The following is a 55,998-nucleotide window of genomic DNA, read 5'->3' on the forward strand; positions in this document are numbered from 1 at the left end:
TACTACGCCAACGCCAAGCACCCCTGCGCGTTCGATTTCACCTGCACCGTGACCCGTGAGGGCCAGGACGTGCTGGACGGCAGCAGTTCCGGCAGCGGCGGTCCGGGCGGAGTGGTCGAAGGAAACCCCACCGAGTGCGCGGGCTCCGGCTACCGCACGTACAACCTCGAGCTGCCCTGCGGCTGACAAGGGGTGCTACCCGACGGGGAGCCCTCCCGACGCCGAGACGCCGGGAGGGCTCCCCGCTGCCGCGAACACAGGAACTCCGACTTCGTGAAGCCGCAGGCTTCGGCTGCGTGGGGCCTACATCCAGCCCGCGTCGTGCGACCGCGCCGCGGCGAGCTGCTCCTCGGTGAGGGTCGACCGGTCGGGCCTGCTTACCACCGCCCAGTGCTTGCCCACCGGGCAGCGGGCGTAGCGCGTGGACGGGGTGAGGCGCAGGGACTTGAAGCCGACGAACGGTATCCACGTGGCCGTATAGAGGTGTCCCGCCGCGCACTGCACGATCGACTTACGGGGCATGTGCACCTCCTTGGCTCCTCAGGCGGACCTGACCTTGAAGCCGCTGCCGTTGCGTGCGCCGAGGCGGGCCGTCACCCGCGGCTGTGTGCCTGGGGCGTCGTGCACGGTCAACTCGTCGGCGCCCACGCCGAGTCGGGCCGCGCGCTGGCCCTTGTAGCGGAAGAACACGGCTATCTCGTGAGCTCCCGCATCGACCGGGATCTCCGTCGTGCCCCATCTCGCGGGCCACTCGACGCCGTCGATCTCCACGACTGGTCGTGTGAAGGCGCGGTGGAAGGGGAGCGCCACCGGGGAGGGACGGATGTCGACCAGGACCTTCACCATCGCCATGAACATCACCGAATTTCTTGCCTAGTTGACTGGTTGGTGACTGGTTGCGTCCAGCGGGTGCCTTGCGTCGGCCTTCTCTCACGCCGACGACGACAGCACCGACTCCGGGCGGAAGCCCCTCGCGATGCCGATCAGGCTGCCCGCCGTGATCAGTACGGTCACCCCGCCCGCGTACAACAGCAGCCTTGTCGGGCCCAGCGGGTCCAGGGCGATGGACATCGCCAGGAGGGCACCGAAGCCGGGCAGCATCGCGGCCAGGCTGACCAGGCCGCCGCCGTTGCCCGCCAGGGCGCCGGCGCCGGGCTGGGAAAGGCGTGGGAAGAGGAGGTTGAGCAGCAGGGCGAGGGCCGCGCCCGCCCAGGTGGCCAGGAGCGGGAGCAGGAGGGCGAGTGTCAGATAGCCGGCGTCCGGTGTGAGGCTGTCGTGGTGCAGGGCACCGGACAGGGCGAGAGCGAGGGCGCCGAGTGCGCTCATCACCGCCCACTGGGCCGTCGTGACGACGAGTACGTAGCCGAGCAGTCCACCCGCGATGCTCGCCGGGTTGTACGGGGCACCGAGCATCGCCTCAAGGGCGCCGACCCCGGCCTCCGCACCGACCACGTTGCGCACCGCGAGACCCGCGCCGACCGTTCCGTGCAGGGCGATGACGCCAGGCATCAGGATGAGCAGCAACCCGGCCGCGACGGTGTCCCCGTGCGCCCCGTACTGCGCGCCGAGCCGGGCGCTGCTGGCCGCGCCGTTCATGTCCGCGTCGTCGGACAGGAGAGGCAGGACGATCACGGAGGCGACCGTCAGCACGAACGGCAGGAACACCGTGGCGAAGTTCCGCAGCCGTTCCCGTCTCATCCGCCACAACAGCGCGGACGCCAGGATCCTGGCCCGGGTCACGTCGAAGGGAACGCCTCGTCGCGTCACGGGATGCGCCTTCCGTCCGCGGGTGCCGGCACTTCCGTCTGCAGCTGCTGGTAGACGTCCTCCAGCGGGTTGCGGGCGGGTACTACCTCTCGTACGCCGATGCCTTCCCTCACCAGGTCGGCGACCAGCACCTCCGCCGCCCGCTCGTCGGGCACCTCCACGACCACGGCACCCTGCTGCTCCTCGTACCGCAGGCCCAGCCGGTCGAGGACCGTCGGCACGTCGCCGGAGCCTCGGACGCGCAGCCGGTAGGCGCTGCCCAGCAGGGCGGTGCGCAGGGCGGCCGGCTCGCCTCGGCCCACGATGCGTCCCTTCTGCAGCACTGTCACGTCGTCGGCGAAGCGGTTGGCGTCGGCCAGGGCGTGTGTGGAGACGACGACCGTATGCCCCTGGTTCGCCAACCCTCGTAGGTACTCGGTGAGTTGAGCGGTCGTCGTCGGGTCCAGTCCCGACATCGGCTCGTCCAGGAGAAGGATCGGCGGGCGTCCCAGGAACGCTTTCGCCAGGCCCGCTCGCTGGTTCTGGCCGCGGCTGAGGCTGCCGATCCGGCGGTCAGCAAGGTCGGTGAGACCGAGCAGGTCCAGGACCTCCGCGATCCGCTCCTCCGACGGCCTGGGCGGCAGACCCAGGACGCGTGCCCAGTACCGCAGGTTGTCCACGACGCTCAGGCGTGGTGCGAGCGCCGAGCGGTGAGTGGCGAGGGCGATCAGGGACTTGGTCTCCGTGTGTGTGTGCGGGTCGGCGCCGTCCACCAGGACGGTGCCCTCGAAGGGCGCGAGAATCCCGGCGAGCACACGGAACGCCGTTGTCTTCCCGGCGCCGTTCGGGCCGAGCAGTACGTGAATTCCCGCGCCGTATTCGAGATTGACATCCCGGAGCACCGGCCGTCCCCGGTAACCCGCGGACACATTCAGCACTTCCAGCTTGGCCACCGATTCAACGTAGCACTGCCGATGAGTGGCCAACTGAGTGGTCATCCGAGTCGTCAACGGGGCTGTCATTGGTGCCTTTTTCAACTGGAGGTTGCGCGGTGGGGAGTTGTCCGCCGGGCGTCTCGGCCGGCGGCGTACGCAGCAGCGGCATGGATGCGACGACCGAGCAGCCGATCATGACGAGAGCGAAGCTCCACAGGCCCATCAGCAGGATGATCGAGCCGTGCAGCAGGATGTCGAGCACCAGGCCCACCTTGCGCCAGCGGTCGGAGCCCAGGATGCAGACGGCGATGAGGAGTTCGACGACGAGCGCGCCCCAGGTCATGCCGACGACGATCAGGGGGTACTTGGACAGCGCGAGCAGCGGCCCGTCCCAGGGCGCCGCGACGCCGAACATGTTGTCGCGCAGGAAGTAGTACTCCGCCGTCCCGTTGGCCCAGTCGGCGACTCCGAACTTGCTGATGGCGGTGTCGAGATAGATGTATGCCAGCTGCAGTCTGACCGCCCAGAAGGCGGCGTAGGCGATCGCGTGCGCGGACGGTCGCAGCGGCTTCGCCGGCGGTCTCCACTGCCAAGTCCGGTCGTCCGTCAGGAGAATCGGCAGCATGAGGAGAGACATGATCATGCCCACGGATTCGCCGCCGTCGGGCACGGTGATACTCACCGCGATCGAGTAGATGGCCCACAGCTGCGGGATCGCCGTCCAGCGCGGCCGGTATCCGACGGCGGCCACGAGAAGCGCGGCGACCAGGATCCAACGGGCGTACTCCGCATGGGAGGTACCGCCCACCAGGCAGTACGCGGACGCGGCGCGCACTCCCCCGCAGCGGGCGCCGTCGCTGACGGTCAGAACCGGGGTGAGCAGCGCCTTCGACGGGGTGATGAGGACCACCGTCAGCTCGGCGAAGCAGATCAGTGAGCGTCCCACCCCGAACCAGCGCGAGCGGAAGTCGAAGGTGGAGAGCCGGAGTTGAAGCCGAGCGGACTGCTCTTCGACAAGTCCGGACAGGGATGCACGGGCGGCTATGAGCATGAGACGTCCAGGTGGGCGATTCTGGTGACGCGCCGGTCGTACGGCACCAGGTTCCGGTACGACCAGGGCACGACGCGTTCCTGAGTGATGAAGGAGTCCCCGCACACGGTCCGCACGGGGTTGCGGTTCTTGACCTTCTCGGCGGGGCGCGCGGCCGCTTCGTGCAGGCAGATCTCCAGATTGCCCGCGCACGGCTGCCATTGGGTCACCGAGGTATTGATGTAGGCGATCTCGGGACCCTGGGCGCGCTGGGTACGGTCAAGTCCGAAAAGATTCGAAGGGCTGCCCTGCGGGGTCTTCAGAAGATTCTTGGAGTGCTTTCCGTCGAAGGCGTACGTGCCGATCTGGACGCCCTCGGGATCCTTGGTGAAGAAGGCCCAGACCTGCGGGGTGACCTCATTGAAGTACTGGCGTGCGCCTTTTGAATGGCGGCTGCTGAGCGCGTTGCTCGGCAGCGTGTAGAAGAGCGCGACGAGAAGATAGGCGACCATGACCGCCAGCGTGGTCGCGAAGATGTACAGCTGCCGCCTTGCGACAGGCGTCGACATGCGCGGTTTTCCTTTCCCCCTGTAACGGACGGAACGCTCCGGCCGTGCTGATGCGCCTGTGCGGGGGTGGCCTGCCGCGCCGCGGTCGCGGCAGGCCACCCCCTCAGAGAAATCAGAGTGCGGAAGCGACCGCCGCGACGAAGTCGTTCTCGTCGAGCTGGTCCGACTGCTTCAGGTCGAAGCCGTAGCTGGCCGCAGCCGGGGCTATCACGACCACCACGACGACCTCCGCGCCCGCAGCGACGTTGGTGCCCGCGGCGACGTTGATGCCGGCCGCGACATTCGCCACGGTCACGATGTTGGACTTGGTCCACACCCAGCCGTTGGGGCGCGCGATGACGGAGCTGTTGAGGGTCTTGGCCTTGCTGTCCGAGGCGATGGCCGCCTTGAGGTCGTCGTTCAGCGCCACCATGCCCTGCTGCACCACGAACGGGTCCTTGGCCTGGACGGCCTCCGTCACCCTGGTGTGGAACTCCGGGTCGGCCTGGTGCAGCTTGGCCATCAGGTACGACAGCTGCTTGGGCGTCACCGAGGCGTCGGAGCGACGGCTGCGAATCTGCTGGGCCAGCTCCGGGTGGTCCTTGGCAGCCTTGCCCTGGCCGAAGACCAGGAAGGCGACCACGTCGTTGTCCGAGTAGCCCTGCTCCGCCTTGGCCGCGGCGACCGGGGCGGTGTGCGGCGCCTGGGTGTGCGCCGACGCGGTGCCTGCGACGCCGGCCACCATGGTGGCAGCGAGCACGGCACCGATCAGCGGCTTCTTGAATCTCATGATGGAGCTTCCCCTGTTCGTTGAAGGGATTTCCCAGAATTCCCGTGGCCTTACGGGAGCTGAGGAATCCTCAAGCGATTCAGAAGGCTATTCGGGCAGCTTTTCGACGGCAAGGAACGCTCAACCAGAGCTGGGGACACGGGGGTTATTGCAGATGCCGTCAGGAATTGCTTTCCAATGCGCGCGCAACATGGAGCCAGGCCTCCGCGTAATCCCGTGCGATACGCGCGACGACATCGGCGCGGTGTGCCGGTACGTCACGCACGAGCTTCTGCCATCCAGAGGGGCCCGTCGGGTGAATGCTGAGCAGCTGAAGGAACCTGCGCCCCGATTCGGAGTTCCGTACGGAGGGATCGCGCCGCAGGCTTTCGAGCAGGGCGGGGCTTTGAGGGCGGCCCGCGCCGCCAAAGCCGCCGGTGCCGCTCAGACCGCCGGGAGCGCCCGCGCCCCTCGAACCGTCGCCGCCATCGTGACCGCGAGGCTTGGTCGTTCCGCTCTCCGCCGGTCCACCGCCCCGCAGCCTGGGCGGCAACAACTCCCGGCCCTGCAAGAAGCGTTGACGTACGTCGCTCGCCGTCGCCACGGACATCCCCGCACGCCGGGCGAGCTCGCGCAGGGAAAGGTTTGGGTCCTGCGCCAGTAACTCGCCTGCGAGCAGGCGCCCTTCGGCCGGATGCAGCGGTCGTGCACGGCCGTCGAGACCCACCCGCTTGTTCGACTGCGGCCCGTCTTCGGTCGAACACCCCCGGAGGGCCCCAACAGTCTTGGCCGACAGGCAGGTCACCGAGGCGATGCGCCGGTCCGACCAGTGCGGGTGCGAGGCGATGATACGCCGCGCGGCAGCGGTCCTGTCGTCGAACGACAGCGGTTTGCCGTGCGCCGAGTTGAGCTGGACAGCGAGCAGGAAGGCTTCCTCCTCGCCGCCGTCGAAGTAGCGGACCTCGACGTCACTCTCCCCCCGCAGTTCCGCCGCCCTGATCCGGTGCACCCCGTCGAGCACCCGCTTCGTCGGGCGGTGCACGACGACGGGCGGCAGGGGTACGTCCAGTTCGGCGAGCGCCCGTGCGTGCCGGTCGTCCGCGCCCGTTGTGCGAGGCGAACTCGCACCTGCCAGCAGACGGATGGGCACCCGCTCCACTGTCCGGTCGAGAACTCCCCCGATTTCTTTCGGTATTGCCGGATCGACCGCTCCCTCAGCGATCTCCCCCGTCACCGACATCACAGCATCCTCTCCCCCGTGAGTGGAGCCAACTGATGGCTCCGGCCCGGTGGTCGTCCGTCGACTCAGGTACAAAGTTCAACGGTCCGGGCTTTCACCACAGTTGAGATCGTCGTGCGTCAAGACCCTAGACCACAGGTTGGCCTGGTTCAACTGGTATGTCATCGCTACACTCTGTCCCCATTCACCACAGTGGAAGAGCGCGGGGAGGCGCCGTGGCCGACGGGGCGGACCGCAGTCTTGCGGACAAACTCAACGAGCTCTTTGCGAACGTACGGCCCGACGTGGGCCACGAGTACAGCAACGAGCAGGTCGCGGCCGCCATCCGGGGCACCGGCGTCACCATCTCCCAGAGCTACATCTGGCAGCTGCGTAAAGGCATCAAGACCAACCCGACGCTCAAGCACCTGGAAGCACTGGCCGGTTTTTTCGGCGTGCCCACCGCCTACTTCCTCGACACGGAAACGGGCAACCGTGTCGCCGAACAACTGAATGTGCTGGCCGAGGCCCAGGCGCGCCTGGCCGATTCCTCGCCGGAGGGCGACGTCAGGCTGATGGCGATGCGGGCGGGCCAGCTCTCCGCCGAGCGCCGCAAACAGGTCATGGACCTCCTCGATGTCGTCTACCGCCTTGAACAGGCGGAGGCGGAGCAGCAGGACACGCCATGACCCGAGCGAAGCCGGTCGCGTACGTGAGGTAGACGACACACACGTAAAAACGCGCACAGAAGCAGCCGCTGACACGGATGCTGATCACGGGCACCACGGGACGGCCGTGAACCACGCGGAGCCGTGAACTGCCCGGAGATTCCCTCTGGTTACCCCCACCTGACCTCGTGCTGCCCGATCGGCGGCGCGGAGGTCGGACATACGAGAGGACGGTTTTGAACGAGCGCAAGCTGCGTCGGCGCTGCAGACTGGAGCTTCAATCCCTCGGCATCGAGACGCCGTTGCGGGTGGACGTACTGTGCCGGCGCCTGGGAGAGCGCCGCGGACGGCCCATTCGTCTCGTGCCTCATCCGCTGCCCGTCCCCGGCCCGTTCGGCGTCTGGATCGCGACGGGCTCGGCGGACTACATCCTCTATCAGCGCGAGACGAGCAAGGTCCACCAGGACCACATCATCCTGCACGAGGTCGGGCACATCATGGCGGACCACCGGAGCACGGTCTCCGGCAACGAAATCTGGCAGCAGCTGCTGCCCGACATCTCCGCCGAGGTCACCAAGAAGACTCTCTGGCGCACCTCGTACGACGAGGAGCACGAACGCGAGGCCGAGTTGGTCGCCACCATCATCCTCGAATGGGCCTCCGTACTGGACCATGTCGGCTCGTCCTCGTCCGTGGACCCGTCGGTCGATCGCGTCCAGTCCGCACTCGGCGATCGGCAGGGCTGGCAGTGATCGTGCTGGCAGTCGTCGTCGGTACGGTGTTCGTCCTGATCCTGGGCTGGAAGATCCGCCAGATCGTGGCGTCCCCGCAGGACGCTTCGTTGCGTGCCGTGACCCTGTGTCTGGCGAGCGCAGCCGCTTCCTTCGGACTCGCGCTGCCGCCCGCCGCGAAGGTGATCCGCTCCGTCGGCGGGCCCGGAGCGCCGCGGCTGGTGCAGAACGCCTTCGCGTTCGCGATGGTCTTCTGGCTGATGTGCTTCTACCTGTACTCCGCGACGGATCCGCGGAGAGGGCGCATACGCGCCCGTTGGGAAACGCTCCCCCTGGGACTCACTCTTCTGGGGACCTCGCTGGCCACGATCTTCGCCGCCGGACACGACACGGGCGGCAGCTATGACAACGTCGATATGCGCGTCTCCGCCTTGGCGGCCTTCTACCTCCTGGCCGATCTGTATCTGGTCTACGCCCTGACCACGGCCCTGCGCTGGACCTGTCGTTATGCGCGAGCGTCACAGCGCCCCCTGTCCGTCGGCCTGTGGCTGATGGCCTCCGCCCTCTCGGGCATAGCCGCGGCGAGCGCGATCCGAGCGGCACTGACCGTGATCCGCTGGCACGGAGGCGCGGTCGCCCCGGCGGTCACCGAGATCTCCGGCCACATCATCGCCGTGGCGATCCCGCTGTTCCTCATCGGAGCCGGCTACCCGGCGGCCCGCGCCCGTCTCTCGGTCATGCGCCTGCGCCGACAACGACGCCGCATGTACCACCGCCTGCATCCGCTGTGGAGCCTGCTGCACGAGGCATACCCGCAGGACGCTCTCCACCAGAACCGCGCCAGACCATGGGACCTTCTGCGCCGGCCGAGCGCGGTCGACCGCCACTACTATCGCCGCGCCATCGAGTGCCGCGACGGGCTGGTACGCATCAGCCCCTATCTCGGGCCGGCCGAGGCGACGGTCACGGACCTCTCCGAGTCCTCTGCCGACCTCCTTGCAGACCGGTTGTGTGCCGCGCTCAAAACCCAGGCGGAAGGCGGGGAACCGCCGTACAACGCAGTCGCCGTGGCGGTACCACAGGCACAGGGCCTGGACGCGGACGTACGGCAGCTCGCCAAGCTGTCGGACGCACTGCGCCGTCGCACCGAAGGGCCGCCGGGTCGGGCGGCCCGGCGTCAATGACGATGGTGGGACCCGTAGGCTGCCCCGCATGGTGGCTGCGACCGTCCGTGAGTGGCGCGACGAGGAAGGGTGGGGTGTACTCGACTGCCCTGAGACGCCCGGTGGGTGTTTTGGTCACTTCTCCGACATCCGGATGGCCGGCTTCCGAAGCCTGTCGCCCGGACAGCAAGTAGAGCTCGAATGGGAAGCCCCCGGCTTCGAGCAGGACGGGTACGAATACCGCGCGGTGAGCATCGTGCCTCGGCCCGCCTGACATCCACACCTGACATCAACGACGGCGCACAGCAGCAGCCCCGGTCGGTTCACCGCGGCCTCGGACCGGCATCGCCAACAGCAGGAGCACCATGGCGGCGGCGAAAGCGGTGCCCGCGACATACGTGTACCGGAGGCCCGCGGTGACGTGTTCCTCGCAGGTGGTCGTGCAGTGCGTGGCCACCGCGATGCCCTGGTTGCCGGCGGCGTTGAAAAGGGCCCCGAACAGAGCCGCGCCCAGGCTCTGGCCCGTCTCGCGGCAGAACATGAGGTTCGCCGTCGCGGCGCCCCGGCCGTCCCAGCCCACGGTCGCCTGGACACCCACGAGCAGGGCCGGCTGGAGCAGGCCGAAGCCGATGCCGAGCAGGGTCGAAGCCGCGGCGTACGGCAGGGCGGGCGCGTGCGTGGCGGTGAGGGACACCGTGGCCAGCAGGGCGGCGGTCACCACGGTCGCGCCGGTCAGTGCGGCCTCGCGGAAACCGACGCGCAGGTACAGGCGGCTGCTGAAGACCGCCGCCGTCGGCCAGCCGAAGGTCATTCCGGCCAGTACCGCCGCGGCGGCCGCCGGGCCGAGTCCCAGCACCGCTTGGGCGTAGACGGGCAGCAGAAGCAGCGGCGCCGTCATGATCGCGCCGAGCAGGCCCAGGACGAGACTCGGGACGGCCAGTTCGCGTCGCTGCCACACCCAGCCGGGCATGACCGGCTGGGCAGCGCGCCGTTCGATCCGTGCGGTGGTCAGGGCCAAGGACAGGAAGAGGGCCAGCAGTGCCGCGCTTCGGGCGGAGATCCAGGGCCACGCGGTACCGCCCTGGACCAACAGCGTCATGAGCGTGGCGCAGGTCAGCAGGAGGCTGAGGGCGCCGCGCCAGTCCACCGGGCCGCTCGTGCCGCCCCGGACGTCCTCCGCGGGGAAGTTGCGGGACAGCAGCCACACCGCGACCAGGCCGAGGGGGATGTTGAGCAGGAAGATCCCCCGCCAGTGGCCGTACTGGGCCATCGCACCGCCCAGGGCGGGACCCGCCAGGGCGGCGACGCTCCAGACCGAGGCGAGCGCTGCCTGGATGCGGCCGCGCTCGTGCGGCTGGTACAGATCGCCCGCGACCGTCTGCACGGTCCCCTGGATCGCGCCGGCTCCCAGCCCCTGGACGAAGCGGAAGGCGACGAGACTCGTCATGCTCCAGCCGGCCGCGCACAGCGCGGAGCCCGCCAGGAACAGGAGGGTCCCGCCGACGAGCACGGGCCGCCGTCCATGGGTGTCGGCCAGCTTGCCGTACAGGGGTACGGAAAAGGTCGCGGCGAGGACGTATCCGGCCAGGAGCCAGCTGAAGGCTGATCCGCCGTTAAGGTCGGCCACGATCTGCGGGGCGGCCGTGGCCGTCACCGCGCTGTCCATGGCGGCGAGGAACATCACCGCCAGCAGCGCCGCGACGAGTCCTCGCCGACCGACAGGAGTGCTGGTCACCCGGCCAACTCGACGACGCGTTCGGTGGCTTTCGCCCCTTCGGCGTCCATGGCGATGAGTTCGTAGAACGTGCCGAACAGGTGGTGGCTGAGCCGCTGGTCCTCGAAGAAGGAGATCCGGTCGGCGACCTGTGTGGGGGCGGCTTCACCGCTGGCCAGGCGCACCATCGCGCGCAGGACGTCCTGCGGGGTCACAGAGCTTCCCGCGTGGGCGTTGTGGAACACGTCCTCGGCGTAGGGTTCGCCGGTCACGACCGGGTTCCGGCGCCGTTGCACCCGGATCCGGTAGTCCTCGCCGACGACGTCGTTCTTGAAGACGCCTATGTGCTGGATGCTGCCCTGATTGATGTCCAGGGTGAACTGGGACATCCTTCCCTTTTCCCGGAACGGCTGCCGGTTGGTGCGGTCGAACTCCTGGAGGCCCACGGTGCGGTGGGAATAGGTGTTGGAGTGGCAGGCGTAGGTCACGAGTCCGGCCTTGTGGCCGTCCTCCGCCCGGAGTTCGAGATGGAAGACGAAGTCGGCCTCGGCAGCCAGCACCTGCGGCGGCAGCTCGGGGATCCGGGTGGCTCCGGGGCCGTCGATCAGGTCGGCGAGCGCGGTTGCCTGACGGGTCCGCAGAAAGTCTCCGACCCTGCGCACGTACGGGTTGGTCACGCGTACGGCGGTCGCCTCTCCGGGCGCCAACTCCAGGTACCAAGCGAGCAGATCGATGTAGTGGTAGCTGGAGAAGGAGAGCGCTCCGACGCCGCTGCGGTATCCGTGCGCATCGCCGAGCAGGTACTCCTCCGGGTGCCGGAAGAGACCTCCGTTCTTGATGAGCTGCATCGAGGTGATGCCCTGCCCGTGCGTCTGCTGGATCTCGGTGATGTCGGAGGCGATCGACCGGTAGACGTCGTTGGCCCGTCTGCGCAGCGGCATGGCCAGATGGCACGGCGCCGTGGCACGGGCCCGGGTGAGCGCGCGGTCGAGTTCCTCGTAGCCGCCGATGATGCGCCGGGCGGCCTCCGGGTCGTACGCGGCGCCCTCCTCGACCAGCAGGGGCTTGTCGCACAGCACGCTGATGCCCCGGGAGACCGCCCAGAGGATGTAGTCGCGGTGGTGTACGGGGTTGCAGGCGATGATCACCAAGGAGAACCGGTGAGTGGCGTGCGCATGGTCCAGCACGGTTTCCAGTTCTGTACGACTGAGTCCGTCGGGGTTGATCCACTCCGGTGAGTCCTTCTGCAGCAATTCGCGCAGCGGTGCCATGTCCTCGTCCTGGGCGCGTTTCTCCGGGTTGCGCGGGTCGCAGATGGCAGCGGTGCGAACCGGCCATCCGGACTGCTGCATTTCGAGCAGCGCCGGTGCATGGTTCTCCCGGCCGGCCCAGTGCCCCGAGCCTCCGACCAGCAAAATCGTGATGGCGCGAGCCATTTTGTCAATTCACCTCAGAATTCATCGTGCAACGTTTCAAACGCTGGCAAATCCAACTGGTGTTACTCGCCTGCGTTGTCGAGCGAGGGGCTGCTGTCGTGCAGCTGTCACAGCGAGTCGGTATCGTTGTGTCTTCTGTCGGGGGCAAGGAAGTGTGCAATGACGCAATCTCTGGGGCTTGACGTGCCCGAACGGGCCTCGCTCGCCGGACTGGGACTGGGCAGGCGAACCGAAGCGGTGTATCGGGCGATGGTCAGGGGCACCCTGTGGGGCGTCGACGAACTGGTCGAGGAGACCGGCCTGAGCGAGCCGGACGTCCGGGCCGGACTCGATGAGCTGGCCGCCTTCTCGCTGATCAGGCCCTCCGGGGAGGAGCCGGGTGCCGTCGTCGTGGTGAAGCCGAGCGTGGCGCTCGGAGAGCTGATAGCCACACGGCAGAGAGACATATTCGAGCATCAGAAGAAACTGGCCGAATGCCGCGTGGCGATGTCCGACATCGTGGCGGAGTTCGAAAGGGAACGCGGCAGCTCCGACGGCAGCAGGATCGAATATCTGCGGGGTGTCGATTCCGTACGCGTGTATCTGGAAGAGATGTCGAATCAGATCGAGACCGAAGTGCTCGCGGTCATTCCGAAAGCCTCCCTCACCCCGGAGAGCATGGCGGCCAGCCAGGCCCTCGACGCGAGGATGGTCGAGCGCGGGGTGACCATTCGCACCATCTATCTGGACAGCGTCCGCAACCACACCGCCACCCGGCGGTATGCGGCCTGGCTGAACGAGTGCGGCGGCGAGGTGCGCACGCATCCCGTGCTGCCGATGCGCATCATCCTCGTGGACCGCAAGATCGCCGTTCTCCCCATCGATCCGGCGAACTCGGCCAAGGGCGCACTGGTCCTGCGCGAACAGAGCCTCGTGGCCGCCCTTCTGGCGCTTTTCACGCACATCTGGGAGGCCGCCCGTCCGCTCGGCACCGCGGAGCTTCCGGACGATCAGGGGCTCAATCCGCAGGAGCGTGAGCTGCTGCGCCTGCTCGCTCAGGGCATGACAGACGAGGCCGCCAGCAAGCAGCTGGCCATTTCCGTCCGCAGTGTCCGCCGGCTGATGTCGGACATCATGGACCGACTCGACGCGCGTAGCAGGTTCGAAGCGGGCCTGCGGGCCGCCCAGCGCGGCTGGCTCTGAGGACGTCGCCCTCCTTCCCGCCCTCACCCCACGCTCCGCCGCAACAGGGTCACAGCCTCCGCACGGGCCAGCGACAACGCCCTGCCCAGCTCGTCCGTCCGCGGTCCGGCAGCGCTCGACCGGGCTCCCCGGCCCGCGGGACTGCCGCCGACCGCGGCCGCGGCCTCGCGGAGCACGTCGCGGGCGTCCACACCCTGTGCGCGCAGCCGGTGGCCCATCGCACAGACCAGCAGTGCCCGGCCCTTGTAGAGAGTGCACAGGACGACGAGGCCCATGCCGGAGGAGAGCCGGCCGGCCACGGCAGAGGCCAGTTGCCGCAGCTTGCGTCCGGTCGTGTTGTCGACGCGGGCCGCGACCAGCAGACCACCCGGGACGGTGTGGGCCCTCTCGACCAGGGCGTGGGCGGCCGAGGCCAGCTCGGCCCGGTGCAGTCGCTCCACCTCGGCCTGGGCGTCGGCCAGCAGCGCGAGCCGGGTGCGCAACACGGCCGGCGCGTCCTCGGGCTCCGTCCCCAGCAGGTCCGACAGTTCCCACAGCAGGCGGCGTTCATGGCGCGTATGACAGGACCCGCGGTCGGTGCGGGTGGCCGTGCGGGCCTTCTCCGGGAATGTGCCGGCCTTCTCCGGGAACGTGCGGGCCTTGTCCGGGAGAGGGAGCTGTGTCGACGGCGGGAGGCGGCGGTCAGCCACGGACGGCCTCCTGGGGCCCGTCCGCCGGGGCCGGGACTGCTTCCTTCTCGGTGACGTCGGCGGAGGCCGCCGAGGCCGCGCGGATCAGGAGGCCCGTCGTGGCCAGGAGTACCAGCGCCGCCAGCACGCACAGCACGGCCAGACCGGTGACGAGGGCGCTTCCCGCGCCGCCGGACAGCAGGGCGCCCGCGGCCAGCGGCCCGGTCACGAAGCCCGCCGAGGTTGCGGTGCCGTACGCGGCGTTGTAGCGCCCGCGCAGTGCCGGTGTGGCCAGGGAGTTCACCAGGGAGGGCATGCCGGCGGCGTACAGCGTCTCGGCGCAGGCGAAGAGCGCCATGCCGCCGATGAGTACGGCCAGTTGGAATTCCGCGGCCGTGGCCGTCGCGGCGAGCACGAGGAGCCAGCTCGCCGACCAGGCCGTGGCGGACAGGGCGACGGTGTGGGTGTGCTTCCACCGCTTGATCAGGTCGTGCAGGACCAGTTGGGAGCAGATGACCGCCCCGGTGTTCACGGCGAACAGCACGGCGATCCCGGACGGCCCCACGTGGGTGCTCGTCAGCAGGAAGGCGGGGAAGCTCGCCTCGAGCTGCCCGTACGAGGAGAAGTACAACGCCAGCCCGAGAACGAGGACCAGCAGGAAGGGACCGCTGGTGAAGACCTGCCGGTAGTCGTTCGACCCCGCGGAATCCCGTCGCGCGCCCGCCTCGGCCGGCGTTTCGGTGCCGAGGCCGCGCAGGGCGAACATGGCCAGGGCGATCCCGAGGTAGCTGAGGGCGTTGGCGCCGTAGAGCAGCCGGAACGACAGCGGGTGCGCGGCGCTCGCGACCGCACCGCCGACGAGACCGCCGATCCCCAGCGCAGCGTTGGTCAGGGTGAAGTTGGAGCCGAAGACCACCGGGTGGGACTCGGCGGGCACCGAGGCGGCGAGCAGGGTGTTCCAGGCCGAGGAACCGCCCAGGCCAAGGCCCCAGATCGCGGCGGACAGCAGGAAGTGCCAGGTCTCGCCGGCCAGTGCGTATCCGGTCACGCCCACCGCGCTGAGCAGCATGTGCGCCGCCGCTGTACGGCGGGCGCCGATGCGGTCGGCGAGGCGTCCGGCGTTGAGACCACCGATGATGACGGCGGTCGCCGTCACCGACACGGCGTGCATGGCGGTGTCGACGCCGAGGCCGTTGACCTGGTGGACGTAGACGGCGAGGAACGGCATGACCAGGCCCGAGCCGATGTTGTTGAGGGCTCCGAGCAGCAGCAGGGTCCGGGCGGTGCGGGGCAGTGCGCGCAGGTCCTTCAGCAGGGACATGGCTGTTCCGTCTCCGTGGGGTCGGCACTCGAGGGCGTGCGGCCGGTCATGACGTCCCGAACAGGTAGGGCAGGGCGTTGCCGGCGAGCAGGGCGTGCGGATCGGTGCCGCTGAGGTCGAGTGAGCCGAGGATCCGGCGCATGGCCGGCACGGTGTCGGCGCCGAAGACGCGCCCGTCGTCCGTGTGCTGGAGGTGCAACGGCGTGTCGAAGGAGACCATCAGCCGCGGTCCGCATTCGGCGATGAGCCGGGCGAGCCGGGCGTCGGAGCCGAGGGGACCGGGGTCTCCGACGGTCTGCTCGCACACCGCCTCCCACGGCCCGAGGTCGGCGTACACCCCGGGCGTGTTCAGGACGAGGGGCAGCGCGGGGCTGTCGAAGGCGAGGTGGGCCAGGCTGATCCGGGCACCTTCCGCGACCGCGGCGGGGACGGCGGCCTCGGCGATCTCGGCGAGGCCGCCGAGCCGGCCCTCGGGGGCGCAGTGCATGACGGTCGGCACGTCGAGATCCGCGGCGAGGGCGAGATAGCCGCGCTCCACATAGGCGGACACGGGGCTTTCGGCCGCCGACGGGTGCCACTTGAGAGCGAACACCTCCCCGAGGCGATCGGCATAGTCGGATGCGAAGTCCGCTGCGTCACGGAACGGATCGGCCATCAGGGCGGGCATGGGAAGTCCGGCCGAGGGGGGATTGTCGGCACGGAACCGTGCGCAGGCGTCGAGCAGTTCCCGATTGCGGGCACGGATGATCCGGCCGCAGTTCGCCGGGTCGACCGGGGCGCCCGCAGGCTTGAACCTGCGGTAGTAGGGCATCGGCAGGATCAACGCGCCCACGGCGCCGGGCGGTTCGGGAAGGAGTCCCCTGCCGAGCACACCGAGCAGTGCCATCAGGTCGGGCACGGACTGACGGTAGGTGTGCTGGGCGTCGTTGCGGTGGTAGACGAGTTCGACACCGGCGTGCTCGTGTGCGCTGATCAGCGCGGGACGGACGGCCAGGTACGCGTGGGTCGTCTCGCGCAGCGAGCGGTGTGGTGCGGACGTCCTGGCGACGGTGGTCCCGTCGGTGAACCGGGGCATCTCTCTTCTCCTGCGGGGCTTGCGGGACGACCGTGCGCGAGACGGGCCCGCGGGGCGCTGCTCACCGAAGGGCATGGTTCGGGCCCGGAGGCCGGACCCCGGTCCACGACCGGGGTCCGGGGTCCGCCGAGTGCGACCGGGGGTCCGGTGAGCGGGCCGTGCGGGTTACGGCGTGACGCTGACACCGTTCAGGCGCGGCGCGAGCTGGAGCTCACGGATGTCCTTGTGGTTCAGCACCCACATCAGCCAGCGCTCGATGCCCAGGCCGAAGCCGGAGGTGTGCTGCGGATACTCGTCCTTCATCCGCACGTACCAGGCGTAGGCCTCCTCGGGGACCTCGTGGTGGGCCAGGGCCTTGCGGGCCTGTGCGCCGTCGACGTGGCGCTCGCCGCAGCCGACGGTCTCGCCGATGCCGAAGAGCAGGTCGCCGTTGAGAGCCGTGCGGCCCTCCTCGTCGCCGTACGCCTGGTAGAAGGGCACCGACAGGTGGTCGTAGTGGGTGACCCAGAGGATCGGGCTGATCTCCTCCATGAGCCGGCGCTCGCCGTGCCGGCTGATGGTGCGCCAGCCCTCGTGGTACTCGACCGCGTCCGGGTCGTCGCCGAGGTGGGCGACGGCCTCCTCGAAGGTCATGCGGGGGAAGGACTCCAGCGCGGCCATGCGCTCCAGGTGCTCGGTGGTGCCCGCGATGGCCCGTACGTCGTCGGCGTGGCGGTCCAGGACGGCCTGGGCCAGTCGGCGCATGTACGCGTTGACGGTCTCGATGCACGCGTCGAGGCCGCCCGGAAGCTCGGCCTCGCTGTGGAAGAACTGGTTGAGGTGCGACTCGTCGCAGTCCTCACCGCGGAAGCTCGGCATCAGGTACCAGCTGCCCTGCGGGCTGAGGCGGCAGCCGTACTCCAGCATGAACTGCATCGAGTCGGCGAGGAACGTGCGCTGGCCGAACAGGTCGATCTCGACCGGGAGCGAGTCGCTGCCCAGGCCCATCGGGCTGGAGATGCTGTTCGTGGTGATCGGCAGGTGGACGGACTTGACGCCCCGCTCGCTCCAGAAGAGGGCGGTCTCGAGCGTCACGAGGTCCTGGAGGTCCACCAGTGTGCGGAACAGCGGCTGGTCGATGATCTCGAGGAAGCGGTCCTCGGAAGGACGCCATCCGCCGTGCGTGTACGTGGGCGTGGCCACAGTGATTCCCCCTAGGGATGGTGATGGAAGGTGTGCGATGCAGCACGGACGGCCCTACGGCCGGGGTCAGACGGTGTGGATCCAGTTCCGGGCGTCGGGGCGCTCTCCGTACTGGATGGCGGCCAGCTCCTCGCGGAGCCGGGTGCTGAGCTCTCCCGGACGGCCGTCGCCCAGGACATACCGGCCGTCGGCCGTGGTCACGCTGCCGATGGGCACCACGGAGGCCGCGGTGCCGCAGGCGAAGGCCTCGACGAAACGGACGTCGCCCGTCGTCAACTCGGCGATGTCGACGTGCCGTTGCTCGGTCCGGACGCCCAGGTCGGCGGCGATCTGGATCAGGGTGTTCCTGGTGTTGCCGGCCAGGATCGTTCCCGACAGGGGCGGGGTCACCAGGAGCGGCGCACCCGACGGCTCTCGGGTGACGCCGAAGAAGTTCATGGCGCCGAGTTCCTCCACGAAGCGGTGCTCGCGGGCGTCGAGCCACAGGACCTCATGGCAACCCTGGGCGACGGCGAGGGACTTGGCGGCCAGGCCGCCGGCGTAGTTGCCGGCGCACTTGGCCGCGCCGGTGCCCCCGGGAGCCGCACGGATCTGGTCGGACGGGCACCAGACGTCGATGGCCTCGAAGCCGTCCGCGAAGAAGTGGTCGACCGGTGAGCCGATCACGGCGAACAGGTACTCCTGTGCCGGTCGGACGCCCAGGCTCGGCTCCACCGCGATCATGAAGGGCCTGAGGTAGAGGCTCTGCCCGGGGCCCGTCGGCACTTCGGAGGCGTCGGCGCGCACCAGCCGCGCACACGCGTCGACGAACGTCTCGACGGGCAGGGCGGGCATGGCGAGGCGCTCGGCGCTGTGGTTGAAGCGCTCGGCGTTGGCGTGCGGCCGGAACAGCGCGAGCGAACCGTCTGCGCGAGGGAACGCCTTCAATCCCTCGAAGATGGCCTGTCCGTAATGCAGGGCCATGGCCGCGGGGGACAGCTCCAGCGGCCGGTGCGGGACCACTTCGAGCGCCGACCAGCCGTCGCCGGGGGTCCACCGCGACAGCACCATGCTGGCGGTGAAGCGAGCCCCGAAACCCAGTCCGGTGGGCGCCTCGGAAGTGTTGACGACCGTGCTCACGAAGCCGGGGCCGTCGCGTACGAGGGAAGCAGCGCGGCCTCCAGCTCGGCGGCCCGCTGCCGGAACTGTTCCTCGCTCTCGGCGCTGATGACGAGCATCAGACACCACACCGACGGGTGCAGTTCCTCGATGTCGAAGCCGACCGCGCGGGAGCGGATGATGTCCAGGACGTAGGGGAAGGCCGCGATCTGCTCGTCGGAGGGTTCCTGGGTGATGACACCGGCGGAGGCCGGGGCCAGGTTGATCCAGCCGACGTACGGATACTCGGGAGCCTTCAGCTCCAGCGGCTGCCGGTCCGACTTCACGACGGCGTCGATCCACAGCTCGCGCAGGTCGGCGCCGTAGGGCTTGAAGCTCTCGGGGATGGCGCCGCCGGCGAACCGGGTGGCCATCTCGGAGAACCACAGGCGGCCGTCGGCGCGCCGGAAGATCTCCAGGTGGGTGATGTCGTCCGTGATGTCGAACGCGGCGTTGATGCGGGCGTGCAGTTCCTCGACCTCGGCGTAGAGCTCGCTCTCGCGGTCGCGGGGCAGGAGAATCGAGCCGTTCTCGCGGCCCGGGGTGTCCACCAGCATGCGCGGCTTCAGATAGCGGCTGACGCCCAGGACCTGCGCGATGCCGTTCTCCCAGACGGCGTCGACGTGGTACTCGTCGCCGTCGATCGGCTCCTCGGCGATCAGGAAGTGCGTGACACCGGTGTCCTCGGTGCCGCTCGCAGCGGTGCGCAGGACAGCGGTGAGCTCCTCGGCGCTGTGCACCGCGGAGGTGGCCACCGAGCCCAGGCCGGCGGCGGGCTTGACGACGACGGGGAAGCCGAGCCGCTCTTCGACGCGACGTACGGATCCCTCGATGTCGGTGGTGGCGAGCGACTCGTAGCGGGCGCAGGCGATGCCGGCGCCCGCCGCACGCTCCTTCATGGCCCGCTTGTCGCGCATGAGCACGGACTTCTCGATCGAGGGCTGTCCGAGACCGAGCAGGCCGGCCATGTAGGCGGCGCTGAACTGGCTGAACTCCGACAGGCTGAGGACCCGGTCGATCTTCACGCCGGTGGCGCGGAGTTCGACGGCGAGCTGTGCGACCTCGTTGAGTGCGTCATAGCTGGTGATCACGTAGTGGCGGTCCGCCCGGGCCAGCAGCTCGGGGTCGATCGTCCGGTGGGTCGCTTCCCACGCGTCGAAGACCAGCGTCAGACGGGCACCGCGGTCCAGCAGTGCCTCCAAGGTGAACGCGTTCCACGAGTACACCAAGAGATGTGTTTCGCTCATACCTCGCTGTCCTGTCTTTCCGGCCTCTTTCGGCCCAATGCCTCGAATCGTTGCCCCTCGCGCGGCGAGTACGCGGCGCGGGAAAGAAGTCAGTCCCAGTTGAGGCTCAACGAAGAAATATGGTCCGCAGCCACGCGCGACGCGTCCGCCTCATGAGCGTTCACTGCCGCGGAAGCCAATGCCAGAACTGCCACGATGACCGAAAGGGCAGCGGTGGCGCGCATAAGGAACTTCATTGTGGATCCCCCTGGGTGTTTCTTCATTCGTCACCGAGAGCGGAAACGGCTGGCCGAATCCCCCCTCGCCAGAAAGTTACGTGCAGATTGCCGGGGCACCAAGGGTTCGAGCTGGCAGCTTGCTGTCTGGCATGCTCCGGCCCGACAACGTGGCTGCTAAACACGGGGCATGTGACCTGACTCACCAACATCGGACGTTGCTCGTACGACGTTCGGATATCTAAGGTCGTGGACGATTTCGGCGAAGCACGGCTTCGTCACGAACCCCCTCCGGGACCCGCCGAAATAGGCAATAGACGGTCCCGTGCGAAGAAACGGGGCTTCAGGACACGTAATTTATTTGACTCTTGACGAGGAGCCACACCCGCTCATGACATCTGCCGAATCGCGGCAATCCTCAACAGCCGCTCCGGTATTGCCACCCGCTCTGGCGCCCGGTGATGTGGTCGCCATTGTCGCCCCTGCCTCGGACGCGGCCGGCCGCTACCCCGAGCGTCTGGAGCGCGGGCTTCAGGCGTTGCGGGACGCCGGCCTGCGGCCCCGGCTCGCCACGAACGCCCGCGCGACCGGCCGGTGGACCGCGGGGACGGTCGACGAGCGGGTCGCGGACCTGCACGAGGCGTTCAAGGACGACGAGGTCCGCGCGGTGCTGTGCGCCATCGGCGGCAGCCTCAGCGCGCGACTGCTCCCGGAACTCGACTACGGGCTCATCGCCGCGCACCCCAAGGTCTTCTGCGGCTACTCGGACATCACCACGCTCCACACGGCGATCCGCGCCGAGACCGGTCTGGTCACCTTCTACGGCCCCTCGGTCATGGCGGAATGGGCCGAGTACCCGGCCCCCCTGCGGGAGACGGCGGAGCACTTCCTGAAGGTGACCGGCTCACCGCAGCCCGCCGGACCGGTGCCGAGGCCGGAGCGCATCGTCACGGAGGGCGCGGACTGGGGCGCCCCCGGCCAGGCCCGGCGCGCCGAGCCCGTACCGACGCCCGAGGTCCTGCGCCCCGGACGGGTCGAGGGAACCCTTGCCGGTGGCTGTCTGCCGGTGCTGCGGCGCCTGATCGGCACGCCGTGGCAGCCCGATTTCACCGACTGCGTGGTGCTGTTGGAGACGCCTCAGCTGCCGTACTCCATGGTGAACGCGGCCGAGGACCTCCTGTCGATGAACCTCGCCGGCATGTTCGAGGGGGCGCGTGGGATCGTGTTCGGCTGGCCCTTCCGCGAGGACCAGATCGAGGACCTGGGCCATGCGATCACCGATTCGCTGTACGGGCACGACTTCCCCGTCGTCATCGGCTTCCCGTGCGGACACACCAGCCCCATGACGACCCTGCCCCTGGGCGTGCGGGCCACACTGGACGGCGCGACGCTCTCCCTCGACGGCGCGGCCGTCGCGCCCCGCTCCTCGGACGGTGCCGGATGGTGAGCCGCCCGACCCTGCCGGGGCCGATCGTCCCGCGGGCCGAGGACGACCGCTCGGCCGTCGAGACGGTTTCCGACGCCGCGATCTCCGTACTGGAGGCATTCCGCGGCGCGTGCGTCGCCGCCGGCTACGAGGAACACCGGCGGCGGCCGGTGGTGTCCCGGCACGATCCGTCCGTGCGCTACACCAACTCCACGATCAGCGTGCTGAAGCCGCTGCTCGACGGTGGGGTGCGCGAGCGTGCCTTCCTGGTTCAGCCGGCGCTGCGCCTGCGCAACCTCGAGCACATCAGGCGGACCGGCGAAATGTCCCCCTTCGGCTGCTCCTTCATGTCCTTCGGTGCGCTCGGGCCCGCCGGGGACGCGCCGGGGCTCACCGCGCTCGCCCGGGAACTGCTCGTCGACAGGCTCGGTTTCCCGGCACACGACGTACGGCTCAACGTACTGGCCGACGACCACGACCTGCGGGAGTGCGGCATCGCGGCCGCCCTCGACGTGGCCCCCTCCGACAGCCCCGGAGCGTTCCGGCACGTCTTCGGCATGCCGGGCGTCACCGGACGCAATGCCAATCTGGCCCTGCGGGGCGCCCGCGGGTGGGCCGATGTCGCCAACATCATCGTGATCGAGGAGGCCGGTCGTGCGATCGGCGTGGAACTCGCCTTCGGCGTGAACATGGTCCTGATGCAGGCCAGAGGCATCGCCCACCCCGTGCTGGCCGGCCCGGCCGCGGCCGCCGTGCCGCACGGCGTGACCGATCTGATGGCCCTGGACGCGTTGTCCTCGGCCACGGTTCTCGCCATGGAATCCGTACGCCCCATCGCCCGGGGGCGCGGCCAGAACTACCGGGCCCTGCTGAAACTGCTCGGCGAACGGACCGCCGGCCCCGCCGAGGTGTGGAACCCGGCCGCACTCGCGGTCGCGGCGGCCGAGGAGCGGCTGCGGCGGCATGCCAGTCCGCCGGCCGACGACATCGCTGAGCTGCCCTCGGAGCAGATCGCGCCGAAGCTGCAGGCAGACTGGGAAAGGGTCCGCTGAGGGGCCGGATTCCGGCTGTTCAGGGCGCCGGAGCCGGCCAAAGAACTGCGTCTCGGCGGTATTTGGGCCTGTGACATCATGAGCATCCCTGAGGGCCTTGGTCCAGGCGGCGGCGCCCGGACGGCGCCCACGCACAAACACCTTGCCGAACCAACTCGGGAAACAGGCGATTCGATCACCATGAAGAACGGCCAGACGGCGCTGACCATGCAGGATGCCATCCTCACCCTGCAGAAGTACTGGAGCAGCAACGGGTGCATGATCACGCAGCCGTTGAACACGGAGGTGGGGGCCGGTACGGCCAACCCGTCCACGGCACTGCGGGTGATCGGTCCCGAGCCGTGGAGCGTCGCCTACGTGGAGCCGAGCGTACGGCCGGACGACTCCCGCTACGGCGAGAACCCGAACCGGCTCCAGACCCACACGCAGTTCCAGGTGATCCTCAAGCCCGACCCGGGCAACCCGCAGGAGCTGTACCTGGGCAGCCTGGAGGCCCTCGGCGTCGACCTGGGCGCGCACGACGTGCGGTTCGTGGAGGACAACTGGGCCTCCCCCGCGCTCGGCGCCTGGGGGCTGGGCTGGGAGGTCTGGCTGGACGGCATGGAGATCACCCAGTTCACCTACTTCCAGCAGGTCGGCGGGGTCACGCTGTCTCCCGTGTCGGTCGAGATCACCTACGGCCTCGAGCGCATCCTGATGAACCTCCAGGGCGTGTCCCACTTCAAGGACATCGTCTACGCGCCGGGCATCACCTACGGCGAGGTGTTCGGCCAGAACGAGTACGAGATGAGCCGCTACTACCTCGACGACGCCGACGTCGAGACCAACCAGCGGCTCTTCGAGTCGTACGCGGCCGAGGCGCGCCGCATGCTGGACCTGGAGCTGCCCGTACCGGCGTACCAGTACGTGCTCAAGTGCAGCCACACCTTCAACGTGCTCGACGCGCGGGGCGCGATCAGCACCACGGAGCGCGCCAAGGCGTTCTCCCTGATGCGCGGTCTCACGCACGAGTCGGCCAAGCTGTGGGCGCAGCGCCGCGCCGCCCTGGAGCACCCGCTCGGGGTGACGCCGACGCCGGCCCCGGTCACGCGGAACCCGCTGCCCACGGTGTCCGGCACCGAGACGCTGCTGTTCGAGATCGGCGTGGAGGAACTGCCCTACGCCGACGTTCCCGCCACCACCGAGGCAGTGCGCGAGTCGATCACGGCCAAGCTGGCTGCCTCCCGGCTGGGACACGGCGCGATCACCGTACGGGCCACACCGCGCCGCGTCGTGGTCACGGTCGAGGGCGTGGAGCCGCGGGAGCCGGACACCGCCAAGACCGTGCGCGGCCCCAAGGTCGCCGCCGCCTACCGTGACGGCGAGCCCACCCCCGCCCTGCTGGGCTTCGCCCGCAGCCAGGGCGTCGACCCGGCGGCCCTGCACAGCGTCGAGGTCAACGGGGTCGACTACGTCGCGGTCACCCGCGACGAGCCGGGCCGCGCGGCGGCCGAGGTGCTCAGCGAACTGCTGGCCGAGGTCGTGTCCGGGCTGCGCTCCACCCGCAACATGCGGTGGAACGACCCGACCCTGTCGTTCTCCCGCCCCGTCCGCTGGCTGCTCGCCCTGCTCGGCCGCACCCCTCTGCCCGTCGCCGTCTCCGCGCTCGCCTCCGGCACCACCACACGGGTTCACCGCACCGCCGCCGAGCCGGTCGTCCAGGTGACCACCGCCGACGCCTACGCCAACTTCCTCCAGATGCACGGCATCCTGCTGGACCGGCAGGCCCGGCACGACGCGGTGGTCCGCGGCGCCCTGGATTCCGCGACCGAGGCCGGCGGACGTATCGACGTCGCCGGCGAGGCCGCACTGATCGACGAGATCACCGACATCGTGGAGTACCCGCACCCCGTCCGAGGGTCCTTCGACGAGCGCTACCTCGAGCTGCCCGCGAGTGTCCTGACCACCGTGATGCGCAAGCACCAGCGCTATCTGCCGGTGCTGGACGGCGACGGCCGCCTCATGCCGCACTTCGTCACCTTCGCCAACGGCGCCTGCGACGACGACGTGGTGCGGGCGGGCAACGAGGCGGTGCTGCGGGCCCGTTACGAGGACGCCGCCTTCTTCTGGCGCGCCGATCTGAAGGTGGCCCCCGAGGAGTTCCGCAGCCGACTGGACAAGCTGACCTTCGAGGACCGGCTCGGCACGGTCGCCGACCGCGCCGACCGCATCGCCGCCCTCGCCCTCGGCCTGGCCGAACGCGCCGGGCTCGCGGAGGACGCGGTCGCCACGGTGCGCCGCGCCGGTGAGCTGGCGAAGTTCGACCTGGCATCGCAGATGGTGGTCGAGTTCTCCGGGTTGGCGGGCGTGATGGCGGAGGAGTACGCGCGCCGTGCCGGCGAGTCCGCCGAGGTCGCGCGTGCCCTGGCCGAGATGGAGCTGCCGCGCTCCGCCGGCGGCGCCCTGCCCACCGGCGAAGCGGGCGCCATGCTGTCGCTCGCCGACCGGTTCGACCTGGTGACGGGCATGTTCGTGATCGGCGCCGTGCCGACCGGAAGCTCCGATCCGTACGGTGTGCGCAGGGCCGCCATCGGCCTGCTCAACGTCCTGCGGAGCATGCCCGCGCTGGCCGGCGTCCGGGTGGGCGACGGGCTGCGCGCGGCGGCCGAACGCTATGCCGCCCAGGGCGTCGAGGTGCACGCCGAGCGGCTCGCCGAGGCCGCGGAACTGATCACTCGTCGCTACGAGCAACAGCTCACGGACGCGGGACACGAGCACCGCCTCGTGCAGGCCGTACTGGTGTGGGCGGATCGTCCCGCGCACGGCGACCGCACTCTGGCCACTCTGGAGCGCCACGTCGGGAGCGAGGCGTTCGACGCGCTCGCTGCCGCGTTCCAGCGGGTGGTGCGCATCCTCCCCGGAGACGGCCCGGAAGGCGGCGCCGGCACGGCGGACCGGTCCCTGCTGACCGCGCCCGCCGAGCTGCGCCTCGCCGAGAGCGCCGAGGCCGTCCGCCAGGCCCTGCACGGCCGCGAGGACGATCTCGCCGCGTTGATCGAGGTCTCGGCCCCGCTGGTCGCCGCGATCAACGTCTTCTTCGACGAGGTCCTGGTGATGGACCCGGAGCCCGCGGTCCGCGAGGCCCGTCTGGCCCTGTTGGACGACGTGGCACGACTGGCGCGCACGACGCTGGACTGGCGCGCGCTGTAGTCGGGCCTCGACGGCCTCGACGGCCTTGACCGTCCACCCCGTGCCCCGTCCCGGCTCTGCGCCGGGGCGGGGCACGGCGCTGTCCTCGGGACCCGGTTGACAGAGAAACGGAGCCGGCAGCCTCCCCAGGCGCGGCGGCGCTGATCACCTCCGCGCCCGACCTCCACCATCCGGCCTGGGCGCCTGCGGTTTGCGGTGCTTGCCGGTGCCGGAGCCGAGCGGCTTCGGCACCGGCCCTGAGGGCGAGGGCTCGCCGGCCTCCGGATACAGGACGGCTTTGGCCTCCGCCAGGTTGGCGGCGAATCCGTACGGCTCCCACATGTGCCCGTTCCAGCGCTCGACGGCGCGTGGCGCCTCCGGGTTCAGATGCGCGGCCCTGGGCCCGCCGCCAGACACGACAGGCACGGCGCGAAGTCGCCCGATCTTCGCGTCACGGCGTTCCGCCCAGTCCTTCAGCGGTTCGTCGTCCATCGTGGTGTTCCTCGCACGTTTCCTCTGGTCGCGCATAGACGACGGTAACGGCTTCTTAAGGGACATTTTAGGGCGTGACACCCCGCCCTCGATCAGTTGGTATCTTCTCCCCCCGGCTAATGTGACGCCCTAAACCATGGGTAACATGGTTGATCCGTTTGCGAGTTGTTGGGTTCTGCAGACCACCAGACCCAACGGGACGCATCTAGTCGTGATGTCCGCAGGTAAGAGCTTGCGGCAAAGGGGGAAGGTAATCAGTGATACAACGAGTCCTTGCGGCAGGAGCCGCCGCCGCAGTAGCATCCGTGCTTTTCAGCGCTCCTCCGGCGAGCGCGGCGGATACGGTCTGCGCCTACACGACGGACCCGGCCGTGGGCGGGCGGGCCTGCTGGTACCCCAACGGAGACAAGCTCGAGGGCTGCGACTTTGCAGATGACAGCCTTCGGCCAAGTCTGACATTGACGTACGCAGGCGGCTCCTATTCGTTCGATGTTTACGGGGGAATAGGGAAGTGCAGGGAAGGGGTCGACAACCTCCCTGAAGGAACCAAGGTCACGGTGAAGGTGTGCCTGCAGAAGGGCGATGCCGGCAGAGAGGTGTACTGCAAGTCGAAGAGTGGCGTCGCGTAGGACTTCTCCCGACCAGTAGGTCGAAGCCGACCTGGATTCTAGTTGTCGTATCTCATGACGGTGGTTCCACGGGTCCAATTCCGGCTGATGGGTGGTCCGCCTCCGAGTGCGCAGTGGGGCCGCCGCCCTATTCACCTGGTGGCTCGCGCGCAAGCGGCATTGACCGCTCTGGCAACTAGCTTCGGCATTTCGTGACGGCTCGTCAGTTCAACTGGCGGGCCGTTTCGGCTTGTCGGGCTGGTGATGGACAAGCTGCGGGCCCGGCTGTCGCGTCGGGTGGGCGCCGGGTTCCACGGCTCCGGCGGGCTACGGCCGCAGGCGGAGCCGGCGGGGCTCCCACAGCCGGGGCTTGCCGGTCAGGGCGAGCATCGGCATCCAGGCCGGCAGGTCGAGGGCGATCTGGGCGCGGGCGGCGCGGATGCGGTCCTCGGCGCCGGCGGTGGCGCAGTTCGAGTGCGGCGGTACGCACGTTCTTGGTGTCGGTGGCGAAGCAGGTCAATCACAGCCCGTCGGCATCGGTGAAGCGCAACTGGGCGCCTGGATGCGGGCGTTCCTTGCGCACGATCAGCCGCATCCCCGCCGGCCGACCCATGAGGCAGTCGCCGTCGAGTTCGGCCACCCAGGCTCCGCGCCTTGGGCCCGGAGTTGCTTGCGGCGCCTGACGTCGCCGAGCTACGCCCTCGTGACGCGAACTCACCGACCCCACCCAGGAGTTTCCTCGGCACCCCTGTTTCAGGTCCGAATGGCCCAAGGTGCCTCGCGCTCGCGGCGCGGCCACACGGGTGGTCCTGCGGGGTGCGGTTATGCGCGTGTTCGGGCTCGTGAGGCCTTGGCCGGACAGGGAATTCGAGCCGGCCGCCGAGTCGGCGCCCGGGCTCGTTGATCGGACCATCCGGCGTGCCGACGAGCGGATATGGGGCATTTGCGAATTAACCTCTCGTCACCTTATGACGTGGCGGATCGCCCATGCGTCCGCTTCAACGCTCGGAGAAGACATGCGCAAGACTCGCAAGACGGCAGTCATGGCAGCCGTCCTCCTCGGCACCGTCGGCTTCCTCGGCGCCGGCACCGCCTACGCCCACGACCACGGGCACGGACACGGACACAAGCACCACGGCCGAGAGGTCAAGACGCTCGTCGTCAACCAGAGCACCACATGCAGCACGACCGACGAGAACACCGACGTCCAGGGCCAGACCGCCTCCGTGACCAACTGGCCCCACGGCGAGGTCTCATCCAGCCCGCAGACCACCAACGTCGGCTCACACCTGGGGTGTGACAACACCCTCGTCTTCGGCAAGTAGCTCACGCGGGTCCCGGCGCCGAGCCACACGCCCGGCGCCGGGCCCGGCCAAGCGCGACGGCGCTCTGTTCGGCCTCGGACTCCTCGTCCGGGGCCGTTTGCGTGGGTGGAGGCCGGACGGTTGCGCCCGTCGGCGTGAGCCTGTCCCTTGACCGGCTCAGGCCGACGGGCGTTCGTCGTGGTGGACGACCGTGACGAGACGGTCGGGGCCAGGGGTCTCGAGTTCGTCGAGCACGGCGACGGACAGGTCCTCGGCGCTGATCCAGGATCGGCCGTCGGCGCTGATGAGCAGGGTGTCGGTGCCCCGCCGATAGCGGCCGGTTCGTACGCCGGGTTCGAGCAGGGCCGGCGGGCTCAAGTACACGTAATCGGCATCGGTATGGGACTGGCAGGTTCGGAGTTGGGCGATTCCGGCGGCCGCGACGGCCTTGATGTCGGCGGGCACGTACGTCGGATCGTCGGCCACCAGCAGGCCGCGGTCGCCGGGGCTGCGCAAGGCGCCGGCGCCGCCGACCACCAGGACGCGGATCCCCAGCCGCGCGGCGATGTCCAGCACCGTACGGGTGGTGCCGACCAGGAAGTCCTCGTCGACCGGCGTGGTCCGCACGGTCAGGACGACGGCGTCCGCGGCGCCGTGGGAGGCGGAGCCTGCGAGCGCCTCGCGTACGGCGTGCGGGTCGTTCGCGTCGACCGCGAGCGGCGTCACGTTCGGGTTCCCCGGACTTCGATCCGTGGGTTTCCGAGACAGGGCGGTCACCTGGTGTCCGCGCGCACTGGCCTCGTTGATCACCCGGCTGCCGACCATCCCGGTGGCGCCCAGTACGGCGATCGTCATGCCCGTCTTCATCGGATCCGTCCTTCTCGTACGCAGTGCACGGGGCCGCTGCGCAATTCGGTTTTCTCGGACTGGGCTTCTGCCGACCCACCCCGCCCCACACGGCCCCACACCTTCGGCGCATTGAGCTGCGCCGTGAGCAACGCGGCCAGGGCGAGCGCGAAGCCGAAGGTCTGCGGCAGGCTCAGTGACTCCCCCAGCGCTGCGCCGATCACGGCCGCGACCAGCGGAGACAGCAGCACCAGCGGTGCGGACGCCCCGACCGGCAGCTTTCCGATGCCGCGGAACCACAGCGTGGAAGCCACCAACCCACCCACACTGCCCAGCCACAGGTATCCGCCGACGGCTCCGGCATCGATGTGCGGCGGCGCTCCCTCGATCGCGAGGGTGAGGGGGAGCAACAGCAGGCCGCCCGCGGTCAGTTGCCAACCGGTGAGGGTCAGGGGGCCGACTCCCGTGGGGAGGCCCCAGCGCTTGGTGAGGACGATCCCCGTGGCCATGGTGGCCGTACCGCCGAGGCCGGCGAGGATGCCGACGGTGTCCAGCCGGGCCTGTGGCCCCAGTACGACGAGTCCGACGCCGGCCACGCCGAGCACGCCCCAGGTCAGCCGCCAGGCCGTCGGCCGGACGTGGAGCAGTGCGACGGCCAGTCCGGCGACCATCAGTGGCTGGGTGGCGCCGAGGGTGGCGGCGACACCGCCGGGGAGTCGTTGGGCCGCGACGAACAGGAGGGGGTACAGGGCGCCGATGTTGAGTGCGCCGAGGACGGTGGCCTTCCACCACCAGTCCCCGCGCGGGAGCACCCGGGTGATCGCCAGCGCGAGCAGCCCGCCGGGCAGGGCGCGCAGCATCCCGGCGAACAGCGGATGCCCCGGCGGGAGCAGCTGCGTGGTGACGACGTACGTGGTGCCCCAGGCGGCGGGGGCGAGTGCGGTCAGTGCGGCCGTCGTCAACTGCTGTGTGTACGGGGCGGGTTGGGCGTACGGGATCCGCGGCGGGTCAGGTGCCCGCTCGGTCGAGGGTTGCATGTGATGAAGTCTCAGGACCGACCTCGTCATGAGTCCAACACATGGTTTTCATCGCAGCAATGAACAAGGACGATGGATGCGTGGATCTCCAGCAGATGCGTTACGTCGTCGCCGTCGCCGAAACCCGTAACTTCACCCGCGCCGCGGAGCGTTGCTTCGTGGTGCAGTCGTCGCTGAGTCATCGGATCGCCGGTCTGGAACGGGAGCTCGGGGTCAAGCTGTTCGCCCGGTCCAGCCGCCGCGTCGAACTGACCCCTGCGGGAGCGGCGTTCGTCGCCGGTGCGCGCGAGTGTCTGGCCGCCGCCGACCGTGCGGCTGCCGACGCCGCCGCCGCGACCGGTGTGGTACGCGGCCGGCTCGCCGTCGGCGTGATCGTGACGACGGCTGCCGTCGACGTACCCGAGCTGCTGCAGCGGTACCGCGCCCGGCATCCGGACGTCCGCGTCGCCCTGCGGTCCGGACGCAGTGATGAGCTGGCGGCGGCCGTCCGGGACGGTGAGCTGGACATTGCCTTTCTCGGTGTGCCGGAGGGCGAACCGCCGTCCGGGGTGGAGAGCGTTGTTCTCGATCGCGACGAGCATGTGCTGGTGGTGTCGGCCGGGCACCGGCTGGCGGGTGCTTCCCGGGTCACGCTGCGGGAGATCGCCGAGGAGACGTTCGTGGACTTCGTGAGCGGGACGCCTGCCCGGGCCCAGTCGGATCAGGCGTTCGCCGCCGTGGGGCTGGCCCGCGACGTCGCGTACGAAGCCGGTGTCGTGGAGCTGATCACCCGGCTGATCGCGCGCGGGCTCGGCATCGCGCTGCTGCCGTCGGCGTTCATCCGGCCGCGGGCTGCCGGCGACCCGGAACTGGCGCTGGTCCCGGTGGCCGGCGGACCGCGGCGGATCGAGTATCTGGTGTGGAGCCGCTTCAACCCCAGCCCGGCCACCCGGGCGATGCTCGACGTCCTCGGGGTGACAGCGCCGTCAGCGGTGTCCTGACCGGTAACGGCCTCGCCGACGGGGCCTTCACATGTCGGATGTGTCGCGAGGCGGCTACGGCCGGTTACGTCGTCGATCGGGTGCGAGAACCTCCCCAAGGAAGATGAAATGGCCTAAATTGCTCGGACCGGGATGAATTCGATGGATGCAGACGGATGCAGATCGCTGCGGGTCCCGATCACGTGCGGCCCAGCGGGTAACCGAGCGGTGAGCGGAGGCGACAGTCGGCCGTGGTGAATGCCAGAGGCGGCGATGGGGACAACAACGGTTCGTCCCTGCCCCGCGCCCCCGATCCGCTGCACCAGCCGCAGGGACTGCGGACCATACGGGCCGTGCGGCCCTCGGAGCGGCAGCGCATGCGGATGCGGCTGCTCGGCTCCGTGGACGAGGACCGGCGCGATGTCGAGGTGCTGCTGACCGCACTCCAGCAGGCGGTGGCCGAGGTGCACGGTCTGGGTGGCATGGTGCATCTTCCGGGCGGCGGAATGAGCGGCATCCTCTACCTGGTCGCCGACAGCGGCCTGCCGGAGTCGATGACCCGGCCCTGGCTGATCATCCCGGCCCGGGGCACGGCGCCGCCCAGCAGGGCCGCCCGCAGCGACACCGTCACCTGGCGGCCCGACCTGGCCCCGCCCGACCCGGTGCCCGGCCGGGACCCCGCCGCCCTCTGGCCTTCCCGGCTCCCCGCCGGCATCGGTCACCTGGCCGTTCCCGTTCCCGGCGGTGGCGGGCGACGCGGTGCGCTGTCCGTGCTCTTCGCGCCGGGCGCCGAGCCCGGCGCGGCGGAGCACGCGTTTCTGAACGAGGTGGCGGCCTGGATGTCCGGGAGGCTCAGGTCGTCCGGGATCCTCAATCCGTCCCCCACCCTGCTGCACGCCCTGGCGAGCGGACCAGAACCCCGGGAGGCGCCACCACGGGACGGGGACGGGCTGCCCTCCCGCACGTACACCTGGGACCTGCGCACGGGCGAGCTGACCTCCGACGGGCCCGTCGAGGAGGTGCTGGGCGGGGTCGATCCGGAGGTGATGTACGGCGGCATCGAGGCGTGGGCGGCGCTGATCCACCCGGACGACCTGCCGGCGGTGGTGGCCGGCTTCGACCGGGGCATCCAGCAGCGCGGCGGCTTCCAGAGCGAGTACCGGATCCGGCGCCAGGACGGCACGTACCTCTGGATCGAGGCCTGTGCCCGGACGATCACGGACGAGGACGGGGAGCCGGTGAAGGTGATCGGCACCGTCCGGGACAGCAGCGAAACGCACACGGCCGCCGAGTCGGTGGGGCGGGCGCTGCGGCACATGAGCGACGGCTTCGTCTCCCTGGACACGGACTGGCGCATCGGTTTTCTCAATGAGGCCGCCGAGCGGCTCTTCGGCTCCGCGGGGGATGTGGCCGGGGCCCTGCTCTGGGACGTTCCCGAGGTGCGTGCCGTGCCGGGGCTGGAGCAGCGGTGCCGGGCCACGGCGGCCGAGGGGAGGCCGGCCGGATTCGACGTGCCGTGGCCGGACGGGACGTCCTGGTACCACCTGCGGCTGGTCCCGGTGCCGGAAGGCCTCACGCTCTACATCACCGACACCACCGAGCGGCATCTGCGGGAGGTCGAGCGGGCCGACGCGGAGCGAGCCGCCGCGGAGCGGGCGGCCCTGGTGCAGCGGATCACGCGGGAGCTGGCCGAGGCCGTCACGGCCCAGGATGTGATCGCGGCAGTGGCCGACGGCGTGCTGACTCCCCTCGGCGCCACCGGGCTCGTCATGCTCGGCGTGGTCGGCGACCGGCTGACCGTGGTCGGCTCCCGGGGACATTCGCAGCGCTTCGCCCGGCTGCTGGACGGGCGGTGGACAGTGCGGGACACCACGAACCCGGTGGGGGACGCCCTGCGCACCCGCACCCCCCTTCACATCGCCTCCCCGGAGGAGTTCCTGAGGCGTTATCCGGGGGCCGAGCCCCTGGTCCGGGAAGGCGGCGAGCAGGCGTGGGCCGTTCTGCCGCTGGCGGTGTCGGGGCGCGGGATCGGCGCGGCGGTGATCTGCTTCGGCCGGCCGCGGGTGCTGGACGACGACGAACGCACGCTGCTGACCGCGCTCAGCGGACTGATCGCGCAGGCCCTGGAGCGGGCCGGGCTCTACGACGAGGCGACGACCCGGGCTCGTACCCTCCAGCGCAGCCTGTTGCCGCAGGCACTGCCCGAGCTGCCCGAGGTGACGGTGGCGGCGCGCTACCAGCCGGCCAAACAGGGAGCCGACGTCGGCGGCGACTGGTACGACGTGATCCCGCTCTCCGCGGCCCGGGTGGCGCTCGTGATCGGCGACGTCATGGGTCACGGCATGGCCGAGGCCGCCACCATGGGCGGACTCCGCACGGCCGTCCGCACCCTCTCGGAGCTGGAGCTGCCGCCCGACGAAATCCTCGGCCATCTCAACGACATCGTCGGCGAGTTGGGCACCGACGCGTTCGTCACCTGCCTGTACGGCATCTACGACCCGGTGACCCGGCAGCTGTCGTACGCGAGCGCAGGTCAGCCGCCTCCGGCGGTGGCCCGTCCCGACGGAACCGTCACCTTCCTGCCCATGACCCCGGACCCGCCACTCGGCGCGGCCACTCCGCCCTTCGAAACCCTGGAGACCCTGCTGCCCGCCGACAGCCTGCTCGCCCTGTACAGCGACGGCCTGGTCGAGAGCAAGGACAGGGATGTCACAACCGGCATGAACCGTCTCGCCGAGCTCCTCCTGCAGTCGGTGCACGCCATGCCGGCCGCACCGGCGGACGCGTCCGACCTGGACGCCCTCTGTGCCACCATCACCTCCGCTCTGCTCCCCGCCCACGGCGCGCTGACCGACGACGCCGCCCTGCTGCTGGCCCGCATCCACCCGCTGGCCGCGGAGAACGTCGCGGAGTGGCCGTTGCCGGAGGACCCGGTGGCGGCGGGCAAGGCCCGCGACCTGGTCCGCGCCCAGCTCACCGACTGGGGTCTGGCCGACGAGGACCTGATCATGACGACCGAGCTTCTGGTCAGCGAGCTGGTCGGAAACGTCATCCGGCACGCCTACGGCCCCATCCGGCTGCGCATGCTCCGCAGCCGCGCACTGATCTGCGAGGTCTCCGACGCCAGCCTGACCACGCCGCACATCCGCCACACCTCCGCCACCGACGAGGACGGCCGCGGTCTGCAGCTGATCTCCGCCCTCTGCCGGCGCTGGGGCACCCGGCACACCCGTACCGGCAAGTCCATCTGGACCGAACAGGCCCTCCCCGCGGCCTCGGTCGATTCCTGACCTCGATTCGTGACCTCGCTGCGGCAGGTCAGGTCAGATCAGCGGATCGAGGAAGGTCAGTACGGAGGCGTCCTCTTCGATCAGCGGGGCGAGGGCGGTGTTGAAGGGGCCGCCGTACGGCTGCTTGAGGTGCATCCGGAAGGCGTCCTCGTCCCGGTACACCTCGAAGATCCAGAAGGCGCGCGCGTTCGACGCCTTGGTGTAGACGTCGAAGGCGAGGTTGCCTTCTTCCTCGCGGACCTGGTCGGCGTAGTCCCGCAGCAGGCGGGCGACTTCGTCCTGCGCTCCTTCGCGGGCGGTGAACTCGGCGAACAGGGTCTTGGTCACAGTGATGCCTCCGTGTGTTGTTGTGGGCGTGGCCGGCCGGCGGGCCCGATCGGCGTCAGCTCGTGCTGCCAGGGCGGATTGGGGCCGGCTACCGAGCAGGTCAGGGCCGCGACCCGGGTGGCGAACACGCAGGCCTCGGCGACCGCGGCACAGTCCAGGTCCGTGAGCCTGCCGCCGAGAAGTCCACGCGCACCGAGGTGGTGCAGCAGCCCGGCCGTGAAGGAGTCGCCGGCCCCGACCGTGTCGACCACCCGCGTCGCGACGGCGGGCACCTGGAGCCGTTCGCCGTCGAGGGAGGCCAGGGCCCCGTCGGCGCCGCGCGTGATCACCACGAGCCGCGCGCCGGCGGCGTGCCAGATGTCGCAGGCCTGCTCGGGAGGTGTGTCCGGCAGGAGGAGTTCCAGGTCGTCCTCGCTCAGCCGCAGCACGTCGGCGAGGGCGCACCAGTGCGCCAGCCGGGCACGGTAGACGTCGGGGTGAACCAGCAGCGGCCGGACGTTGGGGTCGATGCTGATGGTCGCGTGCGGGGCGGCCGCCGCCAGGAAGTCCTCCACCACTGCCGCGCCGGGCTGCTGGATCAGGGCCAGGGAGCCGGTGTGCACGCAGGCGGTTTCGGACAGGTCCACCCGCGCCAGCTCCTCGGCCGTCCACTGCCAGTCGGCCGTGTTCTGCGCATGGAAGGAGAACGCGGCCTGCCCCTGGGCGTCCAGTTCCGCCACGGCCAGGGTGCTGGGCTCGGCGGCCGCGACGGCGTACGACAGGTCCACGCCGGACGCCTCGAGACGGGTCCGGAACAGGCGCCCGAACACATCGCCGGACAGGCGGGCCAGGAAGCGGGCCGGGGTGCCAAGCCGGGCCAGGGAGACCGCCGTATTCGCAGGTCCGCCGCCGGGCAGCACGCGCAGGGCGAGTTCGTTCGGGGCGGGTTCCGGTTCGGTGAAGGCGTCCGCGACGCACTCTCCCAGGACGGTGATCCGACGCGGGCTCATGGGCTGCCCTTCTTTCCGAAGGTTTTCCGATGGCTTCCCTAAGGCGGGAGGACGTTGCCGATTTGTGACGAGTACAAGGCATTGACGTTGCCGCGAACGGGAGTCCATCATCCTCGCCAGGCGGTGTCAACGATGACATAAGTCAACGATGACACCGCGGGCAGCACTCTCCGATCCGACCCCGCCGCTCGCCATCCCGCATCCCGCAGGAGTCGTTCATGTCTCGCACCACTCGTCTGTCCCCCTCCCTCCTCAGGGCCGCCGCGGTCACGGGCGTCGCGGCCCTCGCCCTCACGGCCTGCGGATCCGGCTCCGGATCGAGCTCCACCAGCGCCGGCTCGGGCAAGGTCAAGGTCGGTCTGATCACCAAGACCGACACCAACCCGTTCTTCGTGAAGATGAAGGAGGGCGCCGAGAAGGCCGCCAAGGCGGACGGCGCCCAACTGATGACCGCCGCGGGCAAGTTCGACGGGGACAACGCCGGGCAGGTCACCGCCATCGAGAACATGGTCGCCGCCGGGGTGAAGGGCATCCTGATCACCCCGAGCGACTCCAAGGCGATCGTGCCCGCGGTCCAGAAGGCCCGCGCCAAGGGTGTCCTGGTCATCGCCCTGGACACCCCGACCGAGCCGCAGAGCGCCGTCGACGCCCTCTTCGCCACCAACAACTTCAACGCCGGCCAGCTGATCGGCCAGTACGCCAAGGCCGCCATGAAGGGCAAGGCGGCGAAGATAGCCACCCTCGACCTGGCGCCGGGCGTCTCCGTCGGCGTGCTGCGTCACAACGGCTTCCTGAAGGGCTTCGGCGCCACCGACAAGGACGTCGTCTGCGCCCAGGACACCGGCGGCGACCAGGCCAAGGGCCAGACCGCCATGGAGAACTGTCTGCAGAAGTCGCCCGGCATCAACCTCGTCTACACGATCAACGAACCCGCGGCCCTGGGCGCGTACACCGCGCTGAAGGCGAAGGGCCGGGAGAAGGACGTCCTGATCGTCTCCGTCGACGGCGGCTGCACCGGCACCCAGGCGGTCAAGGACGGCAAGATCGCCGCGACCTCGCAGCAGTACCCGCTGAAGATGGCCGCCGAGGGCGTCAAGGCCGTGGTGACGTACGCGAAGAACGGCAAGAAGGCGTCCGGTTACACCGACACCGGCGTCAACCTGATCACCGACAAGGCGCAGACCGGCGTCACGTCCAAGGACACCGGGTTCGGCCTGCAGAACTGCTGGGGCTGAGCCGCCCCGAGGACGACGACCGTACGACACCGTCTCTCCCCCTCAGCGGGGCGGCCGGCCCCCGATCCCTCCCCGACCCGGAGGGCCCGGCCGCCCCCTTGTCTCCCGACAAGGACTTCGCATGACTGCCACGACCACATCGCCGTACGCCGACATCAAGGCGCCGACGACGGCCCGCAGACTGCTCACGGCACCGACCACCGGCCCGCTGGTCGCGCTCCTGCTGGCCTGCGCCTTCTTCTCGATCTCGACCGACCAGTTCCTCACCGGCGGGAACTTCTCGCTGATCGTGCAGCAGGTCATGGTCGTCGGCACCCTCGCCATCGGCCAGACCCTGATCATCCTCACCGCGGGCATCGATCTGTCGTGCGGTGCCGTGATGGCGTTCGGCAGCATCGTGATCGCCAAGATGGCTGCCAACGGCACCCTGCCGCCGCTCGTCGCCATCGCCCTGGGCATCGCCGTATGCGCCGGATTCGGCCTGCTCAACGGGCTGTTGGTGCAGAAGATCCCGCTGCCGCCGTTCATCGTCACGCTCGGCATGCTCAACGTGGCGTTCGCGCTGACCCACATCTACTCGAACGAGCAGACGATCACCAGCCTGCCCGGCCCGCTGACGGCTCTCGGGCAGACCTTCCCGCTCGGCCACACCGACATCACCTACGGCTCGCTGGTCACCATCGCCCTGTTCCTCCTGCTCGCCTACTCGCTGAGCAACACCAGCTGGGGCCGGCACGTCTACGCCCTGGGCAACAGCCAGGAAGCGGCACGTCTGAACGGCATCCGCACCTCCCGACTGACCATCGGCATCTATACGGTTGCGGGTCTGCTCTACGGCATCGCCGCCCTGCTGCTCATCTCGCGCACCGGAGTCGGCGACCCGCAGGCGGGCCAGACCGACAACCTCGACAGCATCACCGCGGTGGTGCTCGGCGGCACCAGCCTCTTCGGCGGACGCGGTTCGGTCCTGGGCACCTTCATCGGCGTCCTCATCGTCGGTGTGTTCCGCAACGGCCTGCAGCTGATGGGCGTCGCCTCCATCTACCAGACCCTGATCACCGGTGTGCTGGTGATCCTTGCGGTGACCGTCGACCAGATCTCCCGGAAGAAGGCCCGATGACCGCCACCTCCTCCCCCACGCCCGTGCTGCAGGCCCGCGGTCTGGTCAAGCGCTACGGTCATGTCACCGCCATCGACGGCGCCGACTTCGACCTGCTGCCCGGCGAGGTGCTCGCCGTCATCGGCGACAACGGCGCCGGCAAGACCAGTCTGATCAAGGCGCTCACCGGCGCGCTGGTCCCCGACGCGGGCGAGATACGCCTGAACGGCGAGCCGATCACCTTCTCCGGTCCGCAGAGCGCACGCGCCCACGGCATCGAGACCGTCTACCAGGACCTCGCCGTGGCCGCCTCCATGGACATCGCCTCCAACGTGTTCCTCGGGCGCGAGCTGCGCCGTCCCGGTGTCCTCGGCAGTGTCTTCCGCATGCTCGACAAGAAGCGCATGCGCGAGGAGGCCTCCGAGCACATGGCCGACCTGAAGATCGGCCTGCGCTCACTCACGCAGTCGGTCGAGACCCTCTCCGGCGGACAGCGGCAGGCCGTCGCGGTCGCCCGTTCCGTCGCCTGGGCAAGCAGCGTCGTCGTCATGGACGAACCGACCGCCGCCCTCGGTGTCAAGGAGTCCGGTCAGGTCCTGGACCTGATCCGGCGCGTCCGGGACAAGGGCATGCCGGTGGTCCTGATCAGCCACAACATGCCGCATGTCTTCGAGATCGCCGACCGGATCCACGTCCACCGGCTGGGCAGGCGTGCTGCTGTGATCAAGCCGTCCGACTACTCCATGGCGGAGGTCGTCGCCATCATGACCGGCGCGCTCACCGTCGATGAGGCCGGAGGTACCGTCGTAGCGGACTCCGAGGCCGCCAAGGCGGCCGGAGTTCAGGCCAACTGACCACACGACCCAGCTCCTGCATGTTCCGGCCGAGGCCGCGGCCGGAACCCGGGAGCCCACAGGAGACGTTTCCTCCATGGCAGCGAGCCGCCGCCCCACCCTGGCCGACGTCGCCCGGGAAGTTGGTGTCAGTGCAAAGACGGTCTCCCGTGTCCTCAACGAGGACGGGCCCGCCTCGGCCCGGACCAGGGAACAGGTCCTCGCCGCCGTCGCCAGACTCGGCTTCCAGCCGAACCTGATGGCCCGCAACATCCGCGTCGGCGGCCCGGACACCACCATCGGTCTGGTCATCCCCGACCTCGCCAACCCCTTCTTCGGAGCCGTGGCCCGTGCCATCGAGGACACCGTCCGCGAACGCGGACTGACGCTCCTCATGGGCTCCTCCGCGGACGACCCCGACCGCGAACGCGCCCTGACGGACAAGTTCCTGGCCCGGCGCGTCAGCATCCTGCTGATCGTGCCGTCCGTCGGCGCCGACCACTCCCACCTCAAGAGCCACCGCGCGGCGGGGCTGCCCGTGGTCTTCCTCGACCGTCCGGGAGTCGGCCTGTCCACGGACAGCATCGTCAGCTCCAACCGTGCGGGCGCCCATGACGGCGTCGCCCACCTGATCGCCCACGGCCACCGGCGCATCGGCTTCATCGGCGACCTGCCCGTGAAGCTGTACACCCGCCGCGAACGCCTGGCCGGTTACCGCACGGCCCTGCAGGAGGCCGGCCTCCCCTACGACCGCTCACTGGTGACCAACGCCCACGACCAGCAGCGAGCCGCGACCGCGACCTCCGGACTGCTCGGCCTGGCCGATCCCCCCACAGCCTTGTTCGCCGGCAACAACATGGTCGCGCTGGGCATAGTCGCCGAACTCGCCCGCAGCAGGCGGAAGGACATCGCCTTCATCGCCTTCGATGACGTCCCGCTCGCCGAGGCCCTCGAACCGGCCCTGACCGTGGTCGCCCAGGACCCCGAGGAAATCGGCCGGGCAGCGGCGACCACCGCCCTGGCCCGCCTCGACGGCGACCGCTCCCGGGCCCGCACCATCACCGTCCCGACCCGGCTGATCGTTCGCGGCTCGGCCGAGCGCCCTGCGCCTGCGCTGCAGGAGGCGTGACCCCGACGGGAGTTGGTCTCCCTGTCTACGGCTCCGTCACCGGGGCGCCCGCTCCCGGAGTGATCAGTCCCGTCTCGTAGGCCACGACGACGGCCTGGGCGCGGTCGCGCAGGCGGAGTTTGGCCAGGATCCGGGACACGTGGGTCTTCACGGTGGTTTCGCTCAGGTGGAAGCGTGCGGCGAGTTCGGCGTTGCTCAGGCCGCTGCCGAGGGCACGGAGTACTTCCAGTTCGCGTGGGGTGAGGACGGACAGGTCCCGGTGCAGGGCGGCGGTCTGGGTGTCGCGGGAGACGAAGCGTTCGACGAGACGTCGGGTGATGGCCGGAGCGAGCAGCGCGTCACCGGAGCGGGCCAGCCGGACGGCGGCGACCAGGTGTTCGGGGGTGACGTCCTTGAGGAGGAAGCCGCTCGCGCCCGCGGTGAGCGCGGCGTAGACGTAGCGGTCGAGGTCGAAGGTGGTCAGGATGAGGACACGCGGCGGATCGGGCACGAGTCCCGAGAGGATGCGGCGCGTCGCTTCCAGGCCGTCGGTGCCGGGCATCCGGATGTCCATGAGGACCAGGTCGGGGCGGGTGCGGTGGACCGCGTCGATCGCCTCGTCCCCGTCGCGGGCCTCGGCGACGACGTCGATGCCGTCCGCCGCCAGGATCAGGCCGAAGCCGGTGCGGACCAGGGCCTGATCGTCGGCGATCACCACGCGCGGCGGCTCGGTCACAGAAGCTCCTCGACCGGTATGACGGCGTGGACCCGGAAGCCGCCGGTGGGGTGTTCGCCCGCCTCGAGGGTGCCTCCGTAGACGGCGAGGCGTTCGCGCAGGCCGATCAGTCCGCGGCCGCCGCCGGGACCGGCCGGTGCCTCGGAGGTGCCGCCGGTGTCGGACACGTCGATGTGCACGGCGCCGCGGACGTGGTCGACGGCGATGCGCACCCGGGCGCCGGCGGCGTGTTTGACGGTGTTGGTCAGCGCCTCCTGCACCACGCGGTACGCGGCCAGGTCGGCGCCGGCGGGAAGGGGCACCGGGGTTCCGGTGACGGTCAGTTCGACGGGGACGCCGGTTTCGCGCAGCCGGTCGATGAGGGCGGGCACCTGGCCGAGGCCCGGTTGCGGCGCCAGGTCGGCCTCGGCGGCCGGGTCGGGGCCGTCGTCGGCCATGGTGAGCAGGCCCATGACGTGGCGCAGTTCGGCCATGGCGGTGCGCCCGCCGGCCTCCACGGCCAGCAGTGCCTCGCGGGCCCGGTCGGGCGCGGTGTCCATCACCTTGCGTGCCGCCCCTGCCTGGATCACCATCACGCTCACATTGTGGGTGACGACGTCGTGCAACTCACGTGCGATCCGGGAGCGTTCGCGGTCGACCGCCAGCCGCGTGGCGGCCTCGTGCTCTTCCTGCAGGACGCGCAGGCGCTGCTTCCAGGTGTGGATCGCGTTGGCTCCGAGCCCCACGCCGAGCAGTGCGAGGAACGGCACCAGGCCGGGGGCGAAGGACGGGAAGTTCTCGTCGTGGAACACGGCGAGCAGGCCGGCGCCGGCCACCAGACTCGTGAGCGCGCGGGCGCGGTAGGGGCTGTACACGGCGGCGCTGTAGGCGGCGACCGCGCAGGAGAGGAAGGTGTACACGGTCGTGCCACCGCCGCCCAGGTGGTGGTTGAACAGCAGGCTCGCAGCGATCACGGCCCAGAAGGCGGCCAGCGGATACCGGCGGCGCACCACCAGCGGCAACGCGGTCAGCACGCCCAGCACCAACTGCCAGGCCTGGACGGACTCGAGGTGCTGCACCACACCCGGGGGCGGGAGCGGAGCGACGGGCGGGGTGTCCGGCGTCGGCACGGGCGGCGTCGTGGGCACCACGACCGGCGGAACCGGAACCGCGCCGTTGCCCAGTCTGAGGGCGGCGCCCAGCGTGCAGCCGGCAAGGACGAAGGCGAGGATCGCGTCGGCGGCCCACATCCACCGGGTCGGACGGGGCAGCGGGCTCCGGTGCCGCAGCGCCGCGACAGCCGTCCGCCACCGCTCCACGATCTCCGCCCGAACAGCCCCACCCATGCGATCAGTGTGGCAAGCCCCGGACCCGGCCACATCCCTCCTGCTGCGGACGGGGGCTACATCCCCCGCGTACATCGCAGGGATGACGCGACGGGCGGGGTCCTCCAGGGACGGCAGACCGTCTCGCCATCGCAGGCGACGCCCCCGGCACGGCCGGGCCCCTACCTTCGGGCCGAACCGTCAACCACCGGCCCATGGAGGCACCGTGGCAGCGACCGCGCCCGTCATCGACATCCACGAGGTGACCCGGACGTACGGGGAGGGGCCGCCGGCTCTCGCCGACGTGACACTGAGCGTGCGTGCCGGAGAGGCACTCGCCGTGCTGGGGCCGTCCGGCAGTGGCAAGTCCACGCTGCTCAATCTGATCGCCGGACTCGACCGGCCGAGCGCAGGCGGCGTCACGGTCGACGGAGTGCGGGTGGACAGGCTGAGCGAGGCCGGGTCGGCGCGGTACCGGCGGGCGAAGGTCGGCATGGTCTTCCAGTTCTTCAACCTCCTGGACGACCTGACGGTCACCGACAATGTGCTGCTGCCCGCCCAGTTGGCGGGCCTGCCCCGGGCCGAGGCCCGCAGGCGTGCCGCCGGGCTGCTGGAGTACCTGCATATCGACCGGTACGCCGGCGCCTACCCCGGCAGGCTGTCCGGCGGGGAGCGTCAGCGGGTCGCGGTCGCCCGGGCCCTGATGAACCGTCCGGCGCTGCTGCTGGCCGACGAGCCCACCGGCGCGCTGGACACCGCCTCCGGCGAGGACGTCCGGGAACTGCTGGCCGAACTCAACGCGGAAGGGCAGACGATCATCCTGGTCACCCACGATCTGGGCCTGGCCGAGTCGTGCGCGACCCGGACCGTGGAGCTGGTCGACGGCCGGATCGTACGGGACACCGAGCATGCTGTGACGGTGGCCCGATGAGCGCCCTCGGCGGGGTGGTGCGCGCGGGGCTCGGACGGCGGCGCGTGCAGACCGCGGTGATGATTCTGACCACGCTCATGGCCGTCACGGCCTCGGTGCTCGCCGCAGGACTGCTCGTCGCGGCCCGGGCGCCCTTCGACCACGCCTTCGCCGAGCAGTACGGCGCCCATCTGACCGCGCAGTTCGACGGGACGAAGGTGACGGCCCCGCAGCTCGCGGCAACCGCCCGCGCATCGGGTGTGACCGCCGCGGCAGGCCCCTTCCGGAGCCTTTCTCTACGGCCGCGCACGGCGTCGCGCTCGGACGTGCTGCCGGCCGGTGTCGATCTGCCGCCGCTCACCGTCGTCGGCCGGGCGGATGCCGCGGGCCGCGTCGACGGGGTCGGCCTTGTCACGGGCACCTGGGCCACCCGGCCCGGCCAGATCGTGGTGGCCTACGGCGGACTGCCCGTACAGCCGGGCGCACGGCTGACGTTCCGCACCGCGCCGGGCAGCCCCACGCTGACCGTGGTCGGCCTCGCCCGCTCGGTGACCGGCACCGCGGACGCCTGGGTGACTCCCGCGCAGGCCGGGGCGCTGACCACGAAGGGCGACCCGCTCACGTACGAGATGCTCTATCGCTTCCGCCACGCGGGTACGGACGGGCAGGTGTCCGCCGACCGTGCCGCGATCGCCGCGGCGGTGCCGAAGGGCGCGCTGACCGGGGCCGCCTCCTATCTGACCGTCAGGCAGCAACAGACCGCCAACACCATGGCGTTCGTGCCCTTCCTGGCCGCTTTCGGTGTCCTCGGACTGCTGCTGTCCGTCCTGGTCATCGGCATCGTGGTCAGCGGCGCGGTCGGCGCGGCGACCCGGCGCATCGGCATCCTCAAGTCCCTCGGCTTCACCCCGGCGCAGGTCGTACGGGCCTACGTCGGACAGGCCCTGATCCCGGCGGCGGTCGGCTGCGTACTCGGGCTGGTGCTGGGCAACCTGCTGGCCATTCCTGTGCTCGGTGAGGTCGGCAGGGCCTTCGACGGCCCTTCGGCGTCAATTCCCGTGTGGATCGACGCCGTTGTGCCTCTCGCGGCTCTCGCCCTGGTCGCCGCTGCCGCTCTGGTGCCCGCGCTGCGTGCCGGCAGGCTGCGCACCGTGGAGGCGATCACCGTGGGGCGGACGCCGGGTGCGGGCCGGGGGCGCCTGGCCCGTCGGCTGACGGGACGACTGCCGTTGCCGCGCGCGGTCGGCCTCGGGCTGGCGAACCCCTTTGCCCGCCCGGGGCGTTCCGCGACGACGGCCGCCGCGGTCGCCTTCGGCGCCGCCACCGTCACCTTCGGGGTCGGGCTCGCCCTGACGCTCGGGGCCGTGCAGTCGGGCCGCATGCTCGATTCGGGCGGTTCGGTCGTGGTGGAGGCCGGTGGCGGGCAGGCGCCGCCCGGAGCCCAGGCGGTCCCCGCCAACGGGGGCCCCGGCACCCCGCAGGCCGACCCGGCGGCGGTCGCCGCCGCACTCCGCGCACAGCACGGGACCCGCCGCTTCTACGGCACGGCCCAGGCGCAGGTCGCCGCGTCCGGGATCACCGGCGCCACCACCGTGGTGGCCTACCAGGGCGACGCGGCGTGGGCCGCCCCGCAGATGGTCTCGGGCCGCTGGCTCGACGGCCCGGGCCAGGCGGTGGTCACCACCCGGTTCCTGAAGGCCGCCGGAATCCGGGTCGGAGACACGGTGACCCTGACGGAGCGGGGGCGGAGGACCTCGGTACGGATCGTCGGCGAGGCGTTCTTCACCGTGGGCCAGGGCATGGAACTCCTCACCCGGACCTCGACCCTCGCGGCGCTGGGACTCGACGCGGCACCGGGCCGGTACGCCGTGCAGACGAAACCGGGCACGGATCTGACGCACTACCTCACCTCGCTGAACGCGGCTCTGGACCCGATCGGTGCCATGGCGCAGGCCAACACCGGCGAGACATCCGATGTGATCGTGACCATGGACGCCCTGGTCGGAATGCTCACCCTGATGCTGGTCGCGGTCGCGGGCCTGGGCGTACTCAACACGGTCGTCCTCGACACCCGCGACCGCGTCCACGACCTCGGCGTCCTCAAGGCCCTGGGCATGGCACCCCGCCAGACCGTGACCATGGTCATCACCTCGGTCGCCGCAATCGGTCTTGTGGCAGGCGCGACAGCGGTCCCGGCGGGGGTCGCCCTGCACCGGTACGTCACACCGCTCATGGGCCGGGCCGTCGGCATGACCCTGCCGACGGCGGACATCGCGGTCTACCACGCACCGCAGCTGGCCCTGCTCGCGCTCGGCGGGCTGGTCATCGCGGTGGCAGGCGCGTTGCTCCCGGCGGGCTGGGCCGCACGGAAGGACACGGCAGGCGCACTGCGGACCGAGTGAGGCGAACTCCCGCAGCCCAGGGACGCCAAGCGCTCCGCGGGATGTGCGGCGATGTGCCGTCCTTCGTCTGCGGCATCATCGTGGCTGGTCGCTCCCCCACTCTCGGCTTCGCTCGAGCGGGGGGACCCCCATCGCGGCGGAGCCGCATGTCGATGCAGCCCCGCGCCCCTTTGGGGCGCTGCGAAGCGCAGCGGACTTCGCCGAAGCCGCTCAGACGCCGTGCCCGTCGCAGCACCCGTCCCTCCGCATCAGCCGCCCCATCCCCAGCCAGTCCTCCTCGGCTGCCGTCGCGGCCCCGGCCGGCGGCTCGAAGGCGGCGATCAACTCCTCGGTCGTGTATGGCACTCCGCCTCTGAGGACCGAGACCGTACGGACGAGCGTGGCGAAGTCCGTGAACGGGTCGCCGTCGATGACCGTCAGGTCGGCGAGCCTGCCCTTCTCGACCGTGCCGAGGTCACCGTCCACGCCGAAGAGGCGGGCGGGCAGGACGGTGGCGGTGCGCAGGGCCTGGGCCGGGGAGAGGCCGCCCCGGTGCAGGGCGCGCAGGCCGAGGTGGAGGGAGAGGCCCACCGGGACGAGCGGCTGGTCCGTGCCGAGGGCGACCAGGCCGCCGGCGGCCAGGATGCCGCGGTAGATGTCGGTCTCCGTGCGGAGGGTGGCGAGTTGGGCCGGGGTGGGCGGGACGCCCGCCGACTGCCGGACGGCGGCCGTGTCCCACGGGGGCATCACCACCGTGACCCGCGGGTCGTCGGCGAGGGCGGGGTCCGCGCCGAGGAGGGGTGCGGAGGTGAAGGGGGTGGCGATCATGGAGAAGTGCACCTGGGGTGCGGTGTAGATCTCCGTGACGTCCTGGTAGGCGCGGCCCTTTGCCGTGACGGCGTGCCCGAACTCGGCGCGCTGTGTGGCCTGCAGATGGGTCGTCAGGTCCTGGCCGAGTTGCACGCCCGGCGAGAGCAGGTGGCCTCCGGTGCGTACGCCGAGGCGTTCGTGGGCGAAGCGGGCCGCCTCCGCCATGACCCAGCCGGGCGCCCGGACATAGGTCTTGACGAAGTCCCAGTCCAGCGCCGCGCCCCGTTCCAGTGAGCGGCGCAGGCCCTCCAGGGTCCGGTGGGCGCGGCCCATGCTGTACGCGACGCGGGCCCCGTCGAGGAGTTCGCCGGTGGTCAGCAGCCGGGGTCCGGCCAGCTGTCCGATGGCCACCGCCTCGCGGATGCGGGCCTGCTCGTACGCGAAGCCGCCGAGGGAGACGGCCGTGGTGATGCCGTAGCTGAGCTGGCCGGCGGTCTGGCGGCCGCCGTAGGTGCTCTGCCAGGGGTGGGTGTGGGTGTCCCACAGGCCGGGGATCACGGTGCGCGCGGAGGCGTCGATACGGCGGAGGGCGGCCCGTCGGCCCGACCGGTGCGGCTCCACCGTCGCAACGCGTCCGCCGCGCACCACGATGTCGGCGTCCTCGCGGGTCGTCTCGCCCGTGCCGTCCCAGAGGCGTCCGGCGTGCACCACCACGTCGGCGGGTGTGGGCCTGGGGGCGTCCAGGGGGACGCGGACGGTGCGGGCCGGGCCGCCGTCGATGTCGACGAGCCGCAGCCGGCCGCCGGACAGGTACAGCAACCTCGTCGAGTCGCCGGACCAGGACGGGTGGTCGGCCGGTTCGGTGCTGAGGGTGCGCAGGTCGCCGGTCGGGGTGCCGTCGGGGGCGACTGGCAGCAGGCAGAGCGCCGACTCGACGATCACCGCCATCCAGCGGCCGTCGGGCGACCAGACGGGCCCGGAGTCGTACCGGTCGGCGATCGACGTGTGGGGCGCCACCGTGTGCAGCCGGTCGGTGCCCGTCGTGGTGTCGACGATCCGGATGAGGTTGTAGCCCTCCCGGAAGCGGGAGTTGAGGCGGTTGCGGTCGCAGAGGGCGAGGTGGCGGCCGTCGGGCGACCAGCTGGGGCGGCCGGGCAGACCGCCGCCGCCGAGGGGGGTGGCGAGGACGCGTTCCGCGCCGGAGGCCAGGTCGCGGACGAGGAGCCGTCCGGTCAGGTCGATGCAGGCGAGCCGCTGCCCGTCCGGAGAGAGCGCGGGGTGGACCCGGCCGCCGGTCGCGAGCGCGGTCTCCTCGCCGGTGGCGAGGTCGTGACGGTACACACCGAGGAGGCCGTCGCGGTCGTCGGCGTAGACGAGCGACCGGCCGTCGGGTGCCCAGGCGGGCGCGAGCAGATAGCGGGTGCGGGATGCGGTACGCAGTCGCCGGGGCGGGAGTCCGTCCGAACTGCCCGCCAGCCAGAGCGAGTTGAGGGCCGCGAAGGCGATCTGCCTGCCGTCGGGCGAGAGCGCGGGCAGGTGGATGCCGCGCACCGGACGTGCCCGGCCCGCCTCCCCCAGGTCGTACTCCTTGGTCTCGTACCGCGGCCGCTGCACTGGGAGCACGCCGTCGAAGGGGACCGTCTGCGGCTGCTCCGGGCTCTCCGGCCGTACGAGGGTGAAGGCGCCGTCGAGCGTCAGCAGCAGCTCTCCTGTCGGTGTCCAGCGCGGGGGCACCGGAGCGATGTCCCCCGCCACCGGGACGGGGTGCCCGTCCACGACCAGCGTGCAGGAGCCGTTCGGGGCGGCCGTGGTGCGCAGGTGGGCCAGGCGGCCGTCGGGGGCCAGGGCCGGGGTCATGACCTGCGCGGCCTCGGTCTCGGTGTGGCGTACGGCGACCGGTCCGGCGCCGTCGGCGGGGACGGCGGCGATCGTACGGGCCTCCACGGTCAGGCCCAGGGCGGTGGTGACCGTCTTCGCGCGGACGAAGAGGATGCGGGTGCCGTCCGGTGACCAGGTGGGGTCGAAGTCCTCCCACGGGCCGTCCTGCAGGGGGCCCTCCTGGCCGGTCAGGCCGGTGACGCGGGTGATGCGGCCGGTGCGCAGGTCCAGGACGTGGATGCGGTACGGGCTTCCGCTCGCGGCGCCTTCGGGGTCGCCGCCGCGCTCGGAGGCGAAGGCGAGCCGGGTGCCGTCGGGCGACCAGGCCGGGCCTCGGTCGTCCCAGGGGCCGTCGGTGCGCTGCCGGAGCTCGGAGCCGTCGGGGCGCACGGTCCAGAGGTGGAAGCCGCCGCCCCGGTAGGCGCAGAAGGCGACGAGGGTGCCGTCCGGAGAGTACGTGGGCCGGTTGGGTTCGAGGTCGGCCGGGGTCAGGGGGTGGGCCTTGCCGCCGGTACGGGGCAGGGACCACAGGGTGCCCTGCACCTCGGCGATCAGGCGGTCGCCGGCCGGGGCGAGGGTGGCCGAGCCGTTGGTGGCCTGGGTGAAGGTCAGGGAGGGGGTGCCTGTGCGGGGTCGTGCGACCGCCGCCGGGGCCACGCTCACGAGCGGCACGGCGCCTGCGGCGGCGAGGAGTTGACGGCGGGTCGGACGAAAGGAGGAGGCGGCGGAGGTCTCGGAGGTCCGGTCACAGTCCATGGCAGCAACACTGCTGCACCGGCAGCCTCGGTCTCAACGCTGTCCCCGGCCATCACTCTGCCGTGTAGCCGGCGCGTGGCCATGGTCGCGTGTCAGCGCGGTGCGTCTCGGCGATTGGGGTGCGTAGTTCCACACCATGGACGGTTCACGTACACGGCGTACGCCCTGAGCAATCTGGCAGGTGGGGCTCGGCAGGACGAGCGGTTCGCCGACTTGCGGCGGATCGTTGATGCCCAACTCCACGGTCGACAACCGCTTTAGGAGTTCGATCCGCCCTCGGCACGGTCGGGGCCCGCCTCGTGCACCGGTGCCACGACTGGCTGCCGTGTGTTGCCACCGTCCGGGGTCGTTGATGTCAGCGTTGGATGTCAGCGGAACAGCTTCGGGATCGGGCAGAGCTCCAAAGGCTCGTCCGGCCGGTCGGCCCAGCGCCACCAGACATGCCGACCGGTACACCTCCATAGCGTCCGGCAGGTCCGCCGGCCATCACCCTCCCGCTGAGAGAGGACGAAGCCGCCGGACTTCATGGGCTGGCTGCACTCGGGACAGGCCGGGGCGTCGGTCATGTGGCGCACCCTAACGGAGCGCCCTCTTCGTCACGAACCATTGGCTGGTTGGCCATTGCAGTCCAGGACGCTGATCGTGAGGTCTTCGAAGCCCTTTACCCTGGCCATCCTTCAACTGCCGTCTGCTGGGTCCTGCCAGTGCCAGGGCAGCACCGGCGGCAGCCAGGGAGTGGTGTCACTGCGCTCATCAAGCACTGGCGCCGCGTAGTCATCCGGCAAGGGACTACCGTCGATCACGGCCTCAAGCGTGAACTGGACATAGCGCAGGTACCCGCGTACGTCGCGAATCTGGCGCTCGCGATGGCTCTGGCCGATGCCTCGGTACCCGACGTCGAAGCACAACCGCACAAGTGCCCTGTAGCGGGCGCGGACACGGTCGTCTCCTACGGAGAGAAGGTCGGTTTGCATGCCCCGTCGGACCGAATCGAGGGCCACTGCACACCGCTCCCGAGCCTGCGGGCTCAACCGCGGCTGGTCTTGTGCAAGGTCCGGCAGCGATGGCAGCCACGCGTAAAGCTCTGCGAGGTGTTCCAAGAGCCGCTGTGCAGCCTCTGCGGAGCGCTGCTGCACCCATTGCCGACGTGCTAACGCGCTGTTGGCAGCTTCTTGGGATGCCGCGAGCTGGATTTGTGATTCGACAGTCCTCGCGGTTTGCCACCGCGCCACGTACACCGCGATGCCTCCGCCGGCCAATGTCCCTATGAGCGCACTGGCTGTTTGTCCCGCTAGATCCCCCCAGCTACCCATGCCTCCCATCTTGGCGGTCTGCGTGAGCTTCAAACCCTCGCGTCGAGCCTCAAGACGCTCTCGGCCAGGGACAAGGGTGATACAACGCGACGAGTGCCCTCAGCTTGGGAAGCTGCGGGCATTCGCTGCTGGTTTTGGCACTGACCTGGGCGAACGGCTTCGCTGCGGCCTCGCCCGGCCCGGTGGCTTTCACCGTGGTTCCCCGCTACTCCCCGCTCGTTCTGGTGCGCTTGTGGTGCGGCGGTCGCTTACGGGCGTTCTAGATGCTTCCCTACGACACGGCCGCCGTGCTCGACGAACCGGTGTAGCGCTGTGCGGTACCGGTCCCGTCGGGATTGGTACTCAGCTTCTTGCGCGTTTCCTCGGCGCCAGTACGGCTAAGGAGCCGGATCTCCTCGCGCGTGAAGTACACGGTGCCAGCGTCCCGGCCGATCTCCGACCAGGCGAGCGTCTCGTCCCCGGCCCGGCTCTGTGTGTAGCCGTTCGGGTTGCGCAGGTACCTCGCTGCGGACTTCAGGGTGAGCGTCTTCACCAGGCGGGGCGCGGTGTCTTCGGGCCAGTCGCGGCCGTAGGCGGCCGCGAGGTCCGAAGCGTCGTCCAGTGCCCCCACCGCGATGCGCAGCTCGTCGTCGAGGTTCCAGTCGAGGCGGCCTTTCAGCTCGTCGAGAGCGGCATAAGGCGCGCAGTCTCCTTCCTGTAGCGGGGCCGATGAACCGTGATCGCAGATCCCTTCAACCCAGCTGACAGGGTGCTGATCTTCCTGAACGATGACGGCCATGAGCGACAACGTGTTCAGTCGGGAAGTGCAGCGGCGTACCAGTGAGGGGATGAGCTATGCCCAGATGGAGGCCATGACACGGAAGATAGGAGGTAAGGAGGGAACCTTGACAGCGGCATGGTGGAACAAGGTGGCCCTTGGCGAGTCGGCCCCTCCACCTGAGCCGAAGTGCATTCCTGGCGTCGCCGGGGTGCTGGAAGTTCACGATCGCGACGTGGCCCTTCTCATCTGCCAGCAGTGGTATGAGGTGAGGCCAGACGATTCCATCCGAGAACTGATGGAACGGGTCGCGGACAAGGCGGAGTCCTGGCTGAGAAGCAGCATCTCTTCGCTGCGCGAACGCCACCGATCGTCGGCGAACGGAGCGGAGGGCTAACGGACGGCGGGCCGGGCTCGCTAGCATCTTCGCTGTTGAAGGGAGGGGATGGCACTGGTCCGCAAGGGATCACGACAGATCGTTGTCGACGGCACGGCCTACCGCTGGCGGCTGCGAGGCGGGCCGACGTACATCCAGGACTTGGCCCAGTCGCCGTGCACGTTCGCGGTAGAACGTGCGGACACCCCGGAGACGACGCTCGTGGTCACCACCGACCAGCCGCATCCGAGCAACTGGATCGGGCGCGAGTCTGAGCCTGTACTGCCGTCCGGTGTTGCTGCGGCCATTCGCCTTGCCTAGCGTGAGGGTTGGGCTCCCACGGCTTTGGGCTCCTCGTTCCATCTTGACCAGTCCAACGGCTTCACAGCCGCGCCATGAACGGAGAGCACCGCCTTAGGAGCGAGGTGAGGCCAGTGGCGCTCTGGCCTGCGAACTGTCCACTTGGGCGGACCGTGGGTTAGGCACCTGCCGGCGACTGCCGTTCCCCGTGGCTCCCCGTTGGATCTGGCACGAGTGTGGCACGGGGAACTTCTGATCCGTAGCTCTATGAGGGTCGGTCGGTGGTGGTCATACCGGTCGCGCGACAGCCCCGGAGGGACGCTAAGGACGTTGAAGGTTGCTGGGGTTGCGGTACTTCGCTGCTGTACAGCTGTCGTCACACTTGAGGCTCAGTGTGACGGGACGATCCAGTGGAACTGCGGCTGAGGAGACTTCGTGGATGCTGGCGATCTTGCTACGTGGGTGGGTTCTTCCTTCGCCGCTATTGCGGCTGGGGCCACGATCTGGACGTTGAAGAGCCAGCGCGACCAGATCGACGAGCAGCGTCAGTTCATTGCTGAGCAGGCGGCCACGCTGGCACTAGAGCGTGCCGAGCTACGGGCTGCTGCTCACGACCGCAAGATTGCTCAAGCTCGCAAAGTGGAGATGACAGTCAAGCTATGGGCACAGAGCGGAGACCCGGGAAACTCCAATGGTGAGCCCATCCCCGATACCTTCAGAGTCGAGGTGCGCAACCTGAGCATTGAACCCATTCATGAGGTCACAGTCCGGTTCGGGGAACAGGAAGCACAGGAGGCCTCGGCAGCCGTTGAGGCTGATTTGCTTCGCAGGGGCTTGACCGTCGTCTCAGACGGGCCACAGCTGAACGTGCCCGTCCCAATGGTCGGGGCTGGACGTATCTACCTCTTCACGTCCGGCCGGCTGCTTGCCGAGATCGATCACAAACGTCCGGCCCTTCTCTTCACAGACAACGTCGGCGTCCGGTGGCGGCTCAACGAACACGGTGACCTACGGGAAATTGAGACCCCTGGGTAGTCACACAGAGGCGGCTGAAGTCAAGAGGAAGCTGCACGCCATCGCGGGGATTCTGGCTGGTTCCTGCCGCTGCCTGACCTGCGCATATGCCATTACGCTGCGCGTCTATGGGGAAAGCCATGCGTTTGTACTGGGGATACATTGCCGTTGGGGCACTCATCCTCGCGTGGAGCCAGCGATGGGCCCTCCCGATCATCGCCGCCCTGTCCGTTGCGGTGTTCGCCTACGCCTCCTTCCAAGTGCCGGTCTGGTGCGGTGCGGTGAACCGAGACGGGCGGACCTACTGTCGAAACAACGCCTACGGCGTGCTGATGGGATGCCGGAATCGGCAACATCGATGGCAGAAGATCAAGATGATCGTGTTGCGGAGCAAGGTCGGGGACATGAGCCGCGCCGTGTTCCCGACCGCGAAAGAGAAGTTCAACGCCTTCTTGGCCGTAGCGGGCCTGCTCTCTGCGATCGCAGCAGTGATCGTCCCTGTCGTAACTGGCGGCTGACTCGGCGTAGGGTCTTGAAAACCGTCGTGGCAGCGATGTCACCGTGGGTTCAAATCCCACACCCACCGCACGACGAGCAGTGAGAACGGCCCCCCACCTGGGTAGTTGGTCGGGGGCCGTTTCTGCGCCTGGAATCCGTTGGCACCCGCTATTCCCCGGGCTCCCTGCTCGATCGGGCACGGTAAGGGCACGGAATGAAAGGGGGGACATGTCAGGTGACGTAGCGATTGCGGTGATCTCTGCTGGATCGGCATTGATGGCGAGCGTGATCACTGGGGGTGTGGCTTGGCTGGTGATGCGGATCCAGCTGGCACATCAGGCGAGGGAACAACGTTCCGCACGACGCGAGCAGTTGCTGAGGAACGTATTGGCCCAGTGTCTTGAGGCGATCAGCAAGGCTCGGCTGGAGCTGGCCGCCATCGGTAGAGCCGCCGTAACTCAGGCGGAGGAGGTACGAGCAGAGGCCGAGCGGGAGCTGGACGGAGCTGTGAGAGCCCTTTTCACCCACAGGACACACCTGACGCTGATTGCAGACATCACGCTGCAGCGGCTTGCAGCAGACATGACTGACGCGTTCGAACAGCTTTGGCACAAACAGGCGGAAACACTGGCTGCGGGCACGCCCCTTACCGAAGACGAACTCTGGTCGGTGCAGACTCAGGAAGCTGAGAAGTTGGAGCGCACCATGGCGCATTTTGTAGCCCGTGCCAACGACGTCTTGAGTTCCCTCTGAAGCTGCACGGCAGTCGGCTACAAGACAACCTTTACCACACGCTTTCCCAGCTCAGTCCGCTGGCGCCGAAGACACCGCAGGATGCGGTGCGGGTCGGGCGGAAGGTGTCCGCCCGCGGCAGCATCCAGGTCTGCGGCCAGCAGGTCCAGGTCGGCATGGCGCACGCTCGCACGGTGGTCACCGTCGAGGTCACCGACACCACCCTGCACGTCTTCGACCACGACGGACACCGCCTGCGGACAGTGCCCCGCACCACCAGCAAGGAGGTGACCCGCTTCAAGGCCTACGGCACGAAGAACTACACAACAGGCTAGGAACCGGAAAGCATCAAGCGACGTACATCCGTCAAGGATGAACTGAACCTAGACATCGGGCGTGTGGGGCTGTCCGATCCCGGGAGATGCTTGACAGTTCGGTCCCAGCTGATGGTTGACGGTGGCCATGATCGGCCCAACCCTCGGAGCTCAGTTCAGCGACCAAGCCGGACCTTCCCTGCACGTCATGAATGGCCTCCGACGGCCCCAAGGCAGCAACAAACCCCTGTTCACGGAAATACCGCAGGCAGCGGACCCGATCGATACGGCCTGGATCCGGCCGCGCCTCAGCCGAACCAGCTCACCTGCACGACCACGATCCGCTCACCACGGACATCGGTCAGGTAGGTGAGCATGAGGAGCCCACGGCTCTCGGTCCGCACGCCAGGCCCCGGTCCGGTGTAGGCGGCTCCCTCCAGAAAGACCATCGACTCTCGTACGGCGATCTCGTTCGGTCTCGGCACGTGCTGCATCCGGGAGCCCGTCCAGCAGGTCGTCCTGGAACAGCTCCCAGCGCCAGTCAGCCACCGGCGACCTCGCGGTGTGCGGCTCGTACGATCTCTCCGGCCTCGCGGATGGCGCGCTCGCGCACGTCAGGGTCGGAGCTGCTGATGGCCTGCTCGGCAGCGTGCAGGCGATGGGCCGTATCGGGGTGACGCTCGATCTCCACCACTACACCCCACTGCCGGTAGAACATGCGGATCGGTACGACGCTGTCCTCGTCCCCGGCGCGGACGAACGCCTTCTGCAGGTCGTCGAAGAACTCGGGCAGGCGGGAGAGAGCCACCGTCGCCACGGCCTGTCGCAGCGCCGGCAGTGTCAGCTCAGGCATGGGGATGAGCGGGCCGTTTCCGTCCGCGTGCGGCGTGGTCATGGGCCGCCCCTTCCACTCGTCGAGCGCCCTTCCGGCACGGGCCCACGCTAGGGCCATTCCTGTCACTGCCGCGTACGCGGGAGCGGATCGCCGGCGCAGAGGGTGAGGCCGAGGCCCCATTCCGCCCAGACCGTCTTGCCCACACCCGCCCGTGGTGCGACACCCCAGCCGTCCGCCAGCGCTCCGACCAGCAACAGTCCTCGCCCGAACTGATCCTCGTCGGCCGCCTCACGCCGACACGGCAGCCGTTCACCGCGAGGGTCGCTGACCTCGACGCGGAGCGTTGCGGTCGTAGTGGTGATCCGCAGCCGGATGAGCCGGTCGCGCAGGCTGCCGTGCAGCAGGGCGTTGGTCATCAGCTCGCTGGCGACGAGGGCGACGTCTCCGGCGAGGTGAGTATGACCCCAGTCGGTGACGAGCCGTGCGGTGCGGTGGCGGGCGAGGGCGACGCTGCGGGGGACGGGGGTGTAGTCGAGCTGGTCTTCGTGGCGGAGGGGTTCGGGGGTGGGGTTGGTGTGGGGCACGGGCGCGGCACCTCCGAGTTGTGGTTCCGGTGAGTGAGTGACCATGTGCCGACGGTAGTGAAGCGGCCCACCTAAGTGCAATCGAACTGAGGAAGTTCTTCCTCAGGGCGAGAACCTGCTCGACCGGGTAACTGGCTTGGGACACACTGTGACCATGACTCGACCAACTCAGCTCCGGCAGGGACAGGTCTCAACTGTCCTGGCGCGTAGGCTCGGTGGAGAGCTGCTGCGCCTGCGTGACACCGCCGGAAAGACCCAGCAGCAGGCCGCCGAGTCCATCAATGCGACCGGCACCAAAGTCGTGAAGATGGAGCGGGGCTGGGTGCCGATGCGGGACCCGGATATCCGGGTGCTGTGCGAGTTCTACGGCCTGGACGACCCCAAGGCGCTCACCCGCCTGCTGGACTTGGCCCGGCTGGACCGCGAACGCCGCAAGGCGAAAGGGTGGTGGCGCGGCACGGTCGACTCGGGTGCCATGGCCGAGTACCTCGCGATGGAGGACGCTGCCACACGCATCCGCAGCTGGCAGTCCTCGCTGATTCCCGGGCTGTTTCAGATCCCCGAGTACACACGTGCGCTGTGTGTTGCCAGCGCCGCTTGGGAAGACCCCGACGACATCGAGCGCGACGTGGAGGTCAAGCAGAAGCGCCAAGGGCGCCTTCTCGGTGAGCGCCCCCTTCAACTGCACGCTGTGATCTGGGAAGCCGCGCTGCGGCAGGAGGTCGGTGGGCCCCACATCAG

54 protein-coding genes and 1 pseudogene (1 of these 55 running past the window's edge) are annotated in these 55,998 nt (G+C 69.8%); 25 read left to right on the forward strand and 30 right to left on the reverse strand.

Going from position 1 to position 55,998, the window contains the following annotated elements; translation table 11 throughout:
* Positions 1 to 48: 48 nt before the first annotated feature.
* Positions 49 to 186, forward strand: coding sequence for a hypothetical protein (locus tag ACFY10_RS19810; RefSeq protein ID WP_390666437.1), 138 nt, complete (start codon positions 49 to 51; stop codon positions 184 to 186).
* 117 nt (positions 187 to 303) lie between these two features.
* Here ACFY10_RS19810 and ACFY10_RS19815 read toward each other — a convergent pair whose 3' ends face one another.
* The 8 genes from ACFY10_RS19815 to ACFY10_RS19850 form a co-directional block, all read right to left on the reverse strand.
* Positions 304 to 522: a hypothetical protein gene (locus ACFY10_RS19815; protein WP_390666438.1), complete on the reverse strand. Its 219-nt coding sequence runs from the start codon at positions 520 to 522 to the stop codon at positions 304 to 306.
* An 18-nt stretch (positions 523 to 540) separates the two neighbouring features.
* Entirely contained in the window at positions 541 to 852 is a 312-nt protein-coding gene (locus ACFY10_RS19820) for a hypothetical protein (RefSeq protein WP_390666439.1), read from the reverse strand.
* Positions 853 to 930: 78 nt separating this feature from the next.
* A complete protein-coding gene (locus tag ACFY10_RS19825; RefSeq protein WP_390666440.1) occupies positions 931 to 1,767 on the reverse strand; it encodes a hypothetical protein in 837 nt (278 codons plus the stop codon).
* Positions 1,764 to 2,699 (reverse strand): ABC transporter ATP-binding protein, encoded by a 936-nt coding sequence (locus ACFY10_RS19830; RefSeq protein ID WP_390666441.1) that lies wholly within the window; start codon positions 2,697 to 2,699, stop codon positions 1,764 to 1,766. The genes ACFY10_RS19825 and ACFY10_RS19830 overlap by 4 nt, the downstream gene beginning before the upstream one ends.
* A gap of 4 nt (positions 2,700 to 2,703) precedes the next feature.
* On the reverse strand, positions 2,704 to 3,732 hold the full coding sequence (locus ACFY10_RS19835) for a sporulation-delaying protein SdpB family protein (RefSeq protein WP_390666442.1): 1,029 nt from the start codon (positions 3,730 to 3,732) through the stop codon (positions 2,704 to 2,706).
* A complete protein-coding gene (locus ACFY10_RS19840) occupies positions 3,723 to 4,280 on the reverse strand; it encodes an SdpA family antimicrobial peptide system protein (RefSeq protein WP_390666443.1) in 558 nt (185 codons plus the stop codon). Before ACFY10_RS19840 ends, ACFY10_RS19835 begins: the two co-directional genes overlap by 10 nt.
* A 112-nt stretch (positions 4,281 to 4,392) precedes the next feature.
* Positions 4,393 to 5,049 carry a sporulation delaying protein family toxin gene (locus ACFY10_RS19845; RefSeq protein ID WP_390666444.1) on the reverse strand — a complete coding sequence of 219 codons (657 nt, stop codon included), beginning with the start codon at positions 5,047 to 5,049 and terminating at the stop codon, positions 4,393 to 4,395.
* Between the two features lie 160 nt (positions 5,050 to 5,209).
* Positions 5,210 to 6,178 (reverse strand): ParB/RepB/Spo0J family partition protein, encoded by a 969-nt coding sequence (locus ACFY10_RS19850; RefSeq protein ID WP_390666445.1) that lies wholly within the window; start codon positions 6,176 to 6,178, stop codon positions 5,210 to 5,212.
* Between the two features lie 305 nt (positions 6,179 to 6,483).
* On the opposite strand from ACFY10_RS19850, the gene ACFY10_RS19855 reads away from it, so the two are divergent.
* The 4 genes from ACFY10_RS19855 to ACFY10_RS19870 all read left to right on the forward strand — a co-directional run bounded on the left by ACFY10_RS19855 (position 6,484) and on the right by ACFY10_RS19870 (position 9,083).
* Positions 6,484 to 6,936, forward strand: a complete 453-nt coding sequence (locus ACFY10_RS19855; protein ID WP_390666446.1) for a helix-turn-helix domain-containing protein — start codon at positions 6,484 to 6,486, stop codon at positions 6,934 to 6,936.
* A gap of 341 nt (positions 6,937 to 7,277) precedes the next feature.
* Positions 7,278 to 7,667, forward strand: coding sequence for a hypothetical protein (locus ACFY10_RS19860; protein ID WP_390666447.1), 390 nt, complete (start codon positions 7,278 to 7,280; stop codon positions 7,665 to 7,667).
* The gene (locus tag ACFY10_RS19865; protein ID WP_390666448.1) at positions 7,664 to 8,830 is read left to right on the forward strand and encodes an MAB_1171c family putative transporter; all 1,167 of its coding nucleotides are present in this window, start codon (positions 7,664 to 7,666) and stop codon (positions 8,828 to 8,830) included. The genes ACFY10_RS19860 and ACFY10_RS19865 overlap by 4 nt, the downstream gene beginning before the upstream one ends.
* 28 nt (positions 8,831 to 8,858) lie before the next feature.
* Positions 8,859 to 9,083 carry a cold-shock protein gene (locus tag ACFY10_RS19870; RefSeq protein WP_390666449.1) on the forward strand — a complete coding sequence of 75 codons (225 nt, stop codon included), beginning with the start codon at positions 8,859 to 8,861 and terminating at the stop codon, positions 9,081 to 9,083.
* A gap of 15 nt (positions 9,084 to 9,098) precedes the next feature.
* Here the strand turns inward: ACFY10_RS19870 and ACFY10_RS19875 are convergent, their stop codons facing one another.
* Positions 9,099 to 10,544: an MFS transporter gene (locus tag ACFY10_RS19875; RefSeq protein WP_390666450.1), complete on the reverse strand. Its 1,446-nt coding sequence runs from the start codon at positions 10,542 to 10,544 to the stop codon at positions 9,099 to 9,101.
* Positions 10,541 to 11,959: a Gfo/Idh/MocA family oxidoreductase gene (locus ACFY10_RS19880; protein ID WP_390666451.1), complete on the reverse strand. Its 1,419-nt coding sequence runs from the start codon at positions 11,957 to 11,959 to the stop codon at positions 10,541 to 10,543. The genes ACFY10_RS19875 and ACFY10_RS19880 overlap by 4 nt, the downstream gene beginning before the upstream one ends.
* Positions 11,960 to 12,034: 75 nt before the next feature.
* On the opposite strand from ACFY10_RS19880, the gene ACFY10_RS19885 reads away from it, so the two are divergent.
* Complete coding sequence (locus ACFY10_RS19885) at positions 12,035 to 13,141, forward strand: LuxR C-terminal-related transcriptional regulator (RefSeq protein WP_390666452.1); 1,107 nt, start codon at positions 12,035 to 12,037, stop codon at positions 13,139 to 13,141.
* A gap of 23 nt (positions 13,142 to 13,164) precedes the next feature.
* Here ACFY10_RS19885 and ACFY10_RS19890 read toward each other — a convergent pair whose 3' ends face one another.
* From ACFY10_RS19890 to ACFY10_RS19915, 6 genes are all read right to left on the reverse strand, one after another.
* Positions 13,165 to 13,830: a DHHA1 domain-containing protein gene (locus ACFY10_RS19890; RefSeq protein ID WP_390666453.1), complete on the reverse strand. Its 666-nt coding sequence runs from the start codon at positions 13,828 to 13,830 to the stop codon at positions 13,165 to 13,167.
* Positions 13,823 to 15,130, reverse strand: a complete 1,308-nt coding sequence (locus tag ACFY10_RS19895) for an MFS transporter (RefSeq protein ID WP_390666454.1) — start codon at positions 15,128 to 15,130, stop codon at positions 13,823 to 13,825. Before ACFY10_RS19895 ends, ACFY10_RS19890 begins: the two co-directional genes overlap by 8 nt.
* A 46-nt stretch (positions 15,131 to 15,176) precedes the next feature.
* Positions 15,177 to 16,205 carry a hypothetical protein gene (locus ACFY10_RS19900; protein WP_390666455.1) on the reverse strand — a complete coding sequence of 343 codons (1,029 nt, stop codon included), beginning with the start codon at positions 16,203 to 16,205 and terminating at the stop codon, positions 15,177 to 15,179.
* Between the two features lie 165 nt (positions 16,206 to 16,370).
* A complete protein-coding gene (locus tag ACFY10_RS19905; RefSeq protein ID WP_390666456.1) occupies positions 16,371 to 17,387 on the reverse strand; it encodes an amino acid--tRNA ligase-related protein in 1,017 nt (338 codons plus the stop codon).
* 66 nt (positions 17,388 to 17,453) lie between these two features.
* The gene (locus tag ACFY10_RS19910; protein WP_390666457.1) at positions 17,454 to 18,506 is read right to left on the reverse strand and encodes a branched-chain amino acid aminotransferase; all 1,053 of its coding nucleotides are present in this window, start codon (positions 18,504 to 18,506) and stop codon (positions 17,454 to 17,456) included.
* Positions 18,503 to 19,771 (reverse strand): acetyl-CoA carboxylase biotin carboxylase subunit family protein, encoded by a 1,269-nt coding sequence (locus ACFY10_RS19915; protein ID WP_390666458.1) that lies wholly within the window; start codon positions 19,769 to 19,771, stop codon positions 18,503 to 18,505. Before ACFY10_RS19915 ends, ACFY10_RS19910 begins: the two co-directional genes overlap by 4 nt.
* A gap of 606 nt (positions 19,772 to 20,377) precedes the next feature.
* On the opposite strand from ACFY10_RS19915, the gene ACFY10_RS19920 reads away from it, so the two are divergent.
* From ACFY10_RS19920 to ACFY10_RS19930, 3 genes are all read left to right on the forward strand, one after another.
* Positions 20,378 to 21,433, forward strand: a complete 1,056-nt coding sequence (locus tag ACFY10_RS19920; RefSeq protein ID WP_390666459.1) for an LD-carboxypeptidase — start codon at positions 20,378 to 20,380, stop codon at positions 21,431 to 21,433.
* Positions 21,427 to 22,464: a hypothetical protein gene (locus tag ACFY10_RS19925; protein ID WP_390666460.1), complete on the forward strand. Its 1,038-nt coding sequence runs from the start codon at positions 21,427 to 21,429 to the stop codon at positions 22,462 to 22,464. Before ACFY10_RS19920 ends, ACFY10_RS19925 begins: the two co-directional genes overlap by 7 nt.
* A gap of 180 nt (positions 22,465 to 22,644) precedes the next feature.
* On the forward strand, positions 22,645 to 25,653 hold the full coding sequence (locus ACFY10_RS19930; RefSeq protein ID WP_390666461.1) for a glycine--tRNA ligase: 3,009 nt from the start codon (positions 22,645 to 22,647) through the stop codon (positions 25,651 to 25,653).
* 144 nt (positions 25,654 to 25,797) lie between these two features.
* On the opposite strand, the gene ACFY10_RS19935 is transcribed toward ACFY10_RS19930, so the two are convergent.
* On the reverse strand, positions 25,798 to 26,124 hold the full coding sequence (locus ACFY10_RS19935; protein ID WP_390666462.1) for a DUF6087 family protein: 327 nt from the start codon (positions 26,122 to 26,124) through the stop codon (positions 25,798 to 25,800).
* A gap of 941 nt (positions 26,125 to 27,065) precedes the next feature.
* A pseudogene (locus tag ACFY10_RS19940) lies at positions 27,066 to 27,390 on the reverse strand (IS1380 family transposase); the annotation flags it as partial.
* Between the two features lie 358 nt (positions 27,391 to 27,748).
* On the opposite strand from ACFY10_RS19940, the gene ACFY10_RS19945 reads away from it, so the two are divergent.
* On the forward strand, positions 27,749 to 28,057 hold the full coding sequence (locus tag ACFY10_RS19945) for a hypothetical protein (RefSeq protein ID WP_390666463.1): 309 nt from the start codon (positions 27,749 to 27,751) through the stop codon (positions 28,055 to 28,057).
* Between the two features lie 156 nt (positions 28,058 to 28,213).
* Here the strand turns inward: ACFY10_RS19945 and ACFY10_RS19950 are convergent, their stop codons facing one another.
* Both ACFY10_RS19950 and ACFY10_RS19955 read right to left on the reverse strand, forming a co-directional pair.
* Positions 28,214 to 28,903: an NAD(P)-dependent oxidoreductase gene (locus ACFY10_RS19950; RefSeq protein WP_390666464.1), complete on the reverse strand. Its 690-nt coding sequence runs from the start codon at positions 28,901 to 28,903 to the stop codon at positions 28,214 to 28,216.
* Positions 28,900 to 29,919 carry an EamA family transporter gene (locus ACFY10_RS19955; protein WP_390666465.1) on the reverse strand — a complete coding sequence of 340 codons (1,020 nt, stop codon included), beginning with the start codon at positions 29,917 to 29,919 and terminating at the stop codon, positions 28,900 to 28,902. Before ACFY10_RS19955 ends, ACFY10_RS19950 begins: the two co-directional genes overlap by 4 nt.
* An 80-nt stretch (positions 29,920 to 29,999) precedes the next feature.
* Between ACFY10_RS19955 and ACFY10_RS19960 the strand changes: the two genes are divergently transcribed.
* Complete coding sequence (locus ACFY10_RS19960) at positions 30,000 to 30,899, forward strand: LysR family transcriptional regulator (protein WP_390666740.1); 900 nt, start codon at positions 30,000 to 30,002, stop codon at positions 30,897 to 30,899.
* A 230-nt stretch (positions 30,900 to 31,129) separates the two neighbouring features.
* Positions 31,130 to 34,168: a SpoIIE family protein phosphatase gene (locus tag ACFY10_RS19965; RefSeq protein WP_390666466.1), complete on the forward strand. Its 3,039-nt coding sequence runs from the start codon at positions 31,130 to 31,132 to the stop codon at positions 34,166 to 34,168.
* A gap of 33 nt (positions 34,169 to 34,201) precedes the next feature.
* Here the strand turns inward: ACFY10_RS19965 and ACFY10_RS19970 are convergent, their stop codons facing one another.
* Positions 34,202 to 34,495 carry a putative quinol monooxygenase gene (locus ACFY10_RS19970; protein WP_390666467.1) on the reverse strand — a complete coding sequence of 98 codons (294 nt, stop codon included), beginning with the start codon at positions 34,493 to 34,495 and terminating at the stop codon, positions 34,202 to 34,204.
* Positions 34,492 to 35,484, reverse strand: a complete 993-nt coding sequence (locus ACFY10_RS19975) for a carbohydrate kinase (RefSeq protein ID WP_390666468.1) — start codon at positions 35,482 to 35,484, stop codon at positions 34,492 to 34,494. The genes ACFY10_RS19970 and ACFY10_RS19975 overlap by 4 nt, the downstream gene beginning before the upstream one ends.
* A gap of 218 nt (positions 35,485 to 35,702) precedes the next feature.
* On the opposite strand from ACFY10_RS19975, the gene ACFY10_RS19980 reads away from it, so the two are divergent.
* The 4 genes from ACFY10_RS19980 (at position 35,703) to ACFY10_RS19995 (ending at position 39,780) form a co-directional block, all read left to right on the forward strand.
* Complete coding sequence (locus ACFY10_RS19980) at positions 35,703 to 36,719, forward strand: sugar ABC transporter substrate-binding protein (protein WP_390666469.1); 1,017 nt, start codon at positions 35,703 to 35,705, stop codon at positions 36,717 to 36,719.
* Between the two features lie 121 nt (positions 36,720 to 36,840).
* A complete protein-coding gene (locus ACFY10_RS19985) occupies positions 36,841 to 37,839 on the forward strand; it encodes an ABC transporter permease (protein ID WP_390666470.1) in 999 nt (332 codons plus the stop codon).
* Entirely contained in the window at positions 37,836 to 38,672 is an 837-nt protein-coding gene (locus ACFY10_RS19990; RefSeq protein ID WP_390666471.1) for an ATP-binding cassette domain-containing protein, read from the forward strand. The genes ACFY10_RS19985 and ACFY10_RS19990 overlap by 4 nt, the downstream gene beginning before the upstream one ends.
* A 76-nt stretch (positions 38,673 to 38,748) precedes the next feature.
* Positions 38,749 to 39,780: a LacI family DNA-binding transcriptional regulator gene (locus ACFY10_RS19995; RefSeq protein ID WP_390666472.1), complete on the forward strand. Its 1,032-nt coding sequence runs from the start codon at positions 38,749 to 38,751 to the stop codon at positions 39,778 to 39,780.
* A 25-nt stretch (positions 39,781 to 39,805) separates the two neighbouring features.
* On the opposite strand, the gene ACFY10_RS20000 is transcribed toward ACFY10_RS19995, so the two are convergent.
* Positions 39,806 to 40,495 (reverse strand): response regulator, encoded by a 690-nt coding sequence (locus ACFY10_RS20000; RefSeq protein WP_390666473.1) that lies wholly within the window; start codon positions 40,493 to 40,495, stop codon positions 39,806 to 39,808.
* Entirely contained in the window at positions 40,492 to 41,820 is a 1,329-nt protein-coding gene (locus ACFY10_RS20005) for a sensor histidine kinase (RefSeq protein WP_390666474.1), read from the reverse strand. Before ACFY10_RS20005 ends, ACFY10_RS20000 begins: the two co-directional genes overlap by 4 nt.
* 205 nt (positions 41,821 to 42,025) lie before the next feature.
* Here ACFY10_RS20005 and ACFY10_RS20010 point away from each other — a divergent pair, with 205 nt between their 5' ends.
* Together ACFY10_RS20010 and ACFY10_RS20015 are read left to right on the forward strand one after the other, a co-directional pair.
* A complete protein-coding gene (locus tag ACFY10_RS20010; RefSeq protein ID WP_390666475.1) occupies positions 42,026 to 42,730 on the forward strand; it encodes an ABC transporter ATP-binding protein in 705 nt (234 codons plus the stop codon).
* Entirely contained in the window at positions 42,727 to 45,111 is a 2,385-nt protein-coding gene (locus tag ACFY10_RS20015; RefSeq protein WP_390666476.1) for an ABC transporter permease, read from the forward strand. Before ACFY10_RS20010 ends, ACFY10_RS20015 begins: the two co-directional genes overlap by 4 nt.
* Positions 45,112 to 45,321: 210 nt before the next feature.
* Here the strand turns inward: ACFY10_RS20015 and ACFY10_RS20020 are convergent, their stop codons facing one another.
* The 3 genes from ACFY10_RS20020 to ACFY10_RS20030 all read right to left on the reverse strand — a co-directional run bounded on the left by ACFY10_RS20020 (position 45,322) and on the right by ACFY10_RS20030 (position 50,625).
* Entirely contained in the window at positions 45,322 to 48,534 is a 3,213-nt protein-coding gene (locus tag ACFY10_RS20020; RefSeq protein WP_390666477.1) for an amidohydrolase family protein, read from the reverse strand.
* Positions 48,535 to 49,211: 677 nt separating this feature from the next.
* Positions 49,212 to 49,535 (reverse strand): hypothetical protein, encoded by a 324-nt coding sequence (locus tag ACFY10_RS20025; RefSeq protein ID WP_390666478.1) that lies wholly within the window; start codon positions 49,533 to 49,535, stop codon positions 49,212 to 49,214.
* 583 nt (positions 49,536 to 50,118) lie between these two features.
* Entirely contained in the window at positions 50,119 to 50,625 is a 507-nt protein-coding gene (locus tag ACFY10_RS20030; protein ID WP_390666479.1) for a hypothetical protein, read from the reverse strand.
* Here ACFY10_RS20030 and ACFY10_RS20035 point away from each other — a divergent pair.
* From ACFY10_RS20035 to ACFY10_RS20060, 6 genes are all read left to right on the forward strand, one after another.
* Complete coding sequence (locus tag ACFY10_RS20035) at positions 50,624 to 51,001, forward strand: hypothetical protein (protein ID WP_390666480.1); 378 nt, start codon at positions 50,624 to 50,626, stop codon at positions 50,999 to 51,001. The genes ACFY10_RS20030 and ACFY10_RS20035 overlap by 2 nt on opposite strands.
* 48 nt (positions 51,002 to 51,049) lie before the next feature.
* Complete coding sequence (locus ACFY10_RS20040; RefSeq protein ID WP_390666481.1) at positions 51,050 to 51,301, forward strand: hypothetical protein; 252 nt, start codon at positions 51,050 to 51,052, stop codon at positions 51,299 to 51,301.
* A 414-nt stretch (positions 51,302 to 51,715) separates the two neighbouring features.
* The gene (locus ACFY10_RS20045; protein ID WP_390666482.1) at positions 51,716 to 52,315 is read left to right on the forward strand and encodes a hypothetical protein; all 600 of its coding nucleotides are present in this window, start codon (positions 51,716 to 51,718) and stop codon (positions 52,313 to 52,315) included.
* A 107-nt stretch (positions 52,316 to 52,422) separates the two neighbouring features.
* Entirely contained in the window at positions 52,423 to 52,812 is a 390-nt protein-coding gene (locus tag ACFY10_RS20050; protein ID WP_390666483.1) for a hypothetical protein, read from the forward strand.
* A gap of 208 nt (positions 52,813 to 53,020) precedes the next feature.
* On the forward strand, positions 53,021 to 53,545 hold the full coding sequence (locus ACFY10_RS20055; protein WP_390666484.1) for a hypothetical protein: 525 nt from the start codon (positions 53,021 to 53,023) through the stop codon (positions 53,543 to 53,545).
* 86 nt (positions 53,546 to 53,631) lie between these two features.
* Complete coding sequence (locus ACFY10_RS20060; protein ID WP_390666485.1) at positions 53,632 to 53,859, forward strand: hypothetical protein; 228 nt, start codon at positions 53,632 to 53,634, stop codon at positions 53,857 to 53,859.
* A gap of 287 nt (positions 53,860 to 54,146) precedes the next feature.
* Here the strand turns inward: ACFY10_RS20060 and ACFY10_RS20065 are convergent, their stop codons facing one another.
* The 3 genes from ACFY10_RS20065 to ACFY10_RS20075 all read right to left on the reverse strand — a co-directional run bounded on the left by ACFY10_RS20065 (position 54,147) and on the right by ACFY10_RS20075 (position 55,257).
* Positions 54,147 to 54,323: a hypothetical protein gene (locus ACFY10_RS20065; RefSeq protein ID WP_390666486.1), complete on the reverse strand. Its 177-nt coding sequence runs from the start codon at positions 54,321 to 54,323 to the stop codon at positions 54,147 to 54,149.
* Positions 54,324 to 54,379: 56 nt separating this feature from the next.
* On the reverse strand, positions 54,380 to 54,733 hold the full coding sequence (locus tag ACFY10_RS20070; protein ID WP_390666487.1) for a hypothetical protein: 354 nt from the start codon (positions 54,731 to 54,733) through the stop codon (positions 54,380 to 54,382).
* A 62-nt stretch (positions 54,734 to 54,795) separates the two neighbouring features.
* Positions 54,796 to 55,257, reverse strand: a complete 462-nt coding sequence (locus ACFY10_RS20075) for an ATP-binding protein (protein WP_390666488.1) — start codon at positions 55,255 to 55,257, stop codon at positions 54,796 to 54,798.
* A gap of 154 nt (positions 55,258 to 55,411) precedes the next feature.
* Here ACFY10_RS20075 and ACFY10_RS20080 point away from each other — a divergent pair, with 154 nt between their 5' ends.
* Positions 55,412 to 55,998 carry the 5' portion of a helix-turn-helix domain-containing protein gene (locus tag ACFY10_RS20080; RefSeq protein ID WP_390666489.1) on the forward strand. Its footprint extends 295 nt past the window's final position, so only the first 587 of its 882 coding nucleotides appear in the window; its start codon is at positions 55,412 to 55,414; its stop codon lies off the right edge, out of view.

The organism is Streptomyces sp. NPDC001401 (genome assembly GCF_042895385.1).
Lineage (GTDB): Bacteria > Actinomycetota > Actinomycetes > Streptomycetales > Streptomycetaceae > Streptomyces.

What these genes read in the sequence shown, in the direction of transcription:
- ACFY10_RS19930 (WP_390666461.1), top strand. Translation starts at nt 22,645, where the DNA reads ATGAAGAACGGCCAGACGGCGCTGACCATGCAGGATGCCATCCTCACC.
- ACFY10_RS19900 (WP_390666455.1), bottom strand. Translation starts at nt 16,205, where the DNA reads ATGCCCCGGTTCACCGACGGGACCACCGTCGCCAGGACGTCCGCACCA.
- ACFY10_RS20020 (WP_390666477.1), bottom strand. Translation starts at nt 48,534, where the DNA reads ATGGACTGTGACCGGACCTCCGAGACCTCCGCCGCCTCCTCCTTTCGT.
- ACFY10_RS19895 (WP_390666454.1), bottom strand. Translation starts at nt 15,130, where the DNA reads ATGTCCCTGCTGAAGGACCTGCGCGCACTGCCCCGCACCGCCCGGACC.
- ACFY10_RS19870 (WP_390666449.1), top strand. Translation starts at nt 8,859, where the DNA reads ATGGTGGCTGCGACCGTCCGTGAGTGGCGCGACGAGGAAGGGTGGGGT.
- ACFY10_RS19990 (WP_390666471.1), top strand. Translation starts at nt 37,836, where the DNA reads ATGACCGCCACCTCCTCCCCCACGCCCGTGCTGCAGGCCCGCGGTCTG.
- ACFY10_RS19840 (WP_390666443.1), bottom strand. Translation starts at nt 4,280, where the DNA reads ATGTCGACGCCTGTCGCAAGGCGGCAGCTGTACATCTTCGCGACCACG.
- ACFY10_RS19945 (WP_390666463.1), top strand. Translation starts at nt 27,749, where the DNA reads ATGCGCAAGACTCGCAAGACGGCAGTCATGGCAGCCGTCCTCCTCGGC.
- ACFY10_RS19925 (WP_390666460.1), top strand. Translation starts at nt 21,427, where the DNA reads ATGGTGAGCCGCCCGACCCTGCCGGGGCCGATCGTCCCGCGGGCCGAG.
- ACFY10_RS19835 (WP_390666442.1), bottom strand. Translation starts at nt 3,732, where the DNA reads ATGCTCATAGCCGCCCGTGCATCCCTGTCCGGACTTGTCGAAGAGCAG.
- ACFY10_RS20055 (WP_390666484.1), top strand. Translation starts at nt 53,021, where the DNA reads ATGTCAGGTGACGTAGCGATTGCGGTGATCTCTGCTGGATCGGCATTG.
- ACFY10_RS20070 (WP_390666487.1), bottom strand. Translation starts at nt 54,733, where the DNA reads ATGACCACGCCGCACGCGGACGGAAACGGCCCGCTCATCCCCATGCCT.
- ACFY10_RS20015 (WP_390666476.1), top strand. Translation starts at nt 42,727, where the DNA reads ATGAGCGCCCTCGGCGGGGTGGTGCGCGCGGGGCTCGGACGGCGGCGC.
- ACFY10_RS20050 (WP_390666483.1), top strand. Translation starts at nt 52,423, where the DNA reads ATGGGGAAAGCCATGCGTTTGTACTGGGGATACATTGCCGTTGGGGCA.
- ACFY10_RS19820 (WP_390666439.1), bottom strand. Translation starts at nt 852, where the DNA reads ATGGCGATGGTGAAGGTCCTGGTCGACATCCGTCCCTCCCCGGTGGCG.
- ACFY10_RS19880 (WP_390666451.1), bottom strand. Translation starts at nt 11,959, where the DNA reads ATGGCTCGCGCCATCACGATTTTGCTGGTCGGAGGCTCGGGGCACTGG.
- ACFY10_RS19995 (WP_390666472.1), top strand. Translation starts at nt 38,749, where the DNA reads ATGGCAGCGAGCCGCCGCCCCACCCTGGCCGACGTCGCCCGGGAAGTT.
- ACFY10_RS19975 (WP_390666468.1), bottom strand. Translation starts at nt 35,484, where the DNA reads ATGAGCCCGCGTCGGATCACCGTCCTGGGAGAGTGCGTCGCGGACGCC.
- ACFY10_RS20035 (WP_390666480.1), top strand. Translation starts at nt 50,624, where the DNA reads ATGAGCGACAACGTGTTCAGTCGGGAAGTGCAGCGGCGTACCAGTGAG.
- ACFY10_RS19920 (WP_390666459.1), top strand. Translation starts at nt 20,378, where the DNA reads ATGACATCTGCCGAATCGCGGCAATCCTCAACAGCCGCTCCGGTATTG.
- ACFY10_RS19950 (WP_390666464.1), bottom strand. Translation starts at nt 28,903, where the DNA reads ATGAAGACGGGCATGACGATCGCCGTACTGGGCGCCACCGGGATGGTC.
- ACFY10_RS20040 (WP_390666481.1), top strand. Translation starts at nt 51,050, where the DNA reads ATGGCACTGGTCCGCAAGGGATCACGACAGATCGTTGTCGACGGCACG.
- ACFY10_RS19955 (WP_390666465.1), bottom strand. Translation starts at nt 29,919, where the DNA reads ATGCAACCCTCGACCGAGCGGGCACCTGACCCGCCGCGGATCCCGTAC.
- ACFY10_RS19985 (WP_390666470.1), top strand. Translation starts at nt 36,841, where the DNA reads ATGACTGCCACGACCACATCGCCGTACGCCGACATCAAGGCGCCGACG.
- ACFY10_RS19815 (WP_390666438.1), bottom strand. Translation starts at nt 522, where the DNA reads ATGCCCCGTAAGTCGATCGTGCAGTGCGCGGCGGGACACCTCTATACG.
- ACFY10_RS20005 (WP_390666474.1), bottom strand. Translation starts at nt 41,820, where the DNA reads ATGGGTGGGGCTGTTCGGGCGGAGATCGTGGAGCGGTGGCGGACGGCT.
- ACFY10_RS19980 (WP_390666469.1), top strand. Translation starts at nt 35,703, where the DNA reads ATGTCTCGCACCACTCGTCTGTCCCCCTCCCTCCTCAGGGCCGCCGCG.
- ACFY10_RS19915 (WP_390666458.1), bottom strand. Translation starts at nt 19,771, where the DNA reads ATGAGCGAAACACATCTCTTGGTGTACTCGTGGAACGCGTTCACCTTG.
- ACFY10_RS19935 (WP_390666462.1), bottom strand. Translation starts at nt 26,124, where the DNA reads ATGGACGACGAACCGCTGAAGGACTGGGCGGAACGCCGTGACGCGAAG.
- ACFY10_RS20030 (WP_390666479.1), bottom strand. Translation starts at nt 50,625, where the DNA reads ATGGCCGTCATCGTTCAGGAAGATCAGCACCCTGTCAGCTGGGTTGAA.
- ACFY10_RS19845 (WP_390666444.1), bottom strand. Translation starts at nt 5,049, where the DNA reads ATGAGATTCAAGAAGCCGCTGATCGGTGCCGTGCTCGCTGCCACCATG.